Source organism: Serratia sp. PL7 (genome assembly GCF_945957435.1).
Genome location: NZ_CAMFLB010000008.1, coordinates 114,182 through 171,852, shown reverse-complemented (window position 1 = coordinate 171,852; position 57,671 = coordinate 114,182). Strand labels below are relative to the sequence as shown.

Here is a 57,671-nt window from a genome sequence, read left to right as displayed (position 1 = left end):
TGAAAACTTGCGTCCATCGCGCCGCCAACAAACACCACCAACGTCTTTAAACAATTGGTGGTGATCTTACCTTGCTGCTCCTTTACGCTAGGTAAGATAATGTAGTCACTCGGGTCGTTATTCTTGTATTTATAATCAAAACCCGGAAAAATAATTCCATCCGATGCGCACATTATCTTGCCTCCAAATGCTTACGTAACATCAACAGTTCCTTTCTGATGCGTCGCTGAGTGTAGGCCACCAACTCAGCGAGCCGTTCGTCTTCCTGATTAATGTGGTTATCAGCAAAATGAGCCTTAACCCAAGGGTAGAGTGGGTCATCAAAGACTTTATGGCCCAGGAAGAACTGTAATGCCAGGATAACCGCCTGTCCGTGCAACGTGGTGATCCCATGCTCCTGAAACCAATTTTGATCCTGAGCTAATAGGCCAAACATCTGATGTATGGGAACGTACTGCGCACGCTCAGGGTAAAGTGAGCGTACATAATCCACCACGTGCTCCTCTTCATACATATAGGGTAACTGGTTAAGTTGCAGGGTTTTTAGCCTTTCCAGCGCTGCCAGGTAGATCTCTAACCTCTCGCCCATGCTTCGTACAAAAACCAGCCCCAACTGCTGATTTAACACGGCTAACTGCCCTGGCTCCTCTGCTGCGGTTGTCAAATAGGGCGCGACGATATGCTCAAGCTGGAGATCGGTATCAAAATAACAGCCTAAACTGCAGGCTAAATCAAGGAATTGGCAACGATCGTTAAAACGCTCCAGCCGGTGCGTTTGGCATTTTTCCGCGATAAGCGTAATGACCCGCTGGACCTGTTCATCGCCCAGCAGACGGGCGCGCTTCGGATATTTATCGGTAAAGTAGCGCTGTAGCTGGTTAACCTGTTCGGTCTGGTTTTGCTGCTTTAACTTGGCGAGTTGTGTTTCTTCCAGCGTTACTATCCCTGTCAGAATTGGAGCTGCCTGGGCAGGTAATTCAATCATCTGTTGCCGGACCCAAAGCGAGCTGAACACCCCCATCAGCTGATTTTGCTGGGACTCGGTGGAGGCCGCCAGGATTAACGGTAGAAACTGGGCGTCCCAATAGCGGAAAAATACCGTCTTCCCATCCGGCAAATGAATCTGCGTCAGGCCCCGTAAATGGTCGAGAATGCGCTGACGCGGCTGTTCACTGACTGCCAGCCATCCCCAGTCAGATGAGGCTGCTTGACTCACCCACGCTAAAAACGGGCTATTAACCGACAGCTCCACCAAATAGGGCATCACTTCGTGCCAATCTTTGTAGGCCGTATAGTGATAAATCCCTTCTGCAACACGGGAGCCATCCAGTTGATAGTAGTGTTTCAATGGCTGCGCATCGCTGACGCTGGACAATACCGCATACAACCGTTGTCCTGATGCGCAATTGGCCAGCCATTGCTGTAGTTGACTCTCCATATCTTCGTTTCCTCCGGCAAGCTGTCCCGATTAAATCGCGCAACCCTGTTGTTTACATCGCTCACACTCTTCGCAAAATGCTCGCGGTTGTTTAAACGCACTAACCTGTGCAGGATTTAGCGCAAAGGCAGGGATGCTGGTTGGGATGGGAATAACATCGGGCATTCTGCCACCCCATCCTCTGCCGGAGCCCGGGCTGCCGGTACCCACATCGAACGTGGGGCCGATCGTGACGCCACTGGGATCGATTTTTATAAAGCTGGAGCCGGCCTTTAAGGTGATTTCCGTGCCAGTTTCTATCACTATTTTAGTGCCGGACTTCAGGTGAATTTCCTGCCCAACCTCCGTCAATAAGGCGTTGCTGGCGTTAATGTGGAAATTGCTATTCACGGTCAGGGAATAATCGCTTTCTATCCGGTCACGCTTTTCGCCATTAACCTGCAGAAAATCATTGTGGACAATTTGTTGTCTGCGATCGTTGCCTATCCGCCGGTGCTCGTTGTGATCGATACGGGTGGAACTATCATGCAGCACCTCGGCTGTCATGTTCTTTTGCGCATGCAGATAGAGCTCCTCCTGGCCTTTTTCATCTTCAAAACGCAGTTCATTAAAACCTTCGCCCTTATGGGTTTGCGACCGGATCGACATCTGGGTTTTGGTGCCCGGCAGCTTGCCCGGGGGCAGGTTACTGGCATGATAGGTGCGGCCGATAATTACGGGCTGATCGGGATCGCCATTCAAAAATTCGACGATCACCTCATGGCCAACGCGCGGCACGGCCGACATGCCCCAACGTGGTCCCGCCCAGGGGTGTGATACCCGGATCCAACAGGAACTGCTGTCGTCGGTTCTGCCCGAGCGATCCCAGAGAAAACGGACTTTCACCCGGCCGAACTCATCACAAAAGATTTCTTCAGTGGCTGGCCCCGTGACAATGGCGATTTGTGCGCCATCAATCCGCGGCTTGGGCAGTAAAGCAGGACGCCAGGTCTGATCGTGGGGAATAAACGCAAACTGGCTGGTCACGATAGTTCCAGTCCCACCCGTGTTACTTTCAAGCGCTTGGGGTTGCTGCCCTGAATGGTTGGCTTGGGTGATTTGCCAACGCGTATTGAGTGCCTCCAGAGGATGGTTTTCCAAGGTAAAGCGAACGCCGGGTTGCAGCGTCGGGCAGTTGCTTGCCCCTTCACCCTGATGGGCATCGTTACGCAGCGCCTGGATGCGCCAGCGGGCAAAAGATTTACCCACCTCAGTGCTTTTAAAGCGCCCTGGGAAATCGTAATGAAAGTACCTACCGGGTTGATGCTCAGTATCGCGGGCATCATCGCCGAACTCTGCCAACCACAAGGGATCTTTAAAGGTGTAATCTTTCAACAGCACTTCGGAGAGGCGTAAACTTTCCCGGCGCTTAAAGGTGGTGACGCAGGGTTCATCCAACGAGGTAGATGACTGGTCGGGATAATAGGGGAGCGTCGGCCCGTCATGCAGTGCGGCGCAATCATCGGAAAACACCAACGTATGTTTGCCATTTTGGTGCTCAAAGAAATAGTAAATCCCTTCTTCTGCCGCCAGGCGATGAATAAAATCGAGATCGCTTTCATTATATTGGACGCAAAACTCACGTACGGCATGGGGATAGCGCAACGCGTGGGCGTAGTCGCTGATCTTGCTTTCTTTTAACAGGGTTTCCAGGATTTCCAGAAAATTTTGTTGCTGGAAAATACGTGAACGGTGTCCCAAACCGGCTCGCCAGAGCGAGGGACGAATGCTAAATCGATAACGCGTTTGATGAAGTCCGGCATCCCCTTGTTCGATGGAGGTGACAATGCCATTGACGACTCGCTGTACCTCGGTTTCACGCCAAATCGTCAGGGTCGCATTACTATCCAGGAGCGAGCGAAACTCCACGCTGGGCTTGGCGCTAGCCGCCTCAAGCTCTAGCGCGAACGGGCTGGAGAATTGCTCATGCAGCGTAAATCCCACCACCACAAAAGCGTCTGCTGGCAGCTTGCCAACACTTAACGTAAACCGCAGTCCACTGGCTTTCTTGCTCATCCTTAGCACGCGCTTTCCTCATTTATTACATGAATATATTCCATTCAATTACAACAAAAAATCCATAGATATATAAATAATATTAATGTATTTATGGCGAAATAACAACCAAAGGTGCTGTGTCAATGTGATCCAATACGACAGTGGGTGATTAAAACGCAGAGTTGTCCTGCCTGGCTTTATCGCGGATTGGTGCATTACGCCATTTTCATGCGAAATGTCATGGAAACCGATCAAATATAACCACTATATTTACATGGTTATAACCTTACTGACACCTGCCTACGCCAGCCAAGATAAGGAGATAACGTCAACGAAAGCGTGTTTTTTCAGTCAGCCTGTTCGGAAAGGATACCTATGAATCAATTTATCGTTGCGGAATCAGAAGCCTGCATTGGCTGCCGGAGTTGCGAGGTCGCCTGCGTGACTGCGCATCATCAAGGGGCATACCCAAGCAAGCGCGAATATTTTACCCCAAGAGTCAAGGTCATTCAGGGCACCCATGGTAATACGGCCGTGTTCTGCCACCATTGTGAAGATGCGCCCTGTGCCAATGTTTGTCCTACCGGGGCCATTGAACAGAGTGATAGCAGCATTCAGGTCAGCCAGGAGAAATGCATCGGCTGCAAAGCCTGCGCGGTCGCTTGTCCGTTTGGCATGATGACGGTGGTGACCGAAACGGTGCAGCCCGCCAATCATCGCCTGGCAGACAGCTACCAGAAGGTTGAGGCACAGAAATGCGACCTGTGCAGCGAGCTGAACCATGAGCCTGCTTGCATACGCGCCTGCCCAACTCATGCACTAAGCCTGGTGGACAACCAAACGTTGCTGGACCAGCAGCGAGAAAAGCGGCTACGTGCTGCGGCGCGCGATCACCATAGCCAACTGTTTGGCAGTGCCGCTAATCAAAGCCCAGAAGCGAAAGCCCCGAAGAAATCAACACCGATCCGTAATCTGCTGCAACAGCCTCGGGCACCTCGTCTGGAAGCCAGTAAAATCCCGCTAGAGCTGCGCAAAACCAGCTTTGCCGAAATCTACCAACCCTTTAATGAGCAGCAGATCCAGCAGCAGGCCGAACGCTGCCTGAGCTGCGGCAAGCAGAGTATCTGCTCCTGGACCTGCCCGCTGCATAACCAGATCCCGCAGTGGATCAAGCTGGCCAGCCAGGGGCGCATCTGGGAAGCGGCGGAGCTATCACACCAAACCAGCAGCCTGCCGGAAGTGTGCGGCAGGGTATGCCCACAGGACCGACTGTGCGAGCAATCCTGTACGCTCAATGAGCATGGGGGAGCCGTCACCATCGGCAACATTGAGCGCTACATCACCGAAACGGCCTTTGAAATGGGCTGGCGGCCCGATATGTCGGCGGTGAAAGACAGCGGCAAGCGCGTTGCCATTATTGGCGCGGGTCCAGCTGGGCTGGGCTGTGCCGATATCCTGGTGCGCCATGGCATCAAACCGGTCGTATTTGATCGCTATCCCGAAATTGGCGGGTTGCTGACCTTCGGCATTCCGGCGTTCAAGCTGAAAAAGGACGTGATGGCCAGAAGGCGTGAGATCTTCAGCGATATGGGGGTGGAATTCCGCTTGAATACCGAGATTGGCAAAGATATCTCGATGGAAACCCTGCTCAATGATTACGACGCGCTGTTCCTTGGCGTGGGGACCTATAAATCGATGCGTTCCGGCCTGGAAAATGAAGGTGCGCCGGGAGTGTATGACGCCTTGCCATTCTTGATTGCCAACACCCAACAGCTGATGGGTTATGCCGAAAATCCGAAAAGCCCTTACGTCAATATGGCGGGCAAGCGGGTGATCGTACTGGGGGGCGGTGATACCGCTATGGACTGCGTCCGAACCTCAGTACGTCACGGTGCTGAGCAGGTGATTTGTGCCTATCGGCGTGATGAAAAGAGTATGCCGGGTTCGAAAAAGGAAGTGAAAAATGCGCGGGAAGAGGGCGCAGAATTCATGTTCAACCTGCAACCGCTCAGCATCGTGATCGATGAGGAGGGTAAGGTCAGCGGCATTCAAATGCGGCGAACCGAAATGGGGGCTCCAGACAGCCAGGGCCGGCGGCAGGCGGTACCTGTTGAGGGCTCCGAGCATATCGTACCGGCGGATGCGGTGATCATGGCCTTTGGCTTTAGCCCGCATCGTATGGGCTGGTTGGCAGAACATAACGTCATGCTGGACAGGCAAGGGCGCGTGGTGGCGCCAACGGTGGCGGGTTATCCGTACCAAACCAGTAACCGCAAGATTTTCGCCGGTGGTGACATCGTGCGCGGCGCCGATCTGATCGTGACCGCCATTGCCGAAGGGCGCAAGGCGGCGGAAAGCATCGGCTATTACCTCAATGTGCTATAGCGCAGCTCAAGGAGAGACGGTATGAATCAGTTTGTCATTGCCGATATGAAACAGTGCATTGGCTGCCGCACCTGCGAGATTGCCTGCGTGATGGCGCATCTGGGGGATAATCCGTTGCCGATGACGGCGGAAAACTTCAATCCTCGCTTACGGGTGATGAAAACGCTTAGCGTCAGCGTACCGATGCTGTGCCGCCAGTGTGAAAATGCCCCTTGCCTGAACGCCTGCCCAAACGAGGCCATCTATAACCAGGATGGCAGCGTGCAGGTGCTCCAGTCGCGCTGCATTGGCTGCAAGACCTGCATGGTGGCTTGCCCTTATGGCGCGATGGAGGTGGTGGTCAATCAGGGTTATGGCAGCAATGGTGTCGCGTACCAACGGGCCCAGGCGAATAAATGCGATCTGTGTCAGGGGCGCGAAGCGGGGCCAGCCTGTGTTGAGGTGTGCCCAACGGCGGCGTTAACCCTTATCCGGCCAGCAGACCTGCAAGCCATGCAGTTGGAAAAGCAACAGCGCGCGGCCCGTGGTTCTGCGCCGAACCTGCGGTAAATTATCCATTACCTCCTACAACCCATTCTGCGTGATAACCGCGTGGAATGGGTTTTCTCTCAATATCAATTCCCCTCGACGTTTCTAAATGAAACGAATATCGCTGCTTTGCCTTTGAACGTGATGATCTTTCGGAAATATTACCACCATGCTGCATGCTATAATTCGTCGATATTCTGCACGGAACCTCTTTGTTAAGGATAAATGACGATGGCTCTTTTCCCAGGATTTAAAACCACGCTGTTGGCGGCATCGGTACTGTTAGCCTATTCCGGTGTGGCGCAGGCGCAAGACGTCACGCTCAACGATGTGACGGTCTTTATTCGTGGTGCCGAGCTATTCAACAGCAGCAAAGTGACGCTACCGGCGGGGGAAAGCGAAGTCGTCTTTACCAATATTGCCAGCGGGCTGAACGAACAGAGCCTGATGCTTGATGCCGATAACGGCGTGGTCGTGCAATCTTTCAGCATAAAACGTGATTTTCTTACCGAACATGTGTCGCCTGAAGTGGAGCAATTAACCAAGCAGATTGATGATGAGGTACGCGAGCAAAGCAAATTGAACGTGCAGCGGGAAGTGATCCAGGCGCAGCTGGCGGTGCTGGAAAGTAACCGGGCGCTGGGTTCGGAGAAAGAGGGCGCTTCCGTTGAGCAGGTTAATCAGATGCTTGAACTGGTCAGCCGTCGCATGAGTGAAGTGCTGCTGGCGGATATCGAGCTTAAAGAGAAGATCGCCGCGATTGACAAGAATATCGAAAAGCTGAAAAGCCAGTTGGACGAGGCTCAGCAGAAGACTGGCCAAACGGTGAATCAGGTGGTGGTGAAGTTTTACACTGCGAAAGCGGTGACCAGTAACGTTAAGCTGTCTTATGTGATCCCGGATGCAGGCTGGGTGCCGACTTACGATGTGCGGGTCAACAGCATTACCCAGCCGGTCAAGCTGAGCTACAAGGCCAATGTGTTTCAGAACAGCGGCATCAATTGGGATAAGGTCAACCTGACGCTTTCTAGCGGCAACCCAAGCGAAGGGGCGCAGGCGCCGAAGTTGCAACCTTGGTATCTCGATTTTTATCAGGACTACTCAAGTTCCAAGATGGCAATGTCGATACCCAGACCGGCACCGGCTCCCGTTGCTGAGATGGCCGCTGGCGCGAATGCTCAAGAGCTTGATGGCGCAATGGCCTCCAGAGCTAAACGCTCCCTCTCTGACTATGTGGTCACCGACGCTGGCGGTGTGAATACCCGCTTTAGCATTTCCCTGCTTTATAACATTGCTTCCGATGGCAAAGGGCATTCGGTCACCATCAAGGATGTGGACGTTCAGGGCGACTATCGCTACGTGGTGGTGCCGAAAATCGAACCGGATGCTTTCTTGCAGGTACAGTTAAAAGACTGGGAGCAGCTTAATTTGTTACCGGGCAAGTCCAGTATTTTCTTCGAGGGGTCATTTGTCGGCCAGGGGGATATCAACATCGCCGAGGCCAAAGAGACGCTGGATCTTTCATTAGGCCGGGACAAAAAGGTTATCGTTAACCGCGAAAACGGCAAGCAGCTGACCTCGAAGGCGGAGTTTTTTGGCAATTCGGTAAGCCAACAGTACTCCTTTGTCACCAGCGTGAAAAATACCCGTAAAGAGCCGATTAAGCTGGTGGTGATGGAACAAATGCCGTTGAGTCGTGATTCGGCAATTACTATCGATGGGCTGAAGTACGACGGTGCCAGCTACGATAAAGACACCGGTAACGTGCAGTGGACACTGGATTTACCTGCGAATCAGTCCGAGAAGTTCACCCTGTCTTATACGGTGAAATATCCAAAGGATAAGCGCGTTAGCAATTTATAATTATTGCCCTCACCCAAAAAGAGAGGGGACTGAACGTGCCACATCAAGGCTATTGCAGTCGCCCTCAATATCAGTTTGGCTAGAGGACGACTCTTGCACCTGAAAACGGCTCCGTACCAGCTCCCTCGCCCTTTGGGAGAGGGTTGGGGTGAGGGGAAAATTAGCCACCTAATGCCCTTGGACATCAACTTGCGTTGGGAATTACGCCGGTTTAAGACCCGGTTCGACCAGGCTGTAAACCTGCTGGTTGAGCGTTGCGCTATTCGCCAACTGATAGACGTGTGCAGCAACGTCCGCCCGCATCACAAATCCATGAACTTCTTGCCCCTGAAAGCGTTTTGCCTTGCCGGTAGCATTGCCGTTCAGCAGCCCGCCGGGGCGCAAGATGGCGTGATCCAGCGCGCTGGTCTGTAACCAACTTTCCGCCAGTGATTTTTCACGTACCGCCTGGCCAAAGCCCGCTTTGGCGCGTGGTGACAGAAACGGCCAACCGTCGCCACAGCCCAACGAGGTGACGAGGATCATGCGCGATATCCCACACTTTTCCGCCGTATCTATCACTGTCCGGTGGGCCAGATAATCCTGTGCGCCTCCCATTGAAGAGATGATCGTTGCGCTGGTACCAGCAGCTTCGCAAGCGCGAGTGACCGCAATGGCATCACAAGCGTCACCGAGATAAACCTGTACGCCTTTCTCCCGCAGGCGAGCAGCGGCATCAGGATTACGTACCACCGCAACCACCGGATGCTGTTCCGCCAGCGCAAGTTCCAGGGTTAGCGCGCCAACCCCCTTGCCACCAGCGCCAAAAATCAACCATGGTTTCATCGTTCACTCCTGTTAGAGGGTAGCTACCGTAATACGCGGCAGATCCAGTTGTTGGAGCAGCTCATCAAGAGACTGCAGAATATTGCTTGCCCAGAAGCGCCCTTCGTTGGTCAGGCGCAGGCAGGTTGAGGCGTCGCGGGTTAATCCCGCCCGATGCCACTGTGCGAGCAGCGGCTTCAGCTTTTCCGCATGAGGCGTCAGTTCATCAAGCGGAATGCGCGCGTTTTCCACGCCAGCCTGTAACGGTTGACGCCACTGGCTTCGGTTACCTGAGGTACGCATCATCATCATCAGTGGTTTGCGACCCGCGGCGATAGCGTCGTGCCAGCTAGTGAGGTTGCGCTCAATCATCCAGGAATAGCCGTTGACCGAGCCCCCCGCGCCGGAGCCAAAGGCCAGACAGTCTGCACCTTGCTTAATTAGCAGGTTGTACAAATTGCGCTCTCGCGTGGTGCGCGCCCAGTGGCTATTGCTGATACAGCGCCAGCCTGCCTGATCCATGAAATCGCAGCCTTGCAAATAGAGATCGCGCCGCTCGGCAGGTGAGGGAACGGAGGTGCGGCCAGTTTCCACAGCCTTACCCAGAGGCGTATTGGGCAGCAGATTAAGGGCGTAGAGATCGACACCGTCCAGGCCGATATCGCGGGCAATCGCCAGGTCTTCGCCCCAAAGTTTCGCATCCTGACCGGGTAAGCCAAATAGCAAATCGCACACTACGGCAGCACGGTCGCGACGAACTAGCCCTTCCATAAACGCAATGGCGCTTGCACCGTCGGAGGTTCGGGCCATTTTTTTGCGGATTTTGCTATTAAACGACTGAATACCAATCGAAAAGCGATTGGCTCCGGCATCCAGACAGGCGTCAATCCGTTCATCGTCAAAGTTTAGCACCCGGCCCTCGATGGTGATTTCGCAGTCTGGGGCCAGCGGCAGGCGTTCGCGTAGTGTGGTGATGATGCTAGCCAGATCCTGTGCGGCAAGTGCCGAAGGCGTTCCACCGCCAAAATAGACAGCATGGATTGGCGCAGACTGATGAAGTGTGCTGTCCGCTTCCATCTCGATCTCGCGTAGCAGCGCATCGGTGTAGCGGGTGCACCTGTCCTCCTCGAAACGGTTTTGGTAAAAGCCGCAGAAGGTGCAGTGGGTGGCACAAAACGGAATGTGTAGATACACCAGCCGTTTGCGGCTAGGCGCGGACTGGCCGATGACGTTTTGCCAGGTGGGTACCAGCAGCGATTTTTCCACGGGGATCGCGCCGCGCAGCGGCATCATGGCACGACGATCTGTAAACGGCTGATTGCCTGCCAGTGCAAAATGCGGGGTTAAATCCAGCTCAGTGTCATGTTTCAACTCAAGGTCCTTCAATAGGGCAGAACTGATGGAGACAGGGCTGCAAGGAAGCGCAGCCACTCAGACCTGTCATAGTTTAACTGAAAATGATTACCATTTGCATTTATATACTGACAATCGTCAGTAGAGTCTATCCGGCCAGCAGCCAATTAAATGCAACGTTGACTTGGGTCAAACTTTTCAGTGCCCAAAATTAAATTTTGGTTGCTGACGCTAACAAGCATTGCTAACGCTGGAGTTTATATGTACTATCGCCGCGTTTTCCCATTCATTCACTTTGCAAAGGAGGTACATCATGAATTATCAAGCACTGTTTACCCTTTGCGGGTCGTATCCTCAGGCATAATTTCCTGTTCTCCAGGTATTGCTAGGGCTACCGCCCGCCAAATCCAAAAAATTAGATAAAATATTAATCAGGATTGGTTATGAGCAATACTATTGGCTCCGTTACGCCGCGAGTTTCATTGATCGCGTCGGAACACACCTGGATTGAAGGAAATGCAATCCAACAATTAGAAATTACCGCCAAGTTGCCGGATATGGTGCGCGTGGTCGGGATGCCAGATTTGCATCCCGGCCGTGGTTACCCGGTCGGTGCCGCTTTCTTTTCACAACATCGCTTCTACCCGGCGTTAATCGGTAATGATATCGGTTGCGGTATGTCGCTATGGCAAACAGATTTGCTGGCGATGAAACAATCGCTGGATAAGCTGGAAAAAAATCTGGGCAATATTGACGGTCCGCTAGAGGAAAAAGCGTTGGGGGATATTCCGCCAGCGCTTCGCGATTATTCTCGTGCATTAGGCACCATTGGCGGCGGTAATCATTTTGCTGAACTGTTACGCATCGATGAAATATATCAGCCGCAGGCCGGTCTCGATAAAAAACGCCTGATGCTGTTGGTTCACAGCGGTTCGCGTGGCTTGGGCCAGCTCATACTGGAACAGCATGTGCGTGCTCATGGGCATCATGGCCTACTGGAAAATACCGTTGCGGCCAACGATTATTTGCAACAGCATCAACAGGCGCTGGATTTTGCAGGCTTAAACCGTCAACTCATTGCCCAGCGGATATTGCAGCGGTTACGCACTGCTGGCGATTGCCTGCTGGATATCCATCATAACCTGCTGGCGGCGGCCACCATCGAGGGCGTGAGTGGCTGGTTACACCGTAAAGGGGCTACGCCGTCGGATGACGGTCTGGTGGTGATCCCCGGTTCGCGCGGTGATTACAGCTATATCGTCCAACCGCTGCCTGCCGCCAGCAGTTTGTATTCGCTGGCGCACGGTGCGGGGCGCAAATGGATGCGCTCAGAGTGTAAAGATCGCTTATCAGCGCGTTTCAGCACCGAGCAGTTGGCCAGAACCCGCTTCGGCAGCCGAGTGATTTGCCGCGATCGCCAACTGATTTATCAGGAAGCGCCAGAAGCCTACAAGCCGATTGATAGCGTAGTGGGAGCCTTGCAGCAGGCCGGATTGGTCACGTTAGTGGCGCGTATGCAGCCAGTGTTGACCTACAAAACCAGCGGGGGGCAGTGATGATCTTATTACAGTTCTCTGCCGCCCAGGGGCCGGATGAATGTTGCCTGGCGGTGAGTTTGGCACTGCGTCAGTTCCACAGAGAGGCTCAGGCCATGCAGGTGGAACTGCATGAGGTTGAGCGGGAAGAGGGGCGCCTGCCCGGCACGTTGCGTTCGGTGCTATTGACGCTTAACGGCGAAGCGGCGGAGCCATTGGCCGCCAACTGGTGCGGGACGTTGCAGTGGATTTGCGAAAGCCCGTGGCGCACTGGGCGTTCCAGAAAGAACTGGTTTATTGGTGCAGCGCGTTTTTCTCCGGCAACGGTGCCAAAAGAGAGTGAGATCCGTTTTGAGACGTTGAAGTCCTCCGGACCAGGTGGGCAGCACGTGAATAAAACGGAATCGGCTATTCGCGCCACCCATATCGCTAGTGGCATTAGCGTCAAAGTGCAGATCGAGCGCAGCCAACATGCCAATAAACGTTTGGCGTATTTGCTGATCGCTCACCGTTTGGAACAGCTTGAGCAACAGCAACTGGACGAACAGCGTGCTGAACGGCGGATGTTTCACCATCAAATAGTGCGCGGTTCACCGGTTCGGGTGTTTAAAGGCGAAAGCTTTACGCCGCTTGCTTAATCAATATCGGCCTGATGGGGCAGGCCGGTAACCCTATAAGAAGAAAAGAAATGGAAACACATAAATATGGTCGGACGTACCATTATCCATTCTCACCGGGCACCACCAGTGACGATCGGATCAATAAACATTATTGGCAAGACATACGGTTAATCCCCTCACTGATCCATACGGAAAAGCTCGATGGTGAGAATAACTGCCTGAATCGGTATGGCGTATTTGCACGCTCCCATGCGGCACCGACGGTTTCTGCCTGGACGCGCCAGATCCGCCAGCGTTGGCAACTGATTAAAAATGACCTGGGCGATATCGAGCTGTTTGGGGAGAACCTGTATGCCACGCATTCAATCGAATACCGTGGCTTGCAGCAGGACTTTTATCTATTCGCCGTACGCTGTAAAGACATGTGGCTGAGTTGGCAAGAAGTGCAGTTCTACGCGGCATTATTTGATTTTGCCTGTGTGCCAGAAGTGGTACAGGATATGCCGCGCCAGACGGAACAAGAATACCGCTCGGCAATACTGGAGCTGGCGGGGGGCGTGGGGAGTTTTGCGCCGCACGACGTACATACCGGCTTGCCATGCACCATGGAAGGGATTGTCACCCGCAATGCGGCTGAATTCCCGGTGGCGCAGTTTTCCCATAACGTATTTAAGTACGTGCGTAAAAACCATGTGAAAACCGATCGCCACTGGAGAGTGAATTGGCAACGAGCGCGTATGGCGTACGAGTATCAGCAGGAGGATAAACCATGTGGTGCTTAAGTGAAGACAAGCAGTGGGGCAGGCTGGCGGATAAATTCCGCTGGGTGGCCGACATGCATCAAGTGCCACAAGATCCCCGCCATCATGCAGAAGGGGATGTGGCAATCCATACCCAGTGTGTGCTGGCGGCACTGACCGAGTCGGCGCAGTTTTTGGCGTTGCCAGAACAACAGCAGGAGCTGGTTTGGGCCGCCGCGCTGCTGCACGATGTTGAAAAGCGCAGTACCACGCGGGTTGCAGACGATGGTTCAGTGACATCACCCAATCACGCTAAACGCGGTGAGCTGACCACGCGCTCGATCCTCTATCGGGATATCGTTACGCCTTTTCAACTGCGTGAACAGGTAGCCGCCTTGGTACGTTTTCATGGTTTGCCGTTGTGGCTCATGGGGCGGCCGTCGCCAGAGCGGGCGCTGTTATTAGCGGCTTTAAGGTTGGATACACGGTTGCTGGCGATGTTGGCACGGGCGGATGTGCTGGGCCGCGAGTGTGACGACCAAAACGGCCTGCTGGATAACATCGAGCTGTTCGAACTGTTTTGTCAGGAGCAGCAATGCTGGGGTCAAGCGCGTCCTTTTGCTAGCGATAACCAGCGTTACCACTATTTGACGCATCCGCAGGCTAGCGTGGATTTTGTTCCTTATGAGCAATTTCAGAGCGAGGTGACGTTACTGTGTGCGCTGCCGGGAATGGGTAAAGATCGCTATATCGCGCAGCATGCCGCAGGGTTTGAGGTTATCAGCCTGGACAACATTCGCCGCCAACACCGGTTGTCTCCTACCGACAAAAACGCGACCGGCTGGGTCGTGCAGCAGGCCAAGTCGCAGGCAAAAACGCTGCTACGGCGGGGCGAGCCTTTTGTCTGGAATGCCACCAATATTACCCGGCAGTTGCGTAGCCAGTTGGTTGAGTTGTTTATCGCCTATGGCGCAAGGGTGAAGATTGTTTACCTGGAAGTACCGTATGCCCAGTGGCAGCGGCAGAATGCCGAGCGGGAATACAGCGTACCTGCTGAGGCAATGGCGCGGATGCTGGGTAAATTGGAGATCCCGCAGGCGGATGAAGCCCATGAGGTGGAGTTGCGGGTGCAGGACGCAAGCTAGCCTGTTTTTTGTGTACCCAAAGGACGCGGGGGCTAGCGTCTGGTGCTGAGCTAATATGTAGCACATGTTGTCCCCCATCCATGTGGATGGGGGACGTCACCGTAGATTAATTCGCGATCACCGTGACCAACAGCGGTGATTCAAACATCGCCTTCGGCGAAATAACCGACTCATCCCACGGGATTTGCGTTCCGTAGCGCTCCTTCAGTTTCTGCTGCACGGCAGGAGCACCAAAGTTAAATTCACGCACTTTTTGCAGCTTGCCGATTTGTATCCCTAGTGCGCGATCGTAAATCTTCCACACCAACTCTGAGCAATATAACCTCTCATCTGACCAGGAAAACTGCATGTCGTAGGGCTTCCCGGCAAAGCTTTTGGCCTGCTGGCGTATTTTTAGCTGCGCGGACGGCGTCATCATTTGCTCAGCGTTCTTCAGACGTTTGACGACAAAATGCTTTTTCTCTCCCCGATCGATCCAGGCGGCCAGCGGCGTGTATTTCACCGTCGATACCGCTTCAAATACGTAAGGCTTGCCATCACGCAGCAGAATGATACCCATGTGGCTGTAACGCGAGCCGGTGGCCTGCTGTATCGCCAGGCTCTGTGCCGAGCGGGAAGTGTGGAAAATGATGTCACCATCCTGCACGGCAGGTAGCTCGCGAGCTTGGCTGACCAACACGGTCATCAGGCCGATGGTGAGAAACAGAATTGCCCACAGGCGTTTGGTAAAAATCACGTTCAATCCCTCGAAGTTAGAATCTGGCGATTTTATCGGGGCTGTGTGAAGTGAGGATGAAGTGGTAGAAAAACGCTGGGGGGCGTATTGGCAGTCCTCATGCATTAATAAAAATAATGATATTTATCAATGTAATAATAACAATTCTATCATTGTGGTTAAAGGGTGCTTAAAGCAGGCCGATAGCTGTTCTATTGATGTTGTCACCTAAATAGGACGAAACCGGATGTTAGGGATCTACCGTATATCGATGAGAATGAAGCTTTTCATTGCTCTGTTTCCACTGCTACTGGCTTTATGCTGGTTTGCCGGGTCGGGTATGAAAACCCGTATCCATACCGAACGTCAGATGGATGCCATCGTTCAGTTAACGGCAATTGCGCGTGGTGCAGGGGATGTCGTGCATGAGCTGCAAAAAGAGCGTGGTATGAGCGCAGGTTACCTGGGCTCTGGCGGTGGGCAGTTTCGCACTGAACTAGCAGATCAACGTAAACTGACAGATGCGGCTATGGCGAAATTTAGCCAACTGTTATCCAAAACGGATAGCAGTGCATTGGAAGGGATTGATACATCGGCGATTCAGTTATTTAACGACCAAACCCAGTTACTGAGCGAGGTGCGTAATAACGTCAGCAATTTAAAGAGTGCGGCGCCACACGCTATTGGTTTCTATACCAAGACTATCGCCCAGGTGCTGGATTTTGTTGGCGGTATTGGGCATTTGACGACATCGGGCAAAATTGGCCAGGAATTGTCAGCGTATTACAGCCTGCTTAACCTGAAAGAACAGTCGGGAATAGAGCGAGCATTACTCTCGGGTGTTTTCTCTAGCGATCGTTTTGGTGATGGGCAATTCCGCCAGTTGAGTGATGTGGTGGGAAAACAAGAGGCCTGGCTTTCTGCGACTCGTCGTTTCAGCACCGCGGAGCAGGCGGTGGCGCTTGATGGCGCATTACGCTCTACATCGGCAACTGATGCCCTAAAGTATCGTGAGATAGCGCTCGATAAAGTGGCAACTGGTGGATTCAAGGTCAATCCTACCGATTGGTTTAAGGCTCAGACTGTGCGCATTGAAGTGCTGCGTCAACTAGAGAATCAAACCGCTGACACGTTACAAAAGCATGCGGCAGAGTTGTCACGTACGGCACGTAGCGAATGGATGACTTTTCTGTGCATCAGCCTTCTTTCTCTGGCCGTGGCCTTGGCGATAGCCATTGTCGTTGCGCGGAGTATCCATCTGCAACTGCAAGGAACGTTGAAAACGATTGGTGAAATGGAGGGTGATTTGACCCAACGCCTCAGCGTACCGGGTAGTGATGAGTTGTCAGCACTGAATCATGCCTATAATCAATCCATTGAAAATATTCAGCATATTGTTAAAGAGATTAAATCCGGCTCAGAGATCCTTCACCATGCAAGCAGTGATATCGCCGCTGGTAATCAGGATTTGGCGCAACGTACTGATGAACAGGCGGCATCTATCGTTGAAACTGCGGCAAGTATGGAACAAATGTCCACGGCGATCTCCCAGACTGCAGATAACGCCCGCGAAGCGGAACAACTCACGCTGGCAATGGAGCGCGATGTCATGCAGGCGAATCACGTGGCGAATGAAGCCAGCCAGAGCATGACGGAGATCCGTAATTCTAGCGAGCAGATTGCACGTATCGTGGCCTCTATTGACGACATTTCTTTTCAGACTAATTTATTGGCGCTCAATGCTGCGGTAGAAGCTGCTCGAGCTGGCGAGTCTGGAAGGGGGTTTGCGGTGGTAGCGAGTGAGGTGCGTAACTTATCTCAACGTTGTGCTAAAGAGGCGAGCCAGATCCGGGAGCTGGTTAATCAAAATATGGAAAAAATTGCGGAAGGCGTCGCCCGGGTTTCGGCTTCTGGGGTCGCACTAAAGGCGGCAGCAGATAATTCAGGACTGATGAAGCAATATGTTAGCGATATCGCTCAAGCCGCCAACGAACAATCATTAGGGGTGGGGCAGGTTCATCTGGCTTTGAATCAACTTGAACAAGTCACACAGCAAAATGCGGCTTTGGTTTCCCAAGCGGCCAGTGCCAGTCAGGTACTGGATAACCAAGCGGCAGCGATGACCAAATTAGTGAATCGGTTCATCGTATAATATTCTTGTTGCAAGGACGGTGGGAGTAATCCCGCCTCTTGCTCGATCATTCGTTTCGTAGCGTATTTTTATTATTCTTGATACGTCTCCGCTTTCCTGCATGCCGTTTACCGTATATTCCCTGATGTTTTTTCGTGTAAGCGGTATGTCGTTTTGTGCTGTGAGGGTGCATACTATCGCCCCTCCCAAAGGCGGTGGGCAAGGCTTTGGCGTTATCTGACAATAAAAAGGAACGGTGATGGAAAGGCGTAATTTTCTCAAGGGTGCTGCTGCGTTATCTTCTTTTGGGCTGATAAGCCCGGTCTGGTCTGAGTCGCGGAAAACGGATATCCCTGCGTCAACCTGCGTGGATAGCAGAAGGCGTTTTGTGATGACTCAAACGTATCAACTGAAAGCGCCAGCAGGCTCGGAAGGTAAGGCCAATCTGTGGATCCCGGTCCCCGTGGACACCGCCTTTCAGCAACTGAAGCACATTTCTTTTTCTGGCAACTATCAGCAGGCCTACCTCACGGCAAATAATACCTACGCAGCCAAAACGTTGTTTGCTTCCTGGCCGGACTCCAAAGGCCCGATGGAACTCAAGGTGGAAATGCTGATTGAAACCTTGGACTGGGAACCCCTGAAGAGCAACCAACTGGCCGAATGGCACCTCCCGCAAACCGATCTGGTGTTTCCCGCAGAGATACAACCTTATCTGAATGCGACCCCGCATATCCCGGTAGACGGTGTGGTGAAAGAAACGGCGTTGAAGATCGTCGGCGACGAGAAATCGCCTTTACAGCAGGCGCGGCTCATTCATGAATGGGTAAGAACCCATATGCATCGAGACGATGCGGTGATTGGCTGCGGGACCGGTGATGTAGGGCAAATCCTTAAGGCCGGTAAGCTGGGCGGCAAATGTACCGATATCAACTCCGTGTTCGTCGCGTTGTGCCGTGCCAGCGGGATCCCCGCGCGTGAGATGTTTGGTATTCGCCTCGGCGCATCCCGCAAGCTGGGGAACTATTCGAAGAAGGCATTTGGCAGCGCTGATCAACAAGGCGTGGCAAAAGTCAGCGGTGGGCAGCATTGCCGGGCGATGTTCTGGCTGGCAGGTTTCGGCTGGTTGCCAGCCGATCCGGCCGACGTCACTAAAATGCGTCTGACCGAGAAAAAAGAAAACGGCGATGCCGCCGTTGAAGCCGTCAATGATTACCTGTTCGGCAACTGGGAAATGAACTGGGTTGGTTTCAACTACGCCCGTGATTTCGCGCTTTCGCCAGAGGCAGAGCAGGGTGACCTCAATAACTTTGGTTACCCCTATGCTGAAGTGGATGGCGACCCGTTAAACTTCTACGATCCGGCCGAATTCAGCTATGACTATGTCTCTGTCGAACAGCGTTAAGGGCAGCGTAGTGACGCTGCTGGCGGCTTTGCTTGCCGCCGCAGCATCGACACTCTGTTGTCTCGGGCCGTTGTTGTATCTGGTGTTTGGTATCTCGGCTGCCGGGCTGACGGGGATCCCGGCGTTATCCTGGCTACAGTGGCCCATGATTATTGTGGCTATCGGATTGATGCTGCGAGGATTTTGGCGGCTTTATCTGTCGCCACGCCCGGTCTGCGTGAACGTCGTCAGCCGTCGGGTACTGATTTGGCTTTACTGGCTGTCGGTACCGTTGCTGTTGGCGTTGATGACCTACCCCTATGTATTACCTTGGATTTGGGAAATGATGGAATGAAGAAGCGCATTTTTCTGCTGTTGGCTCTGGTGTTGATTGCGCCGCGGTTATGGGCAGAGAACCAGAAAGTCACAATTGATATCAAAGCCATGACCTGCTCACTGTGCGTCATCTCCATCAATAAAGCGTTGCGCTCTACTGATGGGGTGATTAAGGCCAAAGCCTCACTGAAAACGCACCAGGCAGAAGTGATTGTGCCCGAGGGGTTTGATAATCAGCTATTGCTGACGGCGATTTCCCGTACCGGCTATAGCGGCGAAATCCAGGGCGTAGTGCCAGCCCCGTAGTTTTTACTCAGGATTGAACCATTGTGAACGCGGTACACGAAGCTGTGAGGGGATCGGCATGATAGCTGAGCTATGGCAGCGCTGATCCTTCTAAGTCGAACTCAGATCTCAGCGGGCGTCATGCCAAAAGTAAAAGTCCGATACCTGGAGTGTATCGCTGGAATTAGGGCATTTTATTTAAAAAGTAGGAAATGAAAGCCCACTCAGTTGCGTGGGTTTAAACGTATTCAGCACTTGTATTACACTCCGCGACTCAATAACCCTTTTCAGGCGTTAAAAAAACAGTCTCTTCAAGTTAATTGGGTATAAAGAACGGCAGGGTATCACCCTGCGGGTTCTCAGATCTAGAGCACTATCGCATAGGCGTTTGAATTATTTAAACTTGATATTTGGCAATTTCCTCTCAAATAACCGAAAAACCGTCTACACTTGGCAGAGAAATGCCGACCGCTATTCATTTTCTCGTATCTGAGTTAACCATTCAGATAGCTGACTTTTTTAGGGATTAACATGAAGACTATACAGAAACGTGTTGAAATGCCTGGGGTTGAAGAGATAAAAAGTAGCTTAATCAATAAGCTGAGATACGACTTATGTTTGGAGCTCAAGGATGCTACCCCTGCGGATATCTTTAATGCGTTGGCTTTGACCCTGCGGGATTACCAGCTGGATAGCTTTTTCAATACCAAACGTTGTCAGCAAGAGGCAAAAACTAAGCGACTTTACTATTTGTCGATGGAGTTCTTACTTGGCCAGTCGTTGCGTAATAACCTGATGAATCTGGGATTGTTGTCCTGTGCAGAACAGGCAGTGAATGAATTAGGCTTTAATTTTGAGAATATTACCATCCAGGAACCCGATGCCGCACTGGGCAATGGAGGATTAGGCCGACTGGCCGCCTGTTTTATCGATTCGATGGCCACGTTGGATATTGCCGCTTCAGGTCATGGCATCAAATATGAGTATGGTCTGTTTAAACAATCCATACAGAATGGCAAGCAGGTTGAACAACCGGATGACTGGCACAGCACCCATTCTCCCTGGTTGATTGATCACCCCTCACAAGTGATGCTAATCCCCATCGGTGGCCACATCGAAGAGAGCGAAGATATTGATGGCAACTACAATCCTATGTGGATGGACTGGAAGGTTATTGTTGGCGTCCCACACGACTACTTTGTCACCGGCTATGGTGGCAATACGGTAAATAAACTGCGCTTATACAGCGCGAGCGCTTCAGACTCATTTGATGTTCATATATTTAACCGTGGTGACTACCTGCGTGCAGTTAGCCAGAAAATAGCGTCAGAGAACATCTCTAAAATACTTTACCCGGCCGATGAGATTCAGTCAGGGAAGGAATTACGTCTGACGCAAGAGTATTTTTTGGTTGCCTGTACCTTACGCGATATTTTGCACGAATATGCTCAGCGCTCGGAAGACATCACCGCATTGCCCGATGCGGTTGCCATCCAGTTAAATGATACCCATCCGGCACTGACCATCGTTGAGATGATGCGTATGCTAGTGGATGAGTATCGCCTGGATTGGGAGATTGCCTGGAGCATCACACAAAAAACGTGCGCGTTTACCAACCACACGTTGATGCCAGAAGCGTTAGAAACCTGGCCTGTTGCACTATTTGAGAAGTTGTTACCGCGCCACCTGCAGATTATCTACGAAATCAACCATCGGTTCCTGGCAGAGATAGCTCAGAAATGGCCAGACAAACCGGAGTTACTGGTTTCACTCTCGTTGTTTGAAGAGGGGCCTGAGAAAAAAATCCGTATGGCCAATTTGGCCATTGTCGGCAGCCATAAAGTGAATGGCGTAGCTAAATTGCACTCCGAACTGATTAAACAGCAGTTGGTTCCTCACTTTTATTTTATCACCCCGGAAAAATTCACCAACCAAACTAACGGAGTCACGCCAAGGCGGTGGATCCAGCAAGCCAACCCGAAACTGGCCGAATTTTTGTCCCGCCAGTTAACCCCTGATTGGGTTACCGATCTTGATAAATTGCAGCAATTGAAAAAATTAGCCAAGGACAGCGCAGCCCTGGAGGAGATCCAGAGCATTAAGCGGCATAACAAAGAGGCGCTTTGTCGGCTTATCACTGCTCATCAGGGGATAAAAGTCGATCCGCTATCCCTGTTTGACAGCCAGGTGAAGCGTATCCATGAATATAAAAGGCAATTGCTGAATATTCTGCACGTTATTCACCTGTATCTGGGGATTGTTGAGTCTGGCAATACCTTGATACAGCCAAAGGTCCACCTGTTCTCAGGCAAAGCCGCGCCAGGCTATGCCATGGCCAAGCTGATTATTCAGTTGATTAATGAAGTGGCAAGGACGGTGAATAACGATCCGCGTGTCAAAGGGCAGCTCAACGTGCTGTTTCTGGAAGATTATAAGGTCTCCTTGGCCGAACATATCATTCCTGCCACCGATCTTTCAGAACAGATCTCAACGGCTGGCACAGAAGCTTCGGGCACCAGTAACATGAAGTTTGCCATGAACGGGGCCCTGACCATCGGCACGATGGACGGCGCCAATATAGAAATTCGTGACGCGGTGGGGGCCGATAATTTCTATCTGTTTGGTGCCGATGCGGCTGAAATCAACACTCATCGGCAGGCGGGTTCCCATAACCAGGCCTACCAGAATGATCCGGCAATCAGACAGGCTGTCGATGCCTTGGTATCAGGCCACTTCAACCTGGACAAGTCACTTTTTCAGCCGATTTACCGCATGCTGACAGAGGGCGATCACTACTGCCATTTGCTGGATTTTGACAGTTATCGCCAGGCCCAGCATCAGGCACTGCATGATTTTTCCCAACCCCAGTTGTGGCACCAGCGGACGCTGTTGAACATTGCTGGCATGGGGGGCTTCTCAAGCGATCGAACTATCAAGGGGTATGCTAACGAAATCTGGGGGATCCCTTGTTAAGGGGATCACAATAGATCTGGCCTCCTTCAGGGTTACTTCAACCTGAGTTGAACATAGGATCATGACGTATGGAACCGCTTACCCTCGGTCAGCCTTCTGAGACACTGCCAGTGACCGTGCTGATTGTAGATGATTCAAAGAGTTATCGGCATCTGATGGTTGCAGCCCTGACGAAATGGGGATTTAGCGTCTGTGAGGCAGAAGATGGTCAGCAGGCGTTGAAAAAATTAACCCAACGGCCGATCCATATCGTCATCAGCGACTGGGAAATGCCGGTCATGGACGGAGTCGCTCTGTGCCAGGCTATCCGCAGTGGCGATTTTGGCCATTACATCTATGTCATTCTGGTGACGGCCCGGCAGTCTCTTGAGGATCTGTTGACGGGGATGGAGTCGGGTGCCGATGATTTTTTATCAAAACCGGTGAATCAAAGCCAGCTGCGTGCCAGGTTGCACGCGGCGGAGCGTGTGCTGTCGCTCGAAAGCACGCTGGCAGCACGTAATGAAAAGCTCTCTTATGCCTATCAGCAAATAGAGTCCGATCTGCAAGTCGCTGCCAAGCTGCAACACAGTTTCTTACCCGCCCATAACCTGGTGTTAGCAGGGTTCGAATTTGACTGGATGTTTTTACCTTCGGCTTATGTGTCGGGGGATTTATTAAACTACTTCCCGTTGGGGGAGCGCCATATCGCTTTTTTTAGCGTAGACGTTGCCGGACATGGCGTAAGTGCCGCCATGCTGTCACTGGCAGTTTCACGTGAGTTTATGGCGGGCCGGATCAGCAGTCATTTGTTATTGGAGCACTCGGCCGAGGGGGAGAGGGTTCCTGTGTCACCCCACCGTGTAGTCGGGGAACTGAATCAGCGCTTTTGCCTGGATAATGAGCAGATCAGCAGTTACTACACGTTGATTTATGGCGTCATCGATATCAGTAATGGCAAGGGTACTCTTTGCCAGGCCGGGCATCCGACGCCGTTTATCATCCGCGCAGACGGCGAGTTATCTTGCGTTGGTGATGGGGGGATGCCTGTGGGGTTGTTTGAGGAAGCAGAATATGAAGATAGCGATTTTATGCTGGAGATCGGGGATCGGCTCTATCTTTACAGCGACGGGATCGTTGAATGTGAAGGTCAGCATCAGGAGCTCTACGGCGATCGGCGTTTACAGACATTACTGAGTGAAAGCCGACATTTGGCGAAGGAGCAAGTGTTTGCCAGGGTGGAGAATGCGTTGAATGCCTGGCGCTGTGATGAAGATGAGCCGGTGCAAAAAACACCCGTAAGGCCGTCTCAACCCTTTGCGGATGATATTTCGCTGATGGCAATAGATCGTATCGCGTAGTAACTTTCGCTAGACCAGAACAACTAAGACATTGTGAAAAAGGAGTCGTTATGAACTTTGAGATCCAGTCTGAGAGTGGCGTAGAAATTATTGCTCCTCTGGTCCGTCGCCTTGATGCGTCAGTCGCGGTGGTATTCAAACAGGAAATATTGTCTTTTATTCAGCAGGGTAAAAACAATATCCTACTGGATTTCAGCCATGTCGAGTTTATCGACAGCAGTTGCCTGGGGGCGCTGGTATCCATCCTCAAGACATTAAGTGGCCGCGGGGATCTGGCACTCTACGCCTTGAACAGCAACATTCAGAATATGTTCAAGCTGACGCGTATGGATCGAATTTTCATTATAGGCAGCGATCGTGCTGCGGCATTGAAGCTCATGCTGCGCTGAGTCTGGTTTTGCGCCGAGGGAATGTCATATGATAATTGCCAACGCCACGCTGTGTTTACCGGCATCATTGAACAGCCTCGCGCAGCTGAGCAACGAGCTGTATGGCTTTGTTGAACCGTTTTCGCTGGATCCCGCCCTGGTTTATCAGCTCGATTTGGCCTTGAGTGAGGCATTTACCAATATTGTCAGGCATGCGGTGAATTATGACGATACGCAGAATATCATGATTGACTTGGCGAATGAGGGCCATCATCTGACTCTGACGCTGTCGGATCCAGGTTCACCCATCCCGGATAACATTTTGCATCAATGGGCGCAGCCGCCAGATCTTGCTCCAGACCCTCTAGATCAAACCAGTTGGCCGGAAGGTGGGATGGGGCTGATATTGATTCAGTCCGTGATGGACAAAGTGCAGTATGAATCGGTCAATGGTCGCAATCGGTTGACGCTGAGTAAGAGCCTGTTGTAGGGCAGCTTGGCAGCAGTTATGAGACTTCCCTTGCAGCAGCGAGGGAAGTTTGCAGATGCTGACATAATTCATCCACACCGCGATATTGAGCAGTGATCTCAGCCAAATCAGCTAATGCCGCAGCCTGTTCGATATTCCCAAGCCTGCTTTCCAGGGGCTGGCAAACAAAGTGGAGGCACTCTCCTTTTAGCCGATGGGCGCTTCGCCGGATGGCTTCAACATCTTGTGCCTCTATGGCGGTATGCAGCGCATTTGTCAAAGAGGGAAGTTCCTCTAAAAAGATCGTCACCAACTCGTTAAATAAGGCCTTGTCATCACCTAACTGTGCCAGCGACTGAACGTAGTCGAAGATCTCTTCCTCTGGGCATACCTGAGCCGCATTAAGTGCCCGCTGGATTTCGCTGGCAAGATTATCCAACAGAATGGGTTTGCTGATATAGCCGTCGAATCCCTGAGCCAGGCATCTTTCACGATCGCCTTTCATCGCATGCGCGGTCATGGCAATAATGGGCAAATGCAGGCCTGATTGTTGCTCACCCGCACGAAGGAGTTTTACCGCTTCGATTCCATCCATTTCCGGCATTTGCAGGTCCATCAACACCAGGTCGTAGTCGTCTTGCTGCAACTTTTGCAACGCCAGTTTGCCATTGCCCACCACATCGCAGGTATGACCCAACTTACGGGTAAAGTTGATCGCCAACTGTTGATTGATCAGATTATCTTCCGCTACCAGAATGCGTATCCCATTACCTGTAGCCGGTGGCGGTGTTTCAACTGTGGACTCCGGAGCGATCATTTCTTGCGGAATAAAGGTGGCAGTGATGGTTTCTAGTAACTCGTTGGCATCAATGGGCTTGGTTAAAAAGCCCGAAACGCCTACCTTGCGCAATACGCCGGTGTCTATTCGGTTACCCATTGAACTGAGCATGATCAATTTACTTTGACGCAGCTCCGGCGTTGACATGATCTCTAGGGCCAGAGCCATGCCATCCATCTCTGGCATTTGCGAATCCAGCAGGATCAGCGGAAAACGCTGGCCCGTAGCCATCAACTCCAGTGCTGCCTGGCCAGAGTTGACCGTTTGTGGCTTGAGCCCGACATTGCGCAGCATGTCAAACAGTAACCTTAGGTTGGTTTCATTATCATCCACTACCAATACGTTCATCCCTTTTAGCCTGGCTGGCAACATTGTTACCGTTCGGGCGGAGGAGAGGGTATTAGGTAAAGAAAAATAGAAGCGGCTACCGTGACCAGGCTGGCTGGAAACCTGTAACTTGCCGCCCATCATGGCCACCAGTCGGGCCGAAATGGTTAACCCTAATCCGGTACCGCCGTATTTGCGGGTGGTTGAACTGTCTGCCTGGCTGAATGATTCGAAGATAACCGTCTGTTTATCTTCGGCAATACCGATCCCGGTGTCGATAATGCTGAATGTCAGCATATTCGGGTGTGTGTGTGAGGGCGCGATCTGCAATACCACTTCGCCGGTATGGGTAAATTTTAGGGCATTGCCAATCAGATTGGTCACGATCTGCCGTAAACGCAGGGCATCGCTGTGCAGAATAGTAGGTACATCTGGATGAATGTCTACCAGTAGCTCAATCCCTTTTTCGGAAAATTTAGGCATCAAGGGGCGGGTAATTTCATGGATTAGCTGCCGCAGGGAAAAGTCCTCAAACTCCAGGCTGATTTTCCCCGCCTCTATTTTCGAAAAGTCGAGAATATCGTCGATGATCTTTAGCAGGGCACGAGCGGAGGAATACACCATGTTGATGTAATCACGTTGTTCTTTATTAAGATTGGTTTCCAGGCACAATTGAGACATGCCCAGGATCCCATTCATTGGCGTGCGGATTTCATGGCTCATATTGGCCAGGAATTCACTCTTGGCCTGGTTGGCGGCGTGGGCTAATGCAACGGCCTGCTGGGAGGAGGCTTCCGCGTCCTTACGCTCGGTGATGTCCTGCAAAGTCCCAATGACTCGCTGTACTTCCCCTTGGATACTGACGCTGATGATTTGCCCTTGGATCAGTACCCAGCGCTCGTCGCCATTGCTGTGCCTGACGCGTACTTCACAGTCAAAAACAGGCAATACCGTTTTATTGGCTTCATGGAGGCAGCGCAGAACCAGTGGTAAATCATCGGGGTGAATGACTTGTTGCCAAAGCGAGGAGGAAAACTCATCACTCTCACAGCTAACCCCTAGCAGTAATAACAAGGCGTCGTTGACCTGCCATAGATCTTGGGCGCATTCCCAATCCCAAATGCCGATGCGGGAGTTTTCTACCGCCTGAATAAAATGACTATTTGGGCCAGACATGCTGTTAGCGTTCATTTTTACTGCCTTGATCGGCGTCATGGTGCAACTCAGCCTGTCGCCTCATGAACTCCAACCCCGGCGCCATAAAAATTGCCCAGGCGGTAAGCACTTCTTCATCACATTCCGGGTCGAGATCCCGCACCGTTTGCAAGACCGCCCGCCGCCAGTAGGCAAAAACAGAGGCGGGCAGATTCAAACCTTGTGAACTCTGTTCCCGCGCCACATGTTCCAGATAGTCGGCCACGATGTGGGTGGTGGCAACCGAAAGCATATAAAAAAAGGATTTGTAGATGATTTTTTTGTGCGCTTGCTGATGTTCGGGCGTGGGCTGAATGTTCAGCTCTTGCGTACTTTCAATGAACAATCGGTAGAAATGAGAGAAAAACAGGTCGCCCTGATCTTTGGCGGTGATCCGATCGTAACTGCTATTGAACAACACTTCATAGTTGGTACTCACGGCATGCTCTCTTTTGATTCTTACCCAATGTCTGTCGTGGCACCTCTTCTCCCGATGAGAAGGGCCAGGGAAGGTGGTGACTTCGCCCTAAGAGAGCAAGTCGTTTTCCTTAAAGTAGTCTAGTTAACGCTTGGCGAAGCGCAAGGATAGGGGGTTAAAGCGCATGGCTTTTTTGCTATGAGCGGGGCGTTCGGCGTGGACTGCCTGCTTTCAACATGGTAGAGACAGTGCAAATAACAAAAAAATCCACGCAGTGCGTGGATTTTCAGTGCTTTACTTAGTCTTCATAAATCATACTGAGATGCTATGAGATGAGTGACATCATTTAGACGTTAAACAAGAAGTTCATCACATCGCCATCTTTAACGACGTAGTCTTTCCCTTCGGAACGCATCTTGCCGGCCTCTTTGGCACCTTGCTCACCCTTATAGGTGATAAAGTCTTCAAAGGCGATGGTCTGGGCGCGGATAAAGCCTTTTTCAAAGTCGGTATGGATTTTACCGGCCGCTTGCGGTGCAGTAGCGCCAACCGGGATGGTCCAGGCACGCACTTCTTTTACGCCAGCGGTAAAGTAGGTTTGCAGATTGAGCAATTCGTAACCTGCGCGGATCACGCGGTTCAGACCGGGTTCTTCCAGCCCCAACTCTGCCATAAATTCAGCGCGGTCTTCATCTTCCAGCTCTGCAATGTCGGATTCAACAGCGGCGCAAACCGCAACCACCACGGAACCTTCTTCGGCAGCAATCTTGCGTACAACATCCAGATACGGGTTGTTCTCAAAACCGTCTTCGTTGACGTTGGCAATGTACATGGTCGGCTTCAGGGTCAGGAAGCTCAAGTAGCGGATCGCGGCTTTATCTTCAGCAGTCAGATCCAGTGCACGCAGCATACCGGCGTTTTCCAACTGTGGCAGGCATTTTTCCAGTGCGGCCAATTCGGCTTTTGCATCTTTATCGCCGCCTTTGGCTTTCTTCTGCACACGGTGAATGGCGCGTTCGCAGGTATCAAGATCGGACAGCGCCAACTCGGTGTTGATGACGTCGATATCGTCTGCCGGATCCACTTTGTTATTCACGTGAATGATGTTGTCATTCTCAAAGCAGCGCACCACGTGGCCGATGGCTTCGGTTTCACGGATGTTGGTCAGGAACTGGTTACCCAGGCCTTCGCCTTTGGAAGCCCCTTTTACCAGGCCTGCGATATCAACGAATTCCATGGTGGTGGGCAGAATGCGTTGCGGCTTGACGATCTCGGCCAGTTGATCCAGACGTGCATCGGGCATCGGTACCACGCCGGTATTGGGTTCAATAGTGCAGAACGGGAAGTTAGCCGCTTCAATACCCGCTTTGGTCAACGCATTGAACAGGGTGGATTTGCCAACGTTAGGCAGACCGACGATACCGCATTTGAATCCCATGTTTATATCACCTTAAATATCTTGACTATCAACAGGTTAACATTAGCCTGCTGCATAAAGGACGAAATTATCCCCCTATTATACACGTAATGGGCAGTTATCTCGATCTGCCCGTTGCTGGCGCTATCACCCGAGGTGTTCCTTAACGGCTGCTAACGCCCGGACCGGGTCAATTTAACGTCGATAGAGGTGTTCTGCAGGCAAGGTACAGATCTAACTTGAACACATCTGGCAATAGGACATGGAACACTAATATCGAAGATTATTCCGGGTATTTGTTATCAGATATTTAGTAATAAAAGTGAGTTAATATTTCATTTTAAATGTATGTTTGATCGTAAAGGCACTTTTTGCATAGGGTTATTCTTGGATTTTCCTCACCCAATGAAACAACGTGGCAACATATCATAATAAAATCTGGCGGATTTCAGCGGATAAAGAGTTACCGAACGTTAAACCGTAAGATGTTACTTATCTTATGTTGGGCTATCTAGCCAGGCTAGGAAAAACTCATTAATTTTAAGCTGGCTTTTGCTTTAAATATGATGATTATTTAATCATTATTTCGTTTTTTAGGCATGACCATCAATAGGGTTGGTGTGCATTTATTTGTTTTTATTGTATTTTTTATTTTATGGGATTATTCTTTGTATTGAGTCTAAATAGTTAATTTATTTAATAAGTGATTGTAATTGCTTTTTGTTTTATAAGAATTATCTGTTATTTATTAATGGAAACATCCTGTAAATGGCATAGGATGTTTCTATGTAAATATAAGTAATTTCTTAATTATATTGAGGTAGTTTAAGGAAGATAAAGATAAATTTATCTGCAAGTATTGTTGGGCGTATTTTTTTAAGATATTATCCGCGTCTTATTGGTTGTGCCATTTTAATTCAAGGAGGAATTTATTCCATGAATGGGATTGATGTGCTTTCTGCACCGATTTTATTATTACTTTCGGTTATTTCTTTTATTATTCATTTCCGCAACGAGCGGAGGAAGAGCCTGATTGAGCGGCCTTTTTTTGCTGCAAGTGTGGATTTGAAAAAGAAAAAGAAAACCACGTCAGAGGTCGTTGATGTTGTTGCGCAAAACAGCGTGCAGCCAAACTGTACTCGTAAACTGTGCCGTTATTGCCCGATAAGTAGCAGGCCAAGCAAGTGAAAATCACATCACTTGGCCTAACCGCTTAGCTAGTCGCTTTAAACGCATGCAAACGATTCATGGCTTTAGTCATACCTTCCTTCAGCAAGATCTCTGTGCAACGTAACGACTCATCGATGGCATCATCAATCAGCGTTTGCTCTGATGCTGGCGGCTTACCCAGCACAAAGCCTACCACCTTGTTTTTATCACCTGGGTGGCCGATGCCAATGCGCAAGCGATAAAAGTTCGGGTTATTGCCCAGCCTGCTCTGGATATCCTTCAGGCCATTGTGGCCACCGTTGCTGCCGCCTAATTTGAGTTTCGCCACTCCCGGTGGCAGATCCAACTCATCGTGGGCTACCAGGATCTCTTCCGGCAGAATGCGGTAGAAGGTAGCCAAAGCGCCAACGGCTTTACCACTCAGGTTCATAAAGGTGGTAGGAACCAGCAGCCGAACGTCGTTACCGGCCAGATTCAGGCGTGCGGTGTAACCGAAGAACTTACTCTCTTCCTTCAGCGGTTGGTTGTGGCGTTGCGCCAGTAGGTCAACATACCATGCGCCGGCATTGTGCCGTGTCTGGGCATACTCTGCGCCCGGGTTGGCGAGGCCAACAATCAGTTTGATACTGCTCACAAGAGATTCACTATGCTAGAAAAATGGAAAGGGCGTGCCCGTTGCCTTCCAGGTTGCGATCGCCTGAGGTTTCACAGCGGCACAGCTCGAAATTTATAGGCCGTTAGTGTACCTGCCTGAGTGCAGAATGACAAAAATCTGGTGTCCCCCGTTAATAGCTGAAAAATGAATAATACATTAGTAAAACAATTCAGTTATCTCGCTAACTTTTAACATAAAGTAAAGAATTGTCAGCCTTTAGTTGCCATTTGTGATCGGTCACGCAATACCCATGCTGAAATAATGACTATACTTAACTAATCAAAGTGGGATAACGAGTTAGGGTTTTCCCTCTATTGGCACATGGCACTCTGGAGGTGGCATATGAAACGTAAAAACGCTGAGGTCATTGGCAACGTTTTAATGGGAATGGGTATGGTGGTAATGGTTGGCGGGGTGGGATACTCTATCCTGGCTGAAGTATCACAGTTCAATTTGCCGCAGTTCTTTGCCCACGGCGCCATCATGAGTATCTTTATCGGCGCCTTGTTGTGGCTGGCCGGTGCACGTATTGGTGGGCGCGAGCGGGTAGCAGATCGTTATTGGTGGGCAAAACACTTTGATAAACGCTGCCAAAACAACCCGCGCCGCCCGTCACATTGATTAACCACAACCAAGGATCTGGCGAACAAAGGCAAGGGAGTCTGGCCGTATAAGGTTTAAGGTTATGTCCCACATCCCGTAAAAAACCCGTTGTTGCTCGCGCTTCAACGGGTTTATTATTTTCAGGGATGTTCACCCGAACAACCTGGCGCAGTGGAGATAAACCGCGCCAGAGAAGAGATTAATGTTCGAACATCGCGGAAATTGACTCTTCATTGCTGATACGGCGGATAGCTTCAGCCAACATACCGGACAAGGTCAGAGTACGCACGTTTTTCAACGCCTTGATTTCTGCTGACAGCGGAATAGTGTCACAAACGATCACTTCATCAATCACCGAGTTCCTGATGTTATCCACGGCGTTACCGGAGAAGATCGGGTGCGTGGCGTAGGCAAATACGCGTTTGGCACCGCGTTCTTTCAACGCTTCGGCTGCTTTACACAAGGTACCACCGGTATCGATCATGTCATCGACCAGTACGCAGTCACGGCCTGCCACGTCCCCGATAATATGCATCACCTGAGAAACGTTTGCGCGAGGGCGACGTTTATCAATGATGGCCATGTCGGTATCGTTAAGCAGTTTGGCGATCGCGCGGGCGCGCACGACACCACCGATATCTGGGGAAACCACGATCGGGTTTTCCAGGTTCTGTTGCAACATGTCTTCCAACAGGATCGGGCTACCGAATACGTTATCTACCGGGACATCGAAGAAACCTTGGATCTGCTCGGCATGCAGATCGACTGTCAATACGCGGTCAACCCCTACGCTGGAGAGGAAGTCGGCAACAACTTTGGCAGTGATTGGCACACGCGCAGAACGCACGCGGCGATCCTGGCGGGCATAGCCGAAGTAAGGAATTACAGCAGTAATACGACCTGCGGAGGCGCGACGCAGGGCATCAACCATAACAACCAGTTCCATCAGGTTGTCGTTGGTGGGTGCACAGGTGGACTGGATGATGAAAATATCACCGCCGCGTACATTTTCGTTGATTTGCACGCTCACTTCGCCGTCGCTAAAACGACCTACAGCGGCGTCACCAAGGCTGGTGTACAAACGGTTGGCAATACGTTGTGCTAGTTCCGGGGTGGCGTTACCAGCAAAAAGCTTCATATCAGGCACGAGAAGAACCTCAGCATGCGTCCAGAGAAGATATTGTCATACGGTCTTCGCCAAGGGGCAGTTGGCGACGCCGACGCAATATACATACGGGTGTGTAAAACTAACTTGAACTGCAGAGCAGCGCAGAGATGACAGGGCCAGGTAGACGACCCTGCGCAACGACACGTTGAGCTACGGCTCAAACTGCCCAGAACGGATGCGATGTAGTGGTGAGACGTTAACGCCACGCGCTACAAATCCACGCAACCAGGCCGGGGCTTGATTTAACACCTGAAGAGCGGCGGGCTCGGAGTCGAATTCTGCAAACACACAAGCACCTGTGCCAGTCAGGCGTGACGGCGCGTATTGTAACAGCCATGAAAGAAGCTGTTCAACCTCGCGAAAACGTTTTCTTGCGATCGGTTCGCAATCATTTGCGTAAGGTGCCTGTAATAGGGCGTTCAGCGGGCGAACCGGGGTGTCTCTTTTTAATTCGGCATCGGCAAAAATCACCGGTGTGGGGATGCTGACACCGGGATGAGCGACCAAATACCACTTTTCTGCCGGATTTGCCGGCTGTAGCTGCTCACCGATCCCTTCGGCAAAGGCGGCATGGCCGCGCACAAATACCGGGACATCGGCACCGAGGGTTAGCCCCATATCTGCCAACTGGTCGTCGCTCAGGCCACATTGCCAAAGTTCATTCAGTGCGACCAGTACCGTTGCCGCGTTGGAAGATCCTCCGCCAAGGCCGCCACCCATCGGCAAACGCTTGTCGATGCTGATGTCTGCCCCACGCGGAAGGGTGGCAATGGAATGGGTAGTGCAATGTTGCTGTAACAGACGAGCGGCCCGGACAATCAGGTTCTGCTCATCTGGCACCCCTTCTACGGGCGTTAGCAGCTGGATCTGGTCATCCTGGCGGGGAACGATGGTGAGCGTATCGCCGTAATCCAGGAACTGGAACAGCGTTTGCAACTGATGGTAGCCGTCTGCACGACGGCCGGTGATATAGAGAAACAGGTTCAGCTTTGCCGGGGAGGGCCATTGATGGATCATCACTTGAGCGTCCAGTTATCCATTTTCAGCTTGATGCGTTGATCGCCCTGTTGCAGTTCAAGGCGGCTCGGTAACGGGATTTTGAGATCGGTGTTGTAGTCCTGATAGGTGACGACCCAGGTCAGATCGCCCTGCTTGTAGGTCAGCTTGTTCAGGCGGTACTGGGAGTCTAGGCTGAAGTCGGTGGCTTGCCCTGGCAGGCCAAGCATCCACTGGCGCAGGTTATCCAGCGGGATCTGCATGCCGGTCAGCTTGCGGATCATCTCTTCCGGGTTGTCGCTGACATAGCGTTTGCCCTGGTTATCCGTGAGCTGCACCACGCTTTTTTGCACGTTCAGCTCCAGCTCGGTGCTGCCAAGCGGGTTGGTCAGCAGCAGGCGGTAGCGGTCGGGTGTGTACTGTTGCCAGAAGAAGCGAGCGTAGACTTTCTTCTGATCGGTCAGATAAGCAAAAGCGCCCCGGGTCTGATACTGCTCAAGCTGTTGCACCGCTTGCTCATGAGCGAGCCACTGCGGAGACGTCGGGCTGGTAGCCGGGCCAGGTTTGGTGAGGGTACAGGCCGTCAGCACCAGGCTGGCTAATGGGATCAGGCGAAGCAAACTAACTTTGCGGATAGGCATAACGTTTTGTTGTCCTTTTGTCCTTGCGGGGCAGTGCGGGTTAGCATTTCTGCCACCACGCTAACGGGCGAGTGGCGTAACGTCAATAATACAATGGCGCAAAAGCCTTGCAGCAAGGGTGGCGTCTGGCGTGGGGAGGATTGTAAACGATGGCGGAGCTTTTTGGGTCGGAAATCTGTGGGCACAGCCTTCAGAACGAGTCTGCCGTCTGAGCGCGCCGTATAAGGGCGCGCTTTGGTGGATCAGAAATCGTAACGCAAACGAACAACCGTCATATCGCCCAGATTATCGGTGCTGGACGTCAGCACGTGCTCAACGTCGGCGCGGAAACCGTAGTCGAACTGGAAGGAGACGCCCAAGCCATTATCAATACGCTGATAGTCGCGGCCTGTGGTGTACTGCAGGCGGTCGCCCATAAAGTAAGGCATGATGGATTTCACCGCGTATTCGCCTATCGGGAAGCTATAACCAGCGAAATATTCAATCCCCCAGGCATCCCCAGCGAAGTAGTCATTCACCTGCTTTTTCTTGGTAGTCAGGAAGTTCTCATACCAGCCGCCGCCAAAGCTGAGTGTCCAGTTGTCCGGTTTCCAGCTCAGTGCGGTACCTAAAATGTTTTGATTGTAGTCTTTACTGTCGTCGCTATTGGGGTTGCGCATCTCGGCGCTGGTGTAGTTCCAGGCTGTGCCCCAGGTCAGATCTTTACTCAGATGATAATCCACACCGAGTGAACCGCCGCCCTTACGTTTGTAGCGCAGGCCGTTACCAGGCAGGTATTCGTCATCGTTGAACAGGTAAGCGGCGTAGATATCGGCGTCGCCCACGGTTGTTTTATATTTCAGCATGCTGCGTGAACGGTAGGAGCCGTCATAGTCGCCGTTAATGCCGTTGCCTGGTGCCTGGGCCAGCATGTCGTAATCCCAGATGTCGGTTTTGGCCCCGACCACGTCGTAGTAAACGCTGTTTTGCTTACCGAAGGTCAGTTGACCCCAGGTTTTGCTTTTCAGGCCGGTATACAGCATACGGCGGGAGGTGTTGTTGGCCCCCTCGGCGTAGTGGTTATCCCAACTGAACAGCGCCGGGATGTTGACGCCTAACTCGTAATAGTTGATCCAACTGATGTCATCGAACAGGTAGTAATCGGTGGCGAAGCGAAAACGCGTACCGCCGTCAAAACCGTTGCGTTTATAAGAACCTTTATCGCCATCGCCAGTCATCATGTTGAACTGCGGGCGAATACTGCCACCAACGGTAAAAGTGAGGCGGCTGAGGGGATCGCCCGCTTGCGGATCCTGCTTTAATAAGGTGATTTCACCGTGTGCGGCAAATGCGCTACAACCCGCTATCAGCCCTGCGGTAACCGCTTGGCTTAATCTACGTAATTTCATGGAACGTCCCTTTTTACGTGCTGCTCAAGATACGAAAACCCATCCATCGGCCAACCACGCCTGGGGCTTTCTGGTTTGCTCACTTTCCGGTGACAGAAAGTGAAATCCTGTAACGGTTTTTATGTAAATAATTCGCTAGCTAACCATTTGGCCGAATTATGGGAACATGCCGAAAAAATTGCAATTAAAACAATGGAAACCGTAACTCATCGCGATTATCAGTCATGTGTAATGTTAAGCCGTGGGAATACGAAGGATGCCGCCAAACAGGCTGAAAGGGGGAGTTTGCAAGGGGTGACATTACATTTCAGCGTTTTTCCCTTGAGGTTTCTGATGAGTTTGAAACATACCTGGTTTTGTCGTGTTGACTGATTTGTCCGACCAATACCAGCGATTGGCCGGAAGATGCGGTTGTCACTTTAATTGATGTCGCGCATCAAGTAGAATGCCGGACAACGAGAACCCGTACCAAGAGAAGTATTACTCGAAGCAATGACCCTTCTGGCGTTAGGTATTAATCACAAAACCGCTCCGGTTTCTCTGCGAGAACGGGTGACCTTCTCCCCAGAGTCGATCGACAAGGCGCTGAATAGCTTGCTGCAACAGCCATTGGTGCAGGGCGGCGTTGTGCTGTCTACCTGTAACCGTACCGAGCTGTACCTCAGCGTGGAGCAGCAGGATCATCTGCATGAACAACTGGTAGCCTGGTTATGTGATTATCACCATCTGCGTCCGGAAGACGTACGCAAGAGCCTGTATTGGCACCACGGCGACGAGGCCGTCAGCCACCTGATGCGCGTTGCCAGCGGGCTAGACTCTTTGGTACTGGGTGAACCCCAGATCCTCGGGCAGGTAAAGAAAGCCTTTGCCGAATCCCAGCGTGGCCAGTCACTTTCCGGTGAGCTGGAGCGCCTGTTCCAGAAATCCTTCTCCGTTGCCAAACGTGTACGCACTGAAACCGAAATCGGTGCCAGCGCGGTATCCGTTGCCTTCGCCGCCTGTGCGCTGGCGCGTCAAATCTTCGAATCTCTTGCCGAACTGAATGTGCTGTTGGTCGGTGCAGGGGAAACGATCGAGCTGGTTGCCCGCCATCTGCGTGAGCATAAAGTGCAGCATATGATCATCGCTAACCGCACCCGTGAACGCGCTCAGGTACTGGCGCAAGAGGTGGGGGCAGAGGTGATCTCATTGCCGGAGATTGACGCACGCCTGGCCGATGCCGATATCATTATCAGCTCCACCGCCAGCCCGTTGCCCATCATCGGCAAGGGCATGGTTGAGCGGGCACTGAAAGCGCGCCGCAATCAGCCGATGTTGCTGGTGGATATTGCCGTTCCGCGCGATATCGAGCCGGAAGTCGGTAAACTGGCGAACGCCTATCTCTACACCGTGGACGACCTGCAGGCCATTATTCAGAGCAATATGGCGCAACGGCAGGCGGCGGCCGTACAGGCCGAGACCATTGTGCAGCAGGAAAGCAGCAATTTCATGACCTGGCTGCGCTCACAGGGCGCGACAGATACCATCAGAGACTACCGTTCGCAGGCCGATCAAATCCGTGCGGAAATGGAGTCAAAAGCGCTGGCAGCGATTGCTCAAGGCGCTAACGTGGAGCAGGTGATCCATGAGCTGGCCCACAGATTAACCAATCGTCTTATTCATGCCCCTACCAAATCCCTCCAGCAGGCCGCCGGTGATGGCGACATGGAGCGGTTGCACATTTTACGCGACAGCCTCGGGCTGGATCAGCATTAGTTCTCTTTTATTAACAGGGTTTAAAACCACGCATGAAGCCTTCTATTGTTGCCAAACTGGAAGCGTTACAAGAGCGCCATGAAGAAGTTCAGGCGTTGCTCGGCGATGCCGGTGTCATTGCCGATCAGGATCGGTTCCGTGGCCTGTCGCGCGAATATGCGCAGTTGACCGACGTCAGCCGTTGTTTTCTGGAATGGCGTCAGGTGCAGGACGACCTCGCCACGGCAGAAATGATGCTGGACGATCCGGAAATGCGTGAAATGGCGCAGGAAGAGCTGAAACAGGCCAAAGCGGCGACGGAAGAGCTGGAGCAGCAGCTGCAGGTGTTACTGCTGCCGAAGGATCCTGACGATGAGCGCGACTGCTTCCTGGAAGTGCGCGCCGGAACCGGCGGCGACGAAGCGGCTATCTTTGCTGGCGATCTGTTCCGTATGTATAGCCGTTACGCTGAAACTCGCCGCTGGCGGGTTGAGATCATGAGCGAAAACGTGGGCGAGCACGGCGGTTACAAAGAGGTGATTGCCAAAGTGTCTGGCGACGGCGTTTACGGTCAACTGAAGTTTGAATCCGGCGGTCATCGCGTTCAGCGCGTGCCGGAAACCGAATCCCAGGGTCGTATCCATACCTCTGCCTGCACGGTGGCGGTGATGCCAGCGGTGCCAGAGGCGGAACTGCCAGAAATCAACGCGGGCGATCTGAAAATCGATACCTTCCGCTCTTCCGGGGCCGGTGGTCAGCACGTTAACACCACCGATTCGGCGATCCGTATTACCCACTTGCCGACCGGCATTGTGGTTGAATGCCAGGACGAACGTTCACAGCACAAGAACAAAGCCAAGGCGATGTCGGTGCTTGGGGCACGTATCCGCGCGGCAGAGATGGCGAAACGCCAGTTGGCAGAGGCTTCTACCCGCCGCAACCTGTTGGGCACCGGCGATCGTTCCGATCGTAACCGCACCTATAACTTCCCGCAGGGGCGCGTGACCGACCACCGCATCAACCTGACACTGTATCGTCTGGACGAGGTGATGGAAGGCAAGCTGGATATGCTAATCCAGCCGATCGTGCAGGAATACCAGGCCGATCAGTTGGCCGCACTCTCTGCCGAGCCTGAGTAATGGATTATCAAACCTGGCTGAAAACCGCGACTTTACGCCTGACGCACAGTGACAGCGCCAAACGCGATGCGGAGATCCTGTTGGGTTTCGTGACCGGTCGGGCCAGAACCTACCTGTTGGCATTTGGCGAAACTCCGCTGACGGCAGAGCAGACTGAGCAGTTAACGGTGCTGCTGGCTCGCCGTGAACGCGGGGAACCGGTGGCGTATCTGGTTGGCGAGCGTGAGTTCTGGTCGCTTCCGCTGTCGGTTTCGCCCGCTACGCTAATCCCACGCCCGGATACCGAATGTTTGGTGGAGTTGGCCCTGGAGCGTCTGCCCGCAGCGCCGTGCGCCATTCTGGATCTTGGCACTGGCACCGGCGCGATTGCCCTGGCGTTAGCCAGCGAACGGCCAGACTGCCAGCTTACCGGCATCGATCTGCAACCGGAAGCCGTGGCGCTGGCGCAGCATAACGCGCAAAAACTGGCGATTAACAATGCGAGCTTTTTGCAAGGGAGCTGGTTTACGCCGGTCGCCGGGCAAAAGTTTGCGCTGATCGCCAGTAATCCTCCCTATATTGATCAAGCCGATCCTCACCTTGGACAGGGCGATGTCCGTTTTGAACCCGGCACTGCGCTGGTGGCCGCCGATCAGGGGCTGGCCGATCTGGCAACGATCGTGCAGCAGGCCGCAGATTATTTAGAGCCGCAGGGTTGGCTGTTGCTTGAGCACGGTTGGCAACAGGGTGAAAGTGTACGTACCCTTTTGAATACTGAGGGATTTATCGCGGTGGCAACGCATCGCGACTATGGCGGCAACGATCGCGTGACTCTGGGCCAAAAATCACTATAAGAAACCAAGGAAACCACTATGGCCGCTTACATGGCGCTAAAACATCTGCATTTATTAACGGTAGCCATCAGCATTACGTTGTTTGTTCTGCGTTTCTTCTGGAAGTGGCGTGCATCGCCGATGATCAACAAGCGCTGGGTAAAGATCACGCCGCATATCAATGATACGGTGCTGTTTGCCACCGGCATTGCCCTGGTGGTGATGTTTAAGCTTTACCCGCTGCTTGGCATGGACTCGTGGCTGACCGAGAAGTTGTTTGGCGTTATTATCTATATCCTGTTGGGTTATGTCGCATTGGGCAAGAAGACGCAAAGCTGGAATATCCGCACCTTGGCATTCGTTCTGGCACTGGGCTGTCTGTATCTGATCGTTAAACTAGCCACGACAAAAATACCGTTCTTGATGGGATACCTATGAGTAGCATTGCCGATTTCGAATTTAACACTTCCTCATTGAGTGAGGGAGTGATCCTGGTGTCGAAGGTTATCCGGCGGGACTTCCCGGTGGCGGAGGTAGAGCGCAAGTTACAGCAGTTGACTGAAGAAGCGCGCGCAATCATCCCGGACGATCTCAACCAGGATCAGCAGTTGGAAGCGCTCATCGAATTATTCTTTAAAACCTGGGGATTCGGCGGTGCCAGCGGTGTTTATCGGCTTTCTGACGCCATCTGGCTGGATAAGGTGTTGGAAGCTCGCCAAGGTACGCCAGTCTCTCTGGGAACCATTTTCCTGCATATTGCCCACCAGTTGGATCTGCCGCTGATGCCGGTGATTTTCCCCACTCAGTTGATCATGCGTGCTGACTGGCTGGATGAGGAGATGTGGCTGGTTAACCCGTTGAACGGAGAAACGCTTAACGAACATCAGTTGCAGGTTTGGCTCAAGGGTAATCTGGGGCTGGGGGCTGAACTGGAAGATGACGATCTGGACGAATCGGAAAACATTCTGGTGGTGCGTAAGATGCTCGATACGCTGAAAGCCGCGCTGATGGAAGAAAAACAGATGGAAATTGCGTTGCGGGCCAGCGAGGTGGTACTGAGTTTTGACCCGGACGATCCCTACGAGATCCGCGACCGTGGTTTGATTTATGCCCAGCTGGAATGCAACCATATCGCCATTTCCGATCTCAACTATTTTGTCGAGCAGTGCCCTGAAGACCCGGTGAGTGAAGTGATAAAAATTCAAATCCACTCTATCGAGCTCAAGCAGGTCACGCTGCATTAATTCACTGATTCCGATTTATTAATCAATAAGGTGCAAGCATGGAACAGAAAGTAGTCAGCATTGGCGACATCAAGGTAGCGAACGATCTACCGTTTGTACTGTTCGGCGGTATGAACGTACTGGAATCTCGCGATTTGGCGATGCGCATCTGCGAACACTACGTCACCGTGACGCAAAAACTGGGCATCCCTTACGTTTTCAAAGCCTCTTTTGATAAAGCCAACCGTTCATCTATCCATTCTTACCGTGGCCCAGGCCTGGAAGAAGGGATGAAGATTTTCCAGGAAATCAAAAGCACCTTCGGCGTGAAAATTATCACCGATGTGCATGAAGCCGCACAGGCGCAGCCAGTTTCCGAAGTGGTTGATGTGATCCAACTGCCAGCCTTCCTGGCACGTCAAACCGACCTGGTTGAAGCCATGGCGAAAACCGGCGCGGTGATCAACGTCAAGAAACCGCAGTTCGTCAGCCCGGGCCAGATGGGCAATATCGTCGATAAGTTCAAAGAAGGTGGCAACGATCAGGTTATCCTGTGCGATCGCGGCAGCAACTTTGGCTATGACAACCTGGTGGTCGACATGTTGGGTATCAACGTGATGAAGAATGTGACCGGTGGCCATCCGGTGATCTTTGACGTGACCCACGCCCTGCAAACTCGCGATCCGTTTGGTGCGGCTTCTGGTGGCCGTCGCGCGCAGGTTGCAGAGCTGGCTCGTGCCGGTATGGCTGTAGGTTTGGCTGGCCTGTTTATCGAGGCGCACCCAGATCCAAGCAATGCTAAATGCGATGGTCCTTCGGCGTTGCCGTTGGATAAGCTGGAACCGTTCCTGGTACAGATGAAAGCCATCGACGATCTGGTGAAAAGCTTCGCTGAGCTGGATACCAGCAACTAACGGCTGCTGACAAATAGCGCTGTGGGGGCGCCGTATGCTGCGCTCGCCAATCTGAAGGCCCGACATGAATCTGTCGGGCCTTTTGCTTTATTGGGCGTTTAGCGCGGTCAGCGCTTCTGGCAGGGTGGGGTAGAAATGCAGCTTGCCATCGATTGGCTTCATGCGCGCACGAGCCAGGGTTTTTAGCGGCTGGAACGGAATATCGGTGATCACCAGCTGTTTTTCGGCGGGCAGGGCGTCGATATAACGTTGCAACGCGTTGAGTCCCCCGGCATCCAGCACCGGCACGGCATCCCATTGCAGAATGATGGTGTGGTAGTTTTCACCGCGTACCAGCAGATCGTTGAACACGCGTTCGGCAGCGGCGAAGAACAGCGGCCCGTTGACGCGCAGCACCAGCCGGCCATCCTCGGCGCTCAACTCGCTCAGGCGGGTCATGCGTGCGATTCGGCGCATAAACAGCAGTGAGGCCAGCACGATGCCAACGGTAATGGCAATCACCATATCAAACAGCACCGTCAACGACATACACAGCAGCATCACCAAAATGTCGTCTTTCGGTGCCCGGCGCAGCAGATAAACCACTTTATGCGCCTCGCTCATGTTCCAGGCAACCAACAGCAGCAGCGAGGCCATCGCCGCCAGCGGTAAGTAGGACAGCCATGGTGCCAGTACCAGTAAGGACAGCAGTACCATTAACGAGTGGATGATAGCTGAAACAGGTGAGGTTGCCCCTGCCCGCACGTTGGCTGCCGAGCGGGCAATAGCGGCCGTCGCGGTGATGCCGCCGAAGAACGGAGCGATGATGTTACCTGCGCCCTGGCCAATCAGTTCGGCGTTGGAGTGATGCTTTTTGCCCGTCATACCGTCCAACACTACCGCACACAGCAGCGATTCGATCGCCCCAAGCATCGCCATGGAAAAGGCTGCCGGTAATAGGGCGGAAAGCAGGTGCCAGCTCAGTTCTGTCGGTTTACCATCGCCAGCAGGCAGATGCCAAGGCAATAGCCACTGTGGCAGGATCGGCGGGATACCTTGGCCCTGGCTGCCGTCGGCCAGTTCGAAACTGAAGCGGGAGCCAATGGTCGCAACCTGATGATCGAACTGAGCCAGGATAGCCATCACCGCGGTGCCAGCCAACAGGGCGGGCAGGTGGCCGGGAATACGCAGCCCCAGCTTCGGCCACAGCAGCAGAACCACCAAAGTGACCGCGCCAATCAGCGTATCGCCATAGTCCAGAGTGGGTAAAGCATGCAACAGCGCGTTGACCTTGCCGATGTAGTTTTCCGGCACTTCCGCCAGCCGTAAGCCAAAGAAATCCTTCACCTGCATGGTGGCGATGGTGATGGCGATCCCGGAGGTAAACCCAAGCGTGACTGAAAGTGGAATGTACTCGATCAGGCGGCCAAGCCGCGCTAACCCCATAATCAGCAGGAATACGCCAGACAGCATGGTGGCAATCAATAAGCCAGAGAGCCCAAACTGCTGTGAAACGGGGAACAGGATCACCACAAACGCCGCAGTGGGGCCGGAAACGCTGTAGCGTGAACCGCCGCTGACAGCGATCACGATGCCAGCAATGGCGGCGGTATACAGCCCATACTGGGGGGGAACGCCGCTGGCAATGGCCAGCGCCATCGCCAGAGGTATGGCAATGATGCCGACGGTGACCCCGGCAATGGCATCTTTCAGCAGACGTTGAAGGGAATAGGGTTCACGCCAGCAGGCATCTATCAGGGCGCTAAAAGGGCGGATACCGTTGATTTCGTGCGTTTTCATCTAAGTTGCAAACCAAGTCTATAAAAGAGAACGGAATGGCGGGCCATGGAGGTCCGTCTCGGAATAGCTGGTAGATACCATACCCCTTTCTGCCCGCCGATACCTAGATTTGTATCAAAGCATCAGGATCGTGATTAATTTATATTTGTTCAGCGGATCATTTGCGCCAAGCGCCAGCCTGTGCAGATCGTCCGCTGTTGATTGGGGGAAAAGCGCAGCTTTTATCGCTTAGTGTACTGAGGGCAAGGGTAAGCCTAGAAACTGAGCAAGAGTGCTGACCAGTAGATGATGGTCTTCGAGCTGAGGGGAGCCAGAAAGAGAGATGGAACCGACGCAACCCACATTGAGCAGGTTGATGGGGAATGCGCCGCCGTGGGCGGCATAGTCACGTACGCTGAGGCCATATCTCTCTTCCAGCGTGACTTGCCGTTGTTGCAGGCGTAATCCCACGGCATAAGAGCCTTTATGGAAATGGTTGACCACGTTACGCTTGCGCCGCACCCAGTCGGCAATGTCTGGCGTTGCCCCTGGCATGGCGTAATAAAACAGCGTTTGTCCGCTTAGCTGAATTTCTATAGCGATGGGTAATTGGCGATGTTCTGCGGCATTTTTTAGCGCCAGGCCCAGCTCCCACGCGGTGGCATGGTCGAAATGGTGGAAGGTAAGGTCCGTTTCTTGTGTCGCCAGCGCTTGCAATTCATCATCGATATTCATCAGATTTTCCCCGTGGTGTGATGGATAACAGACTATCCTGAACTGAGGATAGGACATAGATTGCCTGGCAATAACATATACCCGCCTGGTCATTGTCATTTTTAGTATGGTGAGTGCTGTCGGAAGCGGTATTACAGGGGGCCGTTGCCAAAAATAACCCGAAAAACAACATTGCCGCATCCTGGAGTATGCCGAATAGTTATGACATATATTGCGTCGATCTCGTCTTTTTACAGTGACGCGTGCATCACCTATGCCACGCTGTCGGTAGCCTACTTTGCACTTAGCAGAAACGCCCCTTTTTCCTACCAGTCCGCCGTGTGGAAACGGGTGTTATTTGGTGTGCTGGCGGGGCTGGCGGTGCTGTATCTGAATCAGTCTCGGCTGTTGCTCACCGGTAATATTTATTACAGCTTTGCCATGATCCCGATGATTCTGGTGCTGTTTTTCGGTGGTGCAGTCAGTGGGGTGGTGTGCTATCTGGTGAACTTTAGCTTTAACGGCGGCTTTACGCTGGATAATCTGTTTATCGGTTCGATCGTCTTGCCGCTGCTGCTAACGGGAGTCTGGCGGAAAAAATCGAATCGGGTGTTTTATCTTACCATTGGTATCATTGCACTCTACCGCATTGCCGTGGTCTGCTCGTTGGTCAACTTCCGGGAACTGTGGCTGGATATTCTGTTGTATCAGGCCGCATCGGCGCTGTGCCTGGCGATTTGCTACCACGCCCTGAGCTTTAAAGAGCGCCATATTAACGCCTTTTTCTCCATGCGCAGCAAGGCGACGACCGACAGCCTGACCCACATCAACAACCGTGCCAGCGTGGACTACAAAATGATGCTGCAGCATGCCCAGCGGGAGTCTTGTGGCCTGATGTTGCTGGATTTAGACAATTTCAAACAGGTCAATGATACCTATGGCCATTTGGCTGGTGACGGCGTGTTGGCCAGCGTGGGGGGCATTCTGAAGGATTGTGTACGTGATGAGGACTTTGTCGGACGTTACGGTGGTGAGGAATTTATGGTCATCACGTCCAGTTATGAACCGCAGCATATTGCGGCCGTGGCGGAACGCATTCGCAGCCGGGTGGAAGGATTTGATTTTATTACCGAGAGTGGGGAGGCGATGCGGTTGACCATCTCTATTGGCACCTCGCTCTACCTGGCCGGTATGTCGGTGGAGAAAGCGATAGAGATGACGGATGAAGCGCTGTATGACGCTAAACGCGAGGGTAAAAACCGCGTGGTCAGCAGCCGTTTGATGTCGCTATCACAGTTGGGGAAGAGGTATAGCCCTATGGCGGCTAAGAAGTCTTAGCCTGGCCCGGGTGCAAACTATGCTTTCTTTGACGCTTTTACTTTTTCCCCTCCAGCGTTGTTGCGTCGGTTTTATCGACGACAGCAACATTGTTTTCGGCATAATCCAACTCTTTAGATAAAAAGTAATTAAGGAATGTACGTATCACGGCAATGATTACCAGTTTAATCAACTCTTCCATGCTAGGGTTGATTGTCGTTGCCAGGATATCAGCCGCTAATTGAAACTCTAACGCTAAAGCAAGCCAGGTTCCAAAGCGCGCCCTTATCAAATAGAGTATGGACTGACTTTTAACTTTGGTTATTGTGGTATAAAGTGCCTTTACCAGCCCGACAAAAACGCAAATAACGGAGAGAAACTCTAAAAAAACCTGTAGCATTAGAGAGAAATAGATAATTATTTCTTTGATACTTTCCAATTAGTTAGCTCCGTTTTCCATGTTTCTTAGCCTCTCACAGACAAACCGTGCTTAGTTGCTGGCTTGGAATAGGGCGTTTTCGCACAGGCCCGTAAAGGATTTTACTTTTCGCTACGCTTGTTGTTTAAGTGGAGTGAGAAACACTTATTGAAATAAGCTTTGACGTGATCTTCCATCGCGTGAACTTTTTCATCAATGCGCTGGCAAAGGAACTCATCACTATTCATTGCCTGGACTCGTTGTAATGCTATTAAGTCAATTTCTCTTTTTTGTTCTTCAGTCAATTCGCCGTTAGTATGCTGATTAGTCATGATGATACCTGTGTCGTGAGTAAAGTAACTAAATTATAGCGCTATGAGTATAGTAGCAAATACTTTCTAACTTTTGCTTAAACAGAGTATGGTGATAAATTGTCCGATTGTATCGTCGAGAGGCTACAGCTACCTTGACGCCGCCCCCCTCACCCTCAAGGGGACCGAACGTGCCACAATTTGTCTACTGTATCTGACCGCAGCTCTGGACCCGCTCCCTCTCCCCAATGCACTGTTAATGTGGCACTCGATCTATATTGTGGGAGAGGGGAAATGAGTAGTATGAACTGACAGCCAATAGCTCAGTCTTTCTTGTTTTATAGCGGTGAGTTCGGGCTTGCTTCGCAAGCTCACCCTGCGGGCGGCCCGTCGGCCGTCCAAAATGTCTCTGCGCTGCGAGCCATTTTGTCGAACCCTGTCGAGGTTTCTCACCCCTCTCTGACTGTGTTACATGCAAAAAAAAGCCTGAACGTGAATTCAGACTTTCTCTTGGAATATGGCGGTGAGAGAGGGCTTGATTCGCAAGCTCACCCTGCGGGCGGCCCGTCGGCCGTCCAAAATGTCTCTGCGCTGCGAGCCATTTTGTCGAACCCTGTCGAGGCTTCTCACCCCTCTCTGACTGTGTTACATGCAAAAAAAAAAGTCTGAACGTGAGTTCAGACTTTCTCTTAAAATATGGCGGTGAGAGAGGGGTTCGAACCCTCGATACACTTACGCGTATACACACTTTCCAGGCGTGCTCCTTCAGCCACTCAGACACCTCACCGTACGTTGCGCGTTACTCAGTGCAACGGGGCGCTACTATAGGGAGAGTCGGTTAACCGGTCAAGAATATTTTTACGGTTTTAGCTCAGGTGGTTAAGCCGTCGCCGCTTTGCCGTAAATCAAGGCCGGAATACCGCGTTTGTTTAGCCCAGCACCTGTTGACAGGTGCTGTTCAAAAACGAACTTCATTGCTTGCCCCAGCGGCAAGGTGGGGCAAGCCTTCAGGGCATCAAACCAACAAAGACCGTCTTTTTACGTGGACCCGTCATCAGCGACTCCAACTCTTCGACACAGGCTTGGTAGTGCGGGGTCGTTTTGTGGAAGGCAACCGCTTGTTCATCGGCGTAGGCCTCATAGATATAAAAGCGCGTGGGGATGTCCGGGTCCTGTAACACATCGAAGCGCAGGTTGCCCTTTTCCTGGATCGCGCCCAGATGGTTTTGCCGAAACACCTCGATAAACCGTTCAACCTTGTCGTCATGAACGTTAATTTCGACCAGGGTAACGTGCATAATCAGCCTCCTTGATTGGGGCGGGCCTGGAAAACCGGCCCGCATTTCAGCCGTATCAGCCTTTTTCGCTGAGGAAAAGTTCGTAGGCGTGTTCTACAGTTTCGTTCTGATGAACGATGGCGTGCACCGCCTTGATCATGGCAACCGGGCTTTCTGACTGGAAAATATTCCGCCCCATATCTACCCCGGACGCCCCTTGATCGATGGCCTGAAAGCACATCTCCAGCGCTTCCCGTTCTGGCAGTTTCTTCCCACCGGCGATGACGATGGGAACTGGGCAGCCAGCCACAATGCGTTCGAATCCTTTATCCACGTAGTAAGTCTTGATGATTTGCGCCCCCATCTCGGCGGCGATACGCGTGGCCAGTGAAAAATAACGCTGATCGCGCGCCATATCTTTCCCGACGCCAGTCACCGCCATAGTGGGCATGCCGACTTTCAGACCCGCATCGATCAGTTGGATGATGTTTTTAATCGACTGGTGTTCATGTTCCGTACCGATATAAACCTGTGCGGCGACGGCACAGCTATTCAGACGCACCGCGTCGTCCATGGCGACAGCCACCGCCTCATTGCTCAATTCGGTCAGAATGGAGTTCGCTCCGGAAGCGCGCAGGACGATGGGTTTGTTGGTGGCTGGCGGGATCACGCTGCGCAGAATACCCCGAGTGCACATCAACACGTCTGCATGCGCAAACAGCGGCGCAATGTTGATATCAATCCGCTCCAACCCGGTCGTCGGTCCTTGGAAATACCCGTGGTCGAAGGCCAGCATCACGGTTCGGTTAGTGCGGGGGTTAAAAATGCGTGCCAGGCGGGACTGCATGCCCCAATCCAACGCACCGCACCCTTTTAAACTAAACAGGGCATTTTGCTGCGGTTGGTCAATATGGAAGTCTTTACCATCTTTGATGTCATCTAAATCAGCCATTGTATTACTCCCTTCAAACAGTCGGGGCGATAGGTTAGAAGTTGTATTTGTCGATATTGTCTTTATTGAACACCACGCGCTCAGGTAGCAGCACGATGCCATTGCCTTTTGCCTGGTAGTCGTAGCCTTGTACGCTGTTTGGTGAAACCTCTACCTGGCCCACACCAGGGATGTCGAGCTTGTCGCCAACCTTCAATTCACCGTTTTTCAGTAGGGCGTTGGCCACGTAAACCGAAATTTTCCCCTGTTCTACCACGTCCCACAGGCCGAACTCTTTAACCGTGCCGCGCTGAATATAAGGGCGCATGACGTTTGGGGTGCTGAACCCCACAATCGCCACATTGTCACGCTTGAGGTTTTCTGCCGCCTGGGCCGCTGCGGGCAGGGCATTGGCATCCGGGGCGATGATGGCGTCCAGATCGCCATAGGCTTTCAGGATCCCTTCGGCGGTTTGCAGTGACTTGGTGGCATCGTTGTAACCAAACTGCGTGGTGACCACCTCCCAGCCCGGATGGTCTTTTTCGATTTTACGCTTGGCTTCATTCACCCATTGGTTTTGGTCGGTAACCGTCGGGCTGGAATAGAAAAAGGCGACCTTGGCCTTTTCTTTCTTCACCTGATTGGCTGCCATATCGACCAACATGCCTCCGAGTTGGGCTGGCGTACCCTGATTGATGTAATAAGAGCGGCATTCGGGCTTGGTGTCTGAGTCCCAGGTCAAGACCTTCACGCCACGCTGCATGGCACGTTTTAACGCCGGGCACAGCCCTTCCGGGGAGACGGCAGAGACGATAATGGCGTTATAGCCCTGGTTAACGAAGTTGTTGATCAACTGCACCTGGCCGGAAACGCTGGGTTCGGTTGGGCCATCGTAGGTTACGTCAACGCCCAGCTCTTTCCCCGCTTCTAATGCTCCATTACCTCCGCTGGTGAAAAAGCCGACGCCCACCAGTTTGGGAATAAAGGCAATGCGCTCTGCCGCCTGTACGCCAATGCTTAGCGAAGCCATGCCGAGTACGCTTAAAAGTGCGATTTTTTTGATACGTTGTAGGGTCATGTTGTTCTCCGTATATCGCGTTGTCAGAAGATGTGTCCTGGCTCAAACCTGATGTGTGCTGCGTTGTCGTTGGAGCCACTCTCGGATTTGATGCCGATGCAGGCTGATGGAGCGGCCCATGACGACAATAATCAGTAGCGCCCCGGAAAGTGCGCTGGAGATTTGATTAGGCACGCCAGCCATTTGTAATCCTTGTTGCAGATAACCGACCAGCAAGACGGCTACGGCGGTACCGAGAATGGAACCTGAGCCGCCGTAAATATTTGCCCCGCCAAGTACTACCGCCGTGATGGCTGGCATCAGGAAGGAGGTGCCGAGGTCGGAACGTGCCGAGCCAAAGTAGGAAACCAGCAGCACCGCAGCAATGGCTGAAGCAAATCCAGTCATCGCATACAGGGCGCACAGCGTTCGGTTAACCGGGATCGCACTGTATTGCGCTACGCGCTGGCTTTGGCCAATCAGGAAAATGTTGCGCCCGGCGTGTGTCCGGTGCATTAGCAGCCAGCACAGCAGGACACAAACCATAAAGAAGGTCAGCGGAATTGGCAGGCCGAACACCGTCAGGTTGGCGAAATCGGTAAAGGCCATCGGGAATCCGCCGATGCCTTCATAGCCGGTGGCACCAGAAATGCCCGAAAGCAGCAGGGCGCTACCGCCAAACAGGTACATGGTGCCGAGGGTGATCACTAAAGGATTGATACCGGTGTAGATGATCAATCCAGCGTTGATCAAACCGCACAGGGCGCCCAAGGCCAGCGTTATCGCTATTGCCAACGGCAAGGGCAGACCCGCCTGGAACATCACCCCTAGCGCAATGGCGCACAGACCAATGGTGGAACCAAATGAAATATCAATGCCGCCACTGACGATCACCATGGTTAACGGCAGTGCCACAATGCCAATACAGATAAAATCGCTGGTGCTGAACAGCAGGACATTAATATCCAGCATGCGTGGATTAACGACCCCGAATGCCAGGATCTCAATCAGCAGCAGGGCGGCCAGCGCCAGTTCCCAGCCGAAACGTCGCCATTGTGCCATCATGCGATCTCCCGTTTTTTTCCCTGGGTAGGGAGTTGGGTGGTGTGAGGGGATGTGGGGGGCGAGGGAGGGGGATCGATAAACCGGGCATATTTCTGGCGGCGGATATTGTTTTGCAGGGCGCAGCGTAGGCGGCCATCAAACACCAGAACCCCCAACAAAACCAGGCCAGCGATAAAGTCGTTCCACCAGGCAGGAATGCGCAGCAGTACCAGCACGCTGTCGATCTGCGTCAGGAAATAGGCACCCAGAATGGCCCCCACCACCGTGCCAGAACCACCAAGCAGGCTGATACCTCCCAGCACGCAGGCGGCAATGGCCTTCATTTCCAGGCCGGTGCCGGTCTGGTTGGGAATAAAGCCAATCTGTGCAGCAAACACGATCCCGGCGAGCGCCGCCATTAGCCCATTAAGCGAGAAAGCGATGATGCGGATAGCCTCAGTGCGGATCCCGAGTTGACGAGCACCCTGCAGGTTGTCACCGGTCGCATAGAAGCTGCGGCCAAATGAGGTTTTCAACAGTAACCAGGCGATTAACGCCACCAGCAGTAAGGTTAGCCAGCCAATCGGTGAGATGCCCAGCAGCACCGGTGAAGAAAGTTGCTTGAGCGAACTTGGCAACCCCTCAATCCATTTACCTCCGGTCCATAGCAGCATGATGCCTCGATAAAGACCAAGGGTGCCCAGGGTGGCGACTATGGCAGGAATTTTAAACCAGGCGACCAGCACCCCATTAAAAAAGCCCGCCAGTAAACCGAGTAACAGCGTGACGCTAAAGGCAACGGGCAAGCTGTATCCGGCATTGAGCGTTATCCCAAGCAGCACCGCACACATCCCGGTGATGGAACCGACCGAGACATCAATGTTACGGGTCAGCATGACCAGCGCCGCACCGATGGCCAGCAACATCAGGATTTGCGAACTGCTGAAGATCATGGTCAGCGTCTGAAAACTGAAATAGCTGCTATCAATACTCCCCAGTAGCGCAAACAGAGCGATGATGGCCAGCAATGCCGTCAGCTCTCGGTTGTTTTGTATCATCTTTAGCATGAGGTCTCCCCGTTGGTATGAGGTTGATAGGAGGAGGGAGATGCAACGTGTTGTTCGCCAAAGGCCATATGCATAATGGTATCCACAGTAATCTCTTTGCCACACAGTGCGCTGCTTGCCACCTCGCCCTGATGCATGATGCAGACGCGGTCGGACATCATGGCTATCTCTTCGAGATCGGATGAGATGAACAGGATCGCGACATGCTGCTGGGCAATGCTCCGAATGAGCTGATAGATATCGTTGCGTGCACCGACGTCGACGCCACGGGTCGGTTCATCGACAATCAGCAGCTGTGGCGCTGCTTCCAGGCATTTGGCGATCAGTATTTTTTGTTGATTACCGCCGGACAGGGTGCGTGCCGGTTGTTCAGGGTGGTTGAATTTGATATTCAGCGCCCGGCGATAACGTTCAAGCGTGGCGTTATCACGCTGTGGATGGGCCCAGAACCCGCCGGTATTGTGGGTCAGGGCACAGACGTTCCAAGATAACGATGAATCCAGGTACAGCCCGGAAGACTGCCGGTCTTCCGGTAAATAGATCAGCCCACGCTGCAACCGCTGGCGAGTGCTCAGTTCAGCGATCTCTTCACCATTGAGCATGATGCTGCCCGCACTGGCTGGGCGCAATCCATACAGCGTTTCAGCCAACTCGGTACGCCCGGAGCCGACCAGGCCAGCCAGACCCAGGATTTCTCCTGCGTGGACGTTGAGTGTTACCTGCCGGAAGCCTTCACCAGTGAGCTCCCTCAACTGCAATACGGCTTTGCCCTGAGGGTTGGCTGGCCGATTGCCAGGCAGCTCGAGCCACAGTTTCTGGCTGGCGGAGAGATCCACATTACGGGCTGCAGGGGTGATTGCCTGAATAATCTCATCCGTGGTCAGCGAGGCGGTTTTCCCCGTTAGGGCGATTTTGCCGTCACGCATTACGCTAACGCGGTCAGCAATCTGGCGTATTTCCGGCAGCTTATGGGAAATAAAGACGATACCGACACCTTTGCCAAGCAGTTCATGCAGGCGGGCAAATAATCGGTCCGTCTCGGCAGGCGTCAGCGACGCCGTGGGTTCATCCAGGATCAGGATCTGGGAATCACGCATTAATCCCCGCATGATCTCAACGATTTGGCGGTCAGCCACATCCAGCGACCCTGCCATGCTGTTGGGTTCAAGTTTGCATCCCAACAGTTCGAGTAACTGCTGCATTTTTTCAACCGCAGCCCGCTTGGCAGGCAGGCCAAACAGAATATTCTCTTTAACCGACAGGCTGGGGAATAACAGCGGTTCCTGCGGCACCAGATAGATCCCCAGTTGATGCGCTTTTACCGGGGTCAGGCTGGCACAGCGCTGGCCATTGATCTCGATAGTGCCGCCGTCCGGTGGTACTACGCCAGCAATGATCTTCATCAGCGTGGACTTCCCTGCGCCATTACCGCCGAGCAGGGCATGTACCTCCCCGGCATGCAGGGTAAAGTCGATGCCTTTCAGCACCTCAACACCGGAATAGTGCTTATTGATATTTTGTACACAGAGCAGAGGTGGATCTGAGTATTCACCGGTTTGCATCTTGCCTCCGTTCACTCGAAGACGAGTGACTGAGTTGAACAAATATTTTTTAGAAAACTAATTGTTCATAACCTTAGTCATGGTTTGGCGATAAAACCATCACTGCGATCACGTTTTTTGAATAATTGTATGCTAATAAAACCGATGTTCAAATTTGGTGTATATTTGTGGCATGACTCACAGCTATTGTTGAGCGATAGCGGAACAATTGTGTTCAAGTTTTAAAAATGTTCAAAGAGAAGCGGATTTATGACGATAAATGACAGTGCATTGATAACCGAACATGGCATGTGTGAGGAGGAGCAGGTGGCCCGCATCGCCTGGTTTTACTATCACGATGGGCTGACGCAAAGCGAGATCAGCGCCCGGCTTGGGCTGACGCGCCTTAAAGTTTCGCGTTTGCTGGAGAAAGGGCATCAGTCCGGGATCATTCGGGTGCAGATTAACTCCCGCTTTGAAGGTTGCCTACAGTATGAAGATGCATTGAAAAAACACTTTGACCTGAAAAACATTCGCGTATTGCCCGCGTTGGCCGAGGCTGATGACAGCGCGAGGTTGGGGATTGGTGCGGCACACATGCTGATGGAGTCCCTGGAGACACAACAGTTGCTGGCGGCGGGGTTTGGCGAAGCGACCATGAGCACCCTGAAAAGACTGAGTGGCTTCATTTCTTCGCAGCAAATTCGCCTGGTCACGCTTTCCGGTGGCGTAGGGCCTTATATGACCGGGATTGGTCAGTTGGATGCCGCCTGCAGCGTCAGCATGATCCCAGCTCCGTTGCGCGCTTCCTCTGCCGATATTGCCCGTACCCTGCGGGATGAAAATAGTGTCAGGGACGTGCTGCTGGCAGCCCAGGCTGCCGATGTCGCCGTAGTAGGGATCGGGGCGGTGAATCAAAAAGATGCCGCCACCATTTTACGCGCTGGCTATATCACCGAAGGCGAGCAACTGATGATTGGCCGCAAAGGCGCCGTTGGCGATATTCTCGGTTACTTTTTTGATGCCAGCGGCGCAATCATTCCCGACATGCAAATTCATCAAGAATTGATAGGGCTGAGCTTGAGCGCGCTTGCCACCATACCTACCGTTGTCGGGGTTGCGGGGGGAGTACCAAAAGCCGAAGCGATCGTGGCGGCATTGAAGGGCGGCTATATCAACGCGTTAGTTACCGATCAGGACACGGCGGCAGAAATGCTCAAGCTTATTGGAAAGTAAAGGTTAATAGCGATGTAACAGACTGTCTCAAACACCAGCCGAGGACAAACTCATGGCTCGACTCTGTACTCCTGCCACATCAGGCCAATACCTGATGGCTCTGGATGCCGGTACCGGCAGCATCAGAGCGGTAATTTTTGATTTGGAAGGCAATCAAGTCTCAGTAGGGCAAGCCGAATGGCAACATTTGGCGGTCCCTGATGTACCGGGCTCCATGGAATTCGATCTTGCCAAAAACTGGCACCTCACCTGCCAATGCATCCATCAGGCGTTAAAGATGGCGGCCATTGCGCCGGAGGCGATTGCGTCCGTGGCTGCGTGTTCAATGCGTGAAGGGATTGTGATCTATGATGCGGAGGGACAGCCGATCTGGGCCTGCGCCAACGTAGATGCACGCGCAACGCGTGAGGTCAGCGAGTTAAAAGAGATCCACCACCATACTTTTGAAGATGAGGTATACCGTTGTTCAGGGCAGACGCTGGCGCTGAGCGCCATGCCCCGGCTGCTGTGGTTGGCGCACTACCGTCCTGACATCTATCGCCAGGCCGCCGCGGTCACCATGATCAGTGACTGGCTGGCTTATATGCTCAGCGGTGAACTTGCGGTTGACCCATCAAATGCCGGGACTACCGGGTTGCTTGACTTGGTCACGCGAGACTGGAGAAAAGGCCTGTTGGAAATGGCGGGCCTGCGTTCGGATATTCTTTCACCGGTAAAAGAGACGGGAACACCACTGGGGGCGGTGACGGACAACGCTGCCGCACTGTCAGGTTTGCGGGCTGGTACACCGGTGATTGTCGGGGGCGGTGATGTTCAATTGGGATGCGTGGGTCTAGGTATCGTCAGACCAGCGCAGACCGCCGTATTAGGGGGAACGTTCTGGCAGCAGGTGGTGAACCTCCCTGAGCCTGTCACCGATCCCAATATGAATGTGCGCATTAACCCACATGTGATCCCGGGCCTGGTTCAGGCTGAATCCATCAGCTTTTTTACCGGGCTGACCATGCGCTGGTTCCGTGATGCCTTCTGCGCCGAGGAAAAGCTGATTGGTGAACGTCTGGGCGTGGATACCTATGCCTTGCTGGAAGATATGGCCAGGCGGGTCCCATCAGGTGCTCATGGCGTTATGCCCATCTTCTCCGATGTCATGCGCTTTAAGAACTGGTATCACGCCGCTCCCTCATTTATCAACCTGTCGATCGATCCGGAAAAGTGCAATAAAGCTACGTTGTTCCGCGCCCTTGAAGAGAACGCGGCCATAGTGTCGGCCTGTAATCTACAACAAATCGCCGAGTTTTCAGGTGTCAAAGCCGATTCGCTGGTGTTTGCCGGCGGTGGTTCAAAAGGCACGCTCTGGAGCCAGATCCTGGCCGATGTCACAGGACTGACCGTACGAGTCCCGGTGGTTAAGGAAGCGACCGCGCTGGGATGTGCTATTGCGGCTGGCGTGGGGGTAGGGGTCTATTCGTCGTTGGCTGATGCGGGGGAGAGCTTGGTGCGTTGGGATAGGGAACATATCCCGAATCCAGAAAACAGTGAAGTTTATCAACAGGCACGTCAAAAATGGCTGGAGGTGTATCTGGATCAACTTGGTTTGGTTGATCACGGATTAACGACGTCAATGTGGAAGGCTCCTGGCCTTTAAAGGAGGGTATCATGATCAAGACCAATGAAATGGCGCATGACTATCGCTTCGGCGACAATGGCCCAAAATATCTGATCCGTGGGCCGATGTGCGATATGGGCGTCGTGGTGTTGCAGCCAGGCCAGTCATTCAGAAATCACCGCCACAAGGAGGTTTGCGAAGTCTTTTATACTCTCAGTGGAGAGGTGTGTCTGTATCTGGAAGGCGAGATGCAGATACTGCGTGAAGGAGATGTGTTGCAGTGTGATCCGGGCGAGGCACATTTTCTGGTCAATACTGGCTCGGTACCGTGGAAAGGGGTATTCGTGAAATCGCCGCATATTTTAGGGGATAGCCATCCCGCAGAGCCTGAGAGCTATTAGGGAGCAAGCCTGAGCTCTCGCCTTGAAGCCAGGTGATTTAAGTTGTCGTGTTCTGTTTGGCATGTTAAATAAAACATAATACTAAAACAGGTACTTAAAAATCTTATCCTCTCAAGGACAAGCGAGTAACAATGCAGATAATGAATGTTAAACAGGCCAGGATAATCAGTTTCATCTTTGTGATGGGGGGGATCCTGCTGCTGTTGCCGTTGCATCTTCTTACCTGCTTTATGGCGGGTTTTCTGGTTTACGAGATCGTGAATATCCTTACGCCACATTTTCAGAAGGTGATTGGCGGCCATCGGGCCAGATGGCTGGTTGTCGCGGTGATCAGTACCTTGGTGGTCGGCCTGTTGATCACCATTGTGGGGAGTCTCGTCGGCTATCTGATGCAGGATATGAAGAATATCTCTGGCATCAACACCCGTATTGCGTTCATCCTGCAGGATGTCCAGCAAGAGGTGGCAAAATATCTGCCGGGCTATCTGCCGTTGAGTGTAGAAGAGCTGAAGAACGAGATCCTGAGCCGACTGCAACAGCACATCGCTTTGTTACAGACGATGGGCAAGAGCGTACTGCATGGCCTGGTGACCATGCTGATTGGGATGGTGCTCGGTGCCATAGTCTCACTGTATAACATTGATAGCAGCGAGGAGCGGCCATTACTGAAAAGTGAGTTGATGAAAAGGATTTCGCTGCTATCACAGGCGTTCCGCAATATTGTGTTTGCGCAAGTTAAAATATCGGCAATCAATACCTTCTTCTCGGCTATCTTTATCCTTGGTGTGCTACCACTGTGTGGGATCCATATCCCGTTGGCGAAAACGCTGGTGGTGTTTACCTTTATCTTTGGCCTGCTGCCGGTGATCGGCAATCTGATCTCCAACACCATTGTTTTCATCTCTGGCCTGTCGGTTTCACTCGGAGTGGCGCTGATTGCGCTGCTCTACCTGATCGTCATCCACAAGTTTGAGTATTTCCTCAATGCCCGTATTGTTGGCACTAAAATCAGGGCTAACTCTTGGGAGATCTTGCTGGCGATGTTGGTCTTTGAGGCGGCATTCGGTCTGGCTGGTGTGGTTGCCGCTCCTATCTATTATGCTTATCTGAAAAGTGAACTTAGAGAAGCTAAGCTGATTTGAGGGGCGGGGAAGGGGCCATTTTGCGAACCAACTATGTTTTTGCAAAGTAGGTAATGAGTTCAGATGTGCGGTAGGGCAAAGTTGAAATGTCCGTGATGTGCCAGAAGCGGACGTATCAACATAACTCAATGATAACAAGAAGCAGAGTAAGACTGTGAGACCTTCATGGTCCTACTCTGAAGTGTAAATTTTAATCCCATTAAAGTTAAAAGCAGCGCCACTATTAAAGACAGTCGCAACACTTTTAACAGGTCTAGTCAGGTCGACATACAACTCATACGAAAGAAGGAAGATGCTTTTGCAAGATGTAGGCTTTACAAAAACCGTATACCCATCGTCATTTAAAGAATGAGTCGTCAGTTGTTTGTTTCCCTGGATGGGCCCAAGGGAGCCGGTAAAACCACACTGTTAGAGGCCATTACAAAAGTATTAAGGGCTGACAACAAGAAGGTGATCCGACTCTGCGAGAAAAAAAGCGATCCCTACAGGGCGGAAACAATGGCCCTCGTTAACAAGCACGCCAGAAATCCCACCCTGGATTTGGAATTGGAGGTTTGTGAGCGCTTTGCTGATAGCCGTGCTTGGATTTCCCAGCATGTGCTGACTAAGCAGCCACTGGACAGCATTATCTTGATGGATCGCTGGTACCCTTCGGATGCCGCGTTTCGGCAAATGGTTCCATTCGCAGAGATTTTACAGCTTAATATTGAACGAAACGTGCGAGCGCCAGACCTGCATGTCGGGGTGATTACTGCGCCTGATATT

The 57,671-nt window shown here is 52.3% G+C and carries 53 protein-coding genes and 1 tRNA gene (2 of these 54 running past the window's edge); 29 read left to right on the top strand and 25 right to left on the bottom strand.

From position 1 onward, the window contains the following. The 3 genes in view from N6G83_RS28475 to N6G83_RS28465 are tightly spaced (at most 30 nt apart) and all read right to left on the bottom strand, a layout consistent with a single transcriptional unit that may run on beyond the window. A protein-coding gene (locus N6G83_RS28475; protein WP_211135976.1) for an alpha/beta hydrolase crosses the window boundary here: on the bottom strand, positions 1 to 173 show its 5' end (the start). The gene continues 529 nt to the left of window position 1, outside the view; only the first 173 of its 702 coding nucleotides appear in the window; the start codon lies at positions 171 to 173; the stop codon falls past the left edge of the window. Next, a complete protein-coding gene (locus N6G83_RS28470; RefSeq protein WP_211135977.1) occupies positions 173 to 1,438 on the bottom strand; it encodes a DUF4123 domain-containing protein in 1,266 nt (421 codons plus the stop codon). The genes N6G83_RS28475 and N6G83_RS28470 overlap by 1 nt, the downstream gene beginning before the upstream one ends. A 30-nt stretch (positions 1,439 to 1,468) precedes the next feature. Then, the gene (locus N6G83_RS28465) at positions 1,469 to 3,493 is read right to left on the bottom strand and encodes a type VI secretion system Vgr family protein (RefSeq protein WP_260524072.1); all 2,025 of its coding nucleotides are present in this window, start codon (positions 3,491 to 3,493) and stop codon (positions 1,469 to 1,471) included. 357 nt (positions 3,494 to 3,850) lie between these two features. Between N6G83_RS28465 and aegA the strand changes: the two genes are divergently transcribed. From aegA to N6G83_RS28450, 3 genes are all read left to right on the top strand, one after another. Next, entirely contained in the window at positions 3,851 to 5,860 is a 2,010-nt protein-coding gene (gene aegA, locus N6G83_RS28460; RefSeq protein WP_211135979.1) for a formate-dependent uric acid utilization protein AegA, read from the top strand. 21 nt (positions 5,861 to 5,881) lie between these two features. Then, positions 5,882 to 6,409 (top strand): 4Fe-4S dicluster domain-containing protein, encoded by a 528-nt coding sequence (locus N6G83_RS28455; RefSeq protein WP_173409161.1) that lies wholly within the window; start codon positions 5,882 to 5,884, stop codon positions 6,407 to 6,409. Between the two features lie 210 nt (positions 6,410 to 6,619). Continuing rightward, on the top strand, positions 6,620 to 8,251 hold the full coding sequence (locus N6G83_RS28450) for a DUF4139 domain-containing protein (protein WP_211135980.1): 1,632 nt from the start codon (positions 6,620 to 6,622) through the stop codon (positions 8,249 to 8,251). Positions 8,252 to 8,452: 201 nt separating this feature from the next. Here N6G83_RS28450 and chuY read toward each other — a convergent pair whose 3' ends face one another. Then, positions 8,453 to 9,076, bottom strand: coding sequence for an anaerobilin reductase (gene chuY / locus N6G83_RS28445; protein WP_024528828.1), 624 nt, complete (start codon positions 9,074 to 9,076; stop codon positions 8,453 to 8,455). 12 nt (positions 9,077 to 9,088) lie between these two features. Continuing rightward, positions 9,089 to 10,426: a heme anaerobic degradation radical SAM methyltransferase ChuW/HutW gene (hutW, locus tag N6G83_RS28440; protein WP_211135981.1), complete on the bottom strand. Its 1,338-nt coding sequence runs from the start codon at positions 10,424 to 10,426 to the stop codon at positions 9,089 to 9,091. Between the two features lie 425 nt (positions 10,427 to 10,851). On the opposite strand from hutW, the gene N6G83_RS28435 reads away from it, so the two are divergent. Genes N6G83_RS28435 through N6G83_RS28420 form a run of 4 tightly spaced genes read left to right on the top strand, consistent with a single transcriptional unit; the run spans position 10,852 to position 14,448 of the window. After that, the gene (locus N6G83_RS28435; RefSeq protein WP_211135982.1) at positions 10,852 to 11,964 is read left to right on the top strand and encodes an RNA ligase RtcB family protein; all 1,113 of its coding nucleotides are present in this window, start codon (positions 10,852 to 10,854) and stop codon (positions 11,962 to 11,964) included. Beyond that, entirely contained in the window at positions 11,964 to 12,581 is a 618-nt protein-coding gene (prfH, locus tag N6G83_RS28430; RefSeq protein ID WP_211135983.1) for a peptide chain release factor H, read from the top strand. The genes N6G83_RS28435 and prfH overlap by 1 nt, the downstream gene beginning before the upstream one ends. Positions 12,582 to 12,631: 50 nt before the next feature. Continuing rightward, positions 12,632 to 13,345, top strand: coding sequence for an RNA ligase family protein (locus N6G83_RS28425; RefSeq protein WP_211135984.1), 714 nt, complete (start codon positions 12,632 to 12,634; stop codon positions 13,343 to 13,345). Further along, the gene (locus tag N6G83_RS28420; RefSeq protein ID WP_248006645.1) at positions 13,333 to 14,448 is read left to right on the top strand and encodes an AAA family ATPase; all 1,116 of its coding nucleotides are present in this window, start codon (positions 13,333 to 13,335) and stop codon (positions 14,446 to 14,448) included. Before N6G83_RS28425 ends, N6G83_RS28420 begins: the two co-directional genes overlap by 13 nt. 106 nt (positions 14,449 to 14,554) lie before the next feature. On the opposite strand, the gene N6G83_RS28415 is transcribed toward N6G83_RS28420, so the two are convergent. Next, positions 14,555 to 15,133 (bottom strand): YiiX family permuted papain-like enzyme, encoded by a 579-nt coding sequence (locus tag N6G83_RS28415; protein WP_211135993.1) that lies wholly within the window; start codon positions 15,131 to 15,133, stop codon positions 14,555 to 14,557. A 277-nt stretch (positions 15,134 to 15,410) separates the two neighbouring features. Between N6G83_RS28415 and N6G83_RS28410 the strand changes: the two genes are divergently transcribed. The 8 genes from N6G83_RS28410 to N6G83_RS28375 all read left to right on the top strand — a co-directional run bounded on the left by N6G83_RS28410 (position 15,411) and on the right by N6G83_RS28375 (position 24,470). After that, complete coding sequence (locus tag N6G83_RS28410) at positions 15,411 to 17,315, top strand: methyl-accepting chemotaxis protein (RefSeq protein WP_211135985.1); 1,905 nt, start codon at positions 15,411 to 15,413, stop codon at positions 17,313 to 17,315. A 238-nt stretch (positions 17,316 to 17,553) separates the two neighbouring features. Further along, positions 17,554 to 18,699, top strand: a complete 1,146-nt coding sequence (locus tag N6G83_RS28405; protein WP_211135986.1) for a transglutaminase family protein — start codon at positions 17,554 to 17,556, stop codon at positions 18,697 to 18,699. Next, on the top strand, positions 18,671 to 19,033 hold the full coding sequence (locus N6G83_RS28400; protein ID WP_211135987.1) for a mercuric transporter MerT family protein: 363 nt from the start codon (positions 18,671 to 18,673) through the stop codon (positions 19,031 to 19,033). The genes N6G83_RS28405 and N6G83_RS28400 overlap by 29 nt, the downstream gene beginning before the upstream one ends. Further along, the gene (locus tag N6G83_RS28395) at positions 19,030 to 19,320 is read left to right on the top strand and encodes a heavy-metal-associated domain-containing protein (RefSeq protein ID WP_202728990.1); all 291 of its coding nucleotides are present in this window, start codon (positions 19,030 to 19,032) and stop codon (positions 19,318 to 19,320) included. The genes N6G83_RS28400 and N6G83_RS28395 overlap by 4 nt, the downstream gene beginning before the upstream one ends. Positions 19,321 to 19,830: 510 nt before the next feature. Then, complete coding sequence (locus N6G83_RS28390) at positions 19,831 to 22,272, top strand: glycogen/starch/alpha-glucan phosphorylase (protein WP_248006648.1); 2,442 nt, start codon at positions 19,831 to 19,833, stop codon at positions 22,270 to 22,272. A 68-nt stretch (positions 22,273 to 22,340) separates the two neighbouring features. Further along, a complete protein-coding gene (locus tag N6G83_RS28385) occupies positions 22,341 to 23,612 on the top strand; it encodes a SpoIIE family protein phosphatase (RefSeq protein ID WP_211135988.1) in 1,272 nt (423 codons plus the stop codon). 50 nt (positions 23,613 to 23,662) lie between these two features. Next, positions 23,663 to 24,001 (top strand): STAS domain-containing protein, encoded by a 339-nt coding sequence (locus N6G83_RS28380; protein ID WP_211135989.1) that lies wholly within the window; start codon positions 23,663 to 23,665, stop codon positions 23,999 to 24,001. A 28-nt stretch (positions 24,002 to 24,029) separates the two neighbouring features. Then, on the top strand, positions 24,030 to 24,470 hold the full coding sequence (locus N6G83_RS28375) for an ATP-binding protein (RefSeq protein ID WP_211135990.1): 441 nt from the start codon (positions 24,030 to 24,032) through the stop codon (positions 24,468 to 24,470). Between the two features lie 16 nt (positions 24,471 to 24,486). Here N6G83_RS28375 and N6G83_RS28370 read toward each other — a convergent pair whose 3' ends face one another. The 3 genes from N6G83_RS28370 to ychF form a co-directional block, all read right to left on the bottom strand. Further along, on the bottom strand, positions 24,487 to 26,829 hold the full coding sequence (locus N6G83_RS28370; RefSeq protein ID WP_260524071.1) for a PAS domain-containing hybrid sensor histidine kinase/response regulator: 2,343 nt from the start codon (positions 26,827 to 26,829) through the stop codon (positions 24,487 to 24,489). Continuing rightward, positions 26,795 to 27,247 (bottom strand): Globin, encoded by a 453-nt coding sequence (locus N6G83_RS28365; RefSeq protein ID WP_083196422.1) that lies wholly within the window; start codon positions 27,245 to 27,247, stop codon positions 26,795 to 26,797. Before N6G83_RS28365 ends, N6G83_RS28370 begins: the two co-directional genes overlap by 35 nt. Positions 27,248 to 27,572: 325 nt before the next feature. Next, a complete protein-coding gene (gene ychF, locus N6G83_RS28360; protein ID WP_021181096.1) occupies positions 27,573 to 28,664 on the bottom strand; it encodes a redox-regulated ATPase YchF in 1,092 nt (363 codons plus the stop codon). A 915-nt stretch (positions 28,665 to 29,579) separates the two neighbouring features. Between ychF and N6G83_RS28355 the strand changes: the two genes are divergently transcribed. Further along, positions 29,580 to 29,831, top strand: coding sequence for a hypothetical protein (locus N6G83_RS28355; protein ID WP_074028652.1), 252 nt, complete (start codon positions 29,580 to 29,582; stop codon positions 29,829 to 29,831). 25 nt (positions 29,832 to 29,856) lie between these two features. On the opposite strand, the gene pth is transcribed toward N6G83_RS28355, so the two are convergent. Further along, on the bottom strand, positions 29,857 to 30,447 hold the full coding sequence (gene pth / locus N6G83_RS28350; protein ID WP_024528841.1) for an aminoacyl-tRNA hydrolase: 591 nt from the start codon (positions 30,445 to 30,447) through the stop codon (positions 29,857 to 29,859). A 363-nt stretch (positions 30,448 to 30,810) separates the two neighbouring features. On the opposite strand from pth, the gene ychH reads away from it, so the two are divergent. Then, the gene (ychH, locus tag N6G83_RS28345; protein WP_074028659.1) at positions 30,811 to 31,089 is read left to right on the top strand and encodes a stress-induced protein YchH; all 279 of its coding nucleotides are present in this window, start codon (positions 30,811 to 30,813) and stop codon (positions 31,087 to 31,089) included. A gap of 181 nt (positions 31,090 to 31,270) precedes the next feature. On the opposite strand, the gene prs is transcribed toward ychH, so the two are convergent. The 4 genes from prs to N6G83_RS28325 form a co-directional block, all read right to left on the bottom strand. After that, the gene (gene prs / locus N6G83_RS28340; protein WP_002211240.1) at positions 31,271 to 32,218 is read right to left on the bottom strand and encodes a ribose-phosphate diphosphokinase; all 948 of its coding nucleotides are present in this window, start codon (positions 32,216 to 32,218) and stop codon (positions 31,271 to 31,273) included. 171 nt (positions 32,219 to 32,389) lie between these two features. Further along, a complete protein-coding gene (ispE, locus tag N6G83_RS28335) occupies positions 32,390 to 33,256 on the bottom strand; it encodes a 4-(cytidine 5'-diphospho)-2-C-methyl-D-erythritol kinase (RefSeq protein ID WP_065685601.1) in 867 nt (288 codons plus the stop codon). Next, positions 33,256 to 33,876: a lipoprotein insertase outer membrane protein LolB gene (gene lolB, locus N6G83_RS28330; RefSeq protein ID WP_021181100.1), complete on the bottom strand. Its 621-nt coding sequence runs from the start codon at positions 33,874 to 33,876 to the stop codon at positions 33,256 to 33,258. Before lolB ends, ispE begins: the two co-directional genes overlap by 1 nt. A 242-nt stretch (positions 33,877 to 34,118) precedes the next feature. Beyond that, positions 34,119 to 35,264, bottom strand: a complete 1,146-nt coding sequence (locus N6G83_RS28325) for a porin (protein ID WP_211134861.1) — start codon at positions 35,262 to 35,264, stop codon at positions 34,119 to 34,121. 492 nt (positions 35,265 to 35,756) lie between these two features. Between N6G83_RS28325 and hemA the strand changes: the two genes are divergently transcribed. The 6 genes from hemA to kdsA are packed head-to-tail and all read left to right on the top strand — an operon-like array spanning position 35,757 to position 41,086. Beyond that, on the top strand, positions 35,757 to 37,019 hold the full coding sequence (gene hemA / locus N6G83_RS28320) for a glutamyl-tRNA reductase (protein WP_024528845.1): 1,263 nt from the start codon (positions 35,757 to 35,759) through the stop codon (positions 37,017 to 37,019). A gap of 32 nt (positions 37,020 to 37,051) precedes the next feature. After that, on the top strand, positions 37,052 to 38,137 hold the full coding sequence (gene prfA, locus N6G83_RS28315) for a peptide chain release factor 1 (RefSeq protein WP_024528846.1): 1,086 nt from the start codon (positions 37,052 to 37,054) through the stop codon (positions 38,135 to 38,137). Continuing rightward, positions 38,137 to 38,970: a peptide chain release factor N(5)-glutamine methyltransferase gene (gene prmC / locus N6G83_RS28310; protein WP_211134860.1), complete on the top strand. Its 834-nt coding sequence runs from the start codon at positions 38,137 to 38,139 to the stop codon at positions 38,968 to 38,970. Before prfA ends, prmC begins: the two co-directional genes overlap by 1 nt. Before the next feature lie 18 nt (positions 38,971 to 38,988). Further along, positions 38,989 to 39,387, top strand: a complete 399-nt coding sequence (locus tag N6G83_RS28305; RefSeq protein ID WP_024485432.1) for a SirB2 family protein — start codon at positions 38,989 to 38,991, stop codon at positions 39,385 to 39,387. Continuing rightward, a complete protein-coding gene (sirB1, locus tag N6G83_RS28300; RefSeq protein ID WP_024528848.1) occupies positions 39,384 to 40,193 on the top strand; it encodes an invasion regulator SirB1 in 810 nt (269 codons plus the stop codon). Before N6G83_RS28305 ends, sirB1 begins: the two co-directional genes overlap by 4 nt. Positions 40,194 to 40,231: 38 nt before the next feature. Next, entirely contained in the window at positions 40,232 to 41,086 is an 855-nt protein-coding gene (kdsA, locus tag N6G83_RS28295) for a 3-deoxy-8-phosphooctulonate synthase (protein WP_021181107.1), read from the top strand. Positions 41,087 to 41,173: 87 nt separating this feature from the next. On the opposite strand, the gene dauA is transcribed toward kdsA, so the two are convergent. After that, the gene (gene dauA / locus N6G83_RS28290; protein WP_074028669.1) at positions 41,174 to 42,865 is read right to left on the bottom strand and encodes a C4-dicarboxylic acid transporter DauA; all 1,692 of its coding nucleotides are present in this window, start codon (positions 42,863 to 42,865) and stop codon (positions 41,174 to 41,176) included. 228 nt (positions 42,866 to 43,093) lie between these two features. Beyond that, on the bottom strand, positions 43,094 to 43,579 hold the full coding sequence (locus N6G83_RS28285) for a heme-degrading domain-containing protein (protein WP_211134858.1): 486 nt from the start codon (positions 43,577 to 43,579) through the stop codon (positions 43,094 to 43,096). A 201-nt stretch (positions 43,580 to 43,780) separates the two neighbouring features. Between N6G83_RS28285 and N6G83_RS28280 the strand changes: the two genes are divergently transcribed. Beyond that, positions 43,781 to 44,896, top strand: coding sequence for a GGDEF domain-containing protein (locus N6G83_RS28280; RefSeq protein ID WP_199062941.1), 1,116 nt, complete (start codon positions 43,781 to 43,783; stop codon positions 44,894 to 44,896). A 37-nt stretch (positions 44,897 to 44,933) separates the two neighbouring features. On the opposite strand, the gene N6G83_RS28275 is transcribed toward N6G83_RS28280, so the two are convergent. From N6G83_RS28275 to lsrA, 9 genes are all read right to left on the bottom strand, one after another. Beyond that, on the bottom strand, positions 44,934 to 45,314 hold the full coding sequence (locus tag N6G83_RS28275) for a DUF1622 domain-containing protein (RefSeq protein WP_024528852.1): 381 nt from the start codon (positions 45,312 to 45,314) through the stop codon (positions 44,934 to 44,936). A 101-nt stretch (positions 45,315 to 45,415) separates the two neighbouring features. Continuing rightward, entirely contained in the window at positions 45,416 to 45,625 is a 210-nt protein-coding gene (locus N6G83_RS28270; protein WP_024528853.1) for a hypothetical protein, read from the bottom strand. A 676-nt stretch (positions 45,626 to 46,301) separates the two neighbouring features. Then, positions 46,302 to 46,391 (bottom strand) — tRNA-Ser (locus N6G83_RS28265). Between the two features lie 220 nt (positions 46,392 to 46,611). Beyond that, the gene (gene lsrG / locus N6G83_RS28260) at positions 46,612 to 46,902 is read right to left on the bottom strand and encodes a (4S)-4-hydroxy-5-phosphonooxypentane-2,3-dione isomerase (RefSeq protein ID WP_024528854.1); all 291 of its coding nucleotides are present in this window, start codon (positions 46,900 to 46,902) and stop codon (positions 46,612 to 46,614) included. A 55-nt stretch (positions 46,903 to 46,957) separates the two neighbouring features. Beyond that, complete coding sequence (gene lsrF, locus N6G83_RS28255) at positions 46,958 to 47,833, bottom strand: 3-hydroxy-5-phosphonooxypentane-2,4-dione thiolase (protein ID WP_024528855.1); 876 nt, start codon at positions 47,831 to 47,833, stop codon at positions 46,958 to 46,960. Positions 47,834 to 47,867: 34 nt separating this feature from the next. Continuing rightward, complete coding sequence (gene lsrB, locus N6G83_RS28250) at positions 47,868 to 48,890, bottom strand: autoinducer 2 ABC transporter substrate-binding protein LsrB (RefSeq protein ID WP_024528856.1); 1,023 nt, start codon at positions 48,888 to 48,890, stop codon at positions 47,868 to 47,870. A 42-nt stretch (positions 48,891 to 48,932) separates the two neighbouring features. Continuing rightward, on the bottom strand, positions 48,933 to 49,934 hold the full coding sequence (gene lsrD, locus N6G83_RS28245; protein WP_211134862.1) for an autoinducer 2 ABC transporter permease LsrD: 1,002 nt from the start codon (positions 49,932 to 49,934) through the stop codon (positions 48,933 to 48,935). Continuing rightward, a complete protein-coding gene (gene lsrC, locus N6G83_RS28240; RefSeq protein WP_074028679.1) occupies positions 49,931 to 50,980 on the bottom strand; it encodes an autoinducer 2 ABC transporter permease LsrC in 1,050 nt (349 codons plus the stop codon). The genes lsrD and lsrC overlap by 4 nt, the downstream gene beginning before the upstream one ends. Next, positions 50,974 to 52,542 carry an autoinducer 2 ABC transporter ATP-binding protein LsrA gene (gene lsrA / locus N6G83_RS28235; protein ID WP_211136443.1) on the bottom strand — a complete coding sequence of 523 codons (1,569 nt, stop codon included), beginning with the start codon at positions 52,540 to 52,542 and terminating at the stop codon, positions 50,974 to 50,976. Before lsrA ends, lsrC begins: the two co-directional genes overlap by 7 nt. 249 nt (positions 52,543 to 52,791) lie before the next feature. On the opposite strand from lsrA, the gene lsrR reads away from it, so the two are divergent. The 5 genes from lsrR to N6G83_RS28210 all read left to right on the top strand — a co-directional run. Beyond that, entirely contained in the window at positions 52,792 to 53,757 is a 966-nt protein-coding gene (gene lsrR / locus N6G83_RS28230; RefSeq protein WP_161629484.1) for a transcriptional regulator LsrR, read from the top strand. 52 nt (positions 53,758 to 53,809) lie between these two features. Further along, a complete protein-coding gene (gene lsrK / locus N6G83_RS28225) occupies positions 53,810 to 55,402 on the top strand; it encodes an autoinducer-2 kinase (RefSeq protein WP_211136442.1) in 1,593 nt (530 codons plus the stop codon). 11 nt (positions 55,403 to 55,413) lie between these two features. Further along, complete coding sequence (locus N6G83_RS28220) at positions 55,414 to 55,764, top strand: cupin domain-containing protein (RefSeq protein ID WP_024528862.1); 351 nt, start codon at positions 55,414 to 55,416, stop codon at positions 55,762 to 55,764. A gap of 131 nt (positions 55,765 to 55,895) precedes the next feature. Continuing rightward, a complete protein-coding gene (locus tag N6G83_RS28215) occupies positions 55,896 to 56,906 on the top strand; it encodes an AI-2E family transporter (protein WP_024528863.1) in 1,011 nt (336 codons plus the stop codon). Between the two features lie 348 nt (positions 56,907 to 57,254). Then, positions 57,255 to 57,671, top strand: the 5' portion of a protein-coding gene (locus tag N6G83_RS28210) for a dTMP kinase (protein ID WP_260524070.1). It continues 255 nt past the right edge of the window; only the first 417 of its 672 coding nucleotides appear in the window; the start codon lies at positions 57,255 to 57,257; its stop codon lies off the right edge, out of view.

Bases quoted from the DNA above. Each gene is read 5' to 3' on its own strand.
- N6G83_RS28470 (WP_211135977.1), bottom strand. From the start codon at position 1,438: ATGGAGAGTCAACTACAGCAATGGCTGGCCAATTGCGCATCAGGACAA.
- N6G83_RS28465 (WP_260524072.1), bottom strand. From the start codon at position 3,493: ATGAGCAAGAAAGCCAGTGGACTGCGGTTTACGTTAAGTGTTGGCAAG.
- aegA (WP_211135979.1), top strand. From the start codon at position 3,851: ATGAATCAATTTATCGTTGCGGAATCAGAAGCCTGCATTGGCTGCCGG.
- N6G83_RS28455 (WP_173409161.1), top strand. From the start codon at position 5,882: ATGAATCAGTTTGTCATTGCCGATATGAAACAGTGCATTGGCTGCCGC.
- N6G83_RS28450 (WP_211135980.1), top strand. From the start codon at position 6,620: ATGGCTCTTTTCCCAGGATTTAAAACCACGCTGTTGGCGGCATCGGTA.
- chuY (WP_024528828.1), bottom strand. From the start codon at position 9,076: ATGAAACCATGGTTGATTTTTGGCGCTGGTGGCAAGGGGGTTGGCGCG.
- N6G83_RS28435 (WP_211135982.1), top strand. From the start codon at position 10,852: ATGAGCAATACTATTGGCTCCGTTACGCCGCGAGTTTCATTGATCGCG.
- prfH (WP_211135983.1), top strand. From the start codon at position 11,964: ATGATCTTATTACAGTTCTCTGCCGCCCAGGGGCCGGATGAATGTTGC.
- N6G83_RS28425 (WP_211135984.1), top strand. From the start codon at position 12,632: ATGGAAACACATAAATATGGTCGGACGTACCATTATCCATTCTCACCG.
- N6G83_RS28420 (WP_248006645.1), top strand. From the start codon at position 13,333: ATGTGGTGCTTAAGTGAAGACAAGCAGTGGGGCAGGCTGGCGGATAAA.
- N6G83_RS28415 (WP_211135993.1), bottom strand. From the start codon at position 15,133: ATGACCGTGTTGGTCAGCCAAGCTCGCGAGCTACCTGCCGTGCAGGAT.
- N6G83_RS28410 (WP_211135985.1), top strand. From the start codon at position 15,411: ATGTTAGGGATCTACCGTATATCGATGAGAATGAAGCTTTTCATTGCT.
- N6G83_RS28405 (WP_211135986.1), top strand. From the start codon at position 17,554: ATGGAAAGGCGTAATTTTCTCAAGGGTGCTGCTGCGTTATCTTCTTTT.
- N6G83_RS28400 (WP_211135987.1), top strand. From the start codon at position 18,671: ATGACTATGTCTCTGTCGAACAGCGTTAAGGGCAGCGTAGTGACGCTG.
- N6G83_RS28395 (WP_202728990.1), top strand. From the start codon at position 19,030: ATGAAGAAGCGCATTTTTCTGCTGTTGGCTCTGGTGTTGATTGCGCCG.
- N6G83_RS28390 (WP_248006648.1), top strand. From the start codon at position 19,831: ATGAAGACTATACAGAAACGTGTTGAAATGCCTGGGGTTGAAGAGATA.
- N6G83_RS28385 (WP_211135988.1), top strand. From the start codon at position 22,341: ATGGAACCGCTTACCCTCGGTCAGCCTTCTGAGACACTGCCAGTGACC.
- N6G83_RS28380 (WP_211135989.1), top strand. From the start codon at position 23,663: ATGAACTTTGAGATCCAGTCTGAGAGTGGCGTAGAAATTATTGCTCCT.
- N6G83_RS28375 (WP_211135990.1), top strand. From the start codon at position 24,030: ATGATAATTGCCAACGCCACGCTGTGTTTACCGGCATCATTGAACAGC.
- N6G83_RS28370 (WP_260524071.1), bottom strand. From the start codon at position 26,829: ATGACGCCGATCAAGGCAGTAAAAATGAACGCTAACAGCATGTCTGGC.
- ychF (WP_021181096.1), bottom strand. From the start codon at position 28,664: ATGGGATTCAAATGCGGTATCGTCGGTCTGCCTAACGTTGGCAAATCC.
- N6G83_RS28355 (WP_074028652.1), top strand. From the start codon at position 29,580: ATGAATGGGATTGATGTGCTTTCTGCACCGATTTTATTATTACTTTCG.
- ychH (WP_074028659.1), top strand. From the start codon at position 30,811: ATGAAACGTAAAAACGCTGAGGTCATTGGCAACGTTTTAATGGGAATG.
- ispE (WP_065685601.1), bottom strand. From the start codon at position 33,256: ATGATCCATCAATGGCCCTCCCCGGCAAAGCTGAACCTGTTTCTCTAT.
- lolB (WP_021181100.1), bottom strand. From the start codon at position 33,876: ATGCCTATCCGCAAAGTTAGTTTGCTTCGCCTGATCCCATTAGCCAGC.
- N6G83_RS28325 (WP_211134861.1), bottom strand. From the start codon at position 35,264: ATGAAATTACGTAGATTAAGCCAAGCGGTTACCGCAGGGCTGATAGCG.
- hemA (WP_024528845.1), top strand. From the start codon at position 35,757: ATGACCCTTCTGGCGTTAGGTATTAATCACAAAACCGCTCCGGTTTCT.
- prfA (WP_024528846.1), top strand. From the start codon at position 37,052: ATGAAGCCTTCTATTGTTGCCAAACTGGAAGCGTTACAAGAGCGCCAT.
- prmC (WP_211134860.1), top strand. From the start codon at position 38,137: ATGGATTATCAAACCTGGCTGAAAACCGCGACTTTACGCCTGACGCAC.
- N6G83_RS28305 (WP_024485432.1), top strand. From the start codon at position 38,989: ATGGCCGCTTACATGGCGCTAAAACATCTGCATTTATTAACGGTAGCC.
- sirB1 (WP_024528848.1), top strand. From the start codon at position 39,384: ATGAGTAGCATTGCCGATTTCGAATTTAACACTTCCTCATTGAGTGAG.
- kdsA (WP_021181107.1), top strand. From the start codon at position 40,232: ATGGAACAGAAAGTAGTCAGCATTGGCGACATCAAGGTAGCGAACGAT.
- dauA (WP_074028669.1), bottom strand. From the start codon at position 42,865: ATGAAAACGCACGAAATCAACGGTATCCGCCCTTTTAGCGCCCTGATA.
- N6G83_RS28285 (WP_211134858.1), bottom strand. From the start codon at position 43,579: ATGAATATCGATGATGAATTGCAAGCGCTGGCGACACAAGAAACGGAC.
- N6G83_RS28280 (WP_199062941.1), top strand. From the start codon at position 43,781: ATGACATATATTGCGTCGATCTCGTCTTTTTACAGTGACGCGTGCATC.
- N6G83_RS28270 (WP_024528853.1), bottom strand. From the start codon at position 45,625: ATGACTAATCAGCATACTAACGGCGAATTGACTGAAGAACAAAAAAGA.
- lsrG (WP_024528854.1), bottom strand. From the start codon at position 46,902: ATGCACGTTACCCTGGTCGAAATTAACGTTCATGACGACAAGGTTGAA.
- lsrF (WP_024528855.1), bottom strand. From the start codon at position 47,833: ATGGCTGATTTAGATGACATCAAAGATGGTAAAGACTTCCATATTGAC.
- lsrB (WP_024528856.1), bottom strand. From the start codon at position 48,890: ATGACCCTACAACGTATCAAAAAAATCGCACTTTTAAGCGTACTCGGC.
- lsrD (WP_211134862.1), bottom strand. From the start codon at position 49,934: ATGATGGCACAATGGCGACGTTTCGGCTGGGAACTGGCGCTGGCCGCC.
- lsrC (WP_074028679.1), bottom strand. From the start codon at position 50,980: ATGCTAAAGATGATACAAAACAACCGAGAGCTGACGGCATTGCTGGCC.
- lsrA (WP_211136443.1), bottom strand. From the start codon at position 52,542: ATGCAAACCGGTGAATACTCAGATCCACCTCTGCTCTGTGTACAAAAT.
- lsrR (WP_161629484.1), top strand. From the start codon at position 52,792: ATGACGATAAATGACAGTGCATTGATAACCGAACATGGCATGTGTGAG.
- lsrK (WP_211136442.1), top strand. From the start codon at position 53,810: ATGGCTCGACTCTGTACTCCTGCCACATCAGGCCAATACCTGATGGCT.
- N6G83_RS28220 (WP_024528862.1), top strand. From the start codon at position 55,414: ATGATCAAGACCAATGAAATGGCGCATGACTATCGCTTCGGCGACAAT.
- N6G83_RS28215 (WP_024528863.1), top strand. From the start codon at position 55,896: ATGCAGATAATGAATGTTAAACAGGCCAGGATAATCAGTTTCATCTTT.